We start from the raw sequence: 57,283 nt of genomic DNA on the forward strand, positions 1-57,283 counted from the left end.
CTGCGGCAGCCGCGGCCGTCGACCGCACGGCACGGCGGGCCGCCGTCCGGGCGGCGCTGCGCCATCGCGGGTTCTGGCTGCTCACCGCGGCGTTCGTGATACACGGCAGCGCCGTCGCCGTCGTGTCCGTACACCTGATCACCTATCTCACCGGCCGCGGGCACCCCGCCGCCTTCGCCGCCACCGTCGCGGGGCTGCTCGGCGTCATGTCCGTCACGGGCCGGATCGTCACCACCGGCCTGACCCGCCGCCGCTCCACCGCGGCCGTCACCGCCGCCGTGTTCGCCATCCAGGCGGCCGCCGCAGCGGCCCTGCCCGCCTTCGGCGGCAGCCGGACCGGCGCGATCTGCTGCGTCGTGCTGTTCGGCACGGGCTTCGGCGTCGGCACCATCGCCCGTCCGGCACTGCTCGCCCAGCGGTACGGCACCACCGGCTACGCCACCATCGCCGCCGCCCTGACCCTGCCGACCACGGTCGCCAAAGCCTTTGCACCCCTGGCCGCCGCCGCCCTCTACCTCACCGCCGGCACCTACACCCCGGTCCTGGCCCTGGTCGGTGCCGCGTGCGCCGTCGCGGCGGCCTGCCTGATCCTGGCCGTGGCACCGGCGCTCCCCTCCGCCGGCGCCACGGTTCGGGCCGACACCGCGGCCTAGGCTGCGGGCGCGCACCGACCGGTTCCGGCCCGTTGCTCGGCAAGCGCCTGGCCCGCTCAGGACGGGCCGGTCGGGTGCGGCGATCCGTTCGTAGAATGGCCTTCGGCTGCCGCCGCAGCCCATGTCGTCAGGAATGCAGATGGAAGTTCGGAGGGTCGGCAGACGACCAGCCGTCCCCACCGACGAGCAGATCCGGGAGCTGCACGAACGGTACGCACCCACCCCGGAGGCGTTCGACCTCGTCTACACCCACTGCGTGATCGTCTGCGCGGTGGCCGAACAACTACTCGACGGCCGGCGCTCGGCGTACGACGTCGACCTGGTCCGGGCTGGCAGCCTGCTGCACGACATCGGCGTCTACCGGCTGTACGACGCCGACGGCCGGCTCGACCACCGCGACTACGTGCGCCACGGGCTGCTCGGCCATGACCTGCTGCGCGAACTCGGCTTCCCCGAGGCGCTGTGCCGGTTCTGCTCCTGCCACACCGGCGTCGGGCTCACCCGCGAGGACGTGCTGCACCAGCAGCTGCCCCTGCCCGTCGCCGACTACGTCGCCGAGACCGACGAGGAGCAGCTCGTCATGTACGCCGACAAATTCCACAGCAAGACGACTCCCCCGACGTTCGTGACCGCGGCCGCATACACAGCCGACGTGCGGCGGTTCGGCGCGGACAAGGCCGCCCGGTTCACCGCGCTGGTGGCGCACTACGGCGAGCCGGACCTCACCCGGCTGGCGGAGCAGCACCGGCACCCGCGGGCCGCTGACGGAGTTTCGCCACCTGGCGCAGGATCGCCTCGGCCGCCCGGGCCGGACTCAGGTCCGTGGTGTCCAGCGTGAACAGGCGCGGGTCGGGCGGCACATACATCCCGGTCGTGGCCAGGTAGGCACGCAACTGCTCCGGATCGGTCAGTTTGAGGCGCCGTGCGCGCTCGACGGCGGTGACCCTGCGGATCTGCTCGGCGGGGTCACACGTCAGCATGACCGGGAGGAACACGGCGTCCCGGGTTGCGGCCACCTGCCGGATCCGTGCGAACACCGCGGCGCTTTCCGGACCGTCCTCCAGCGCGTTGGTCAAGACATGGCTGATCGTTCTCGATGCGAGATCTTCCAGCGCCTTGAGCAGGGTCTCGCGGATCTGCGCGACGTATCGCCATGTCTCGCGGGGGAGGATGCTGACGCCGTCCCAGCCCAGCAGTGCCAGGACGGGGTGGTTCATCAGCTGGTTGTCCACGACGACGGCACCGGTCATCGTGGCGATCTCGGCCGCGATGGTGTACTTGCCGACGCCCGGGTAGCCCAGCAGGTAGATCAGGTACGGGTGGGACGGTTGCCCGGCGGCGCTCATGCGGTCCCCGTCACCGAGTCGAGCTCGGCGAGCAGTTCGCGGGGAATCTCGCACCCGACGCGGTCGGCCAGCCTGACCCAGTAGTCGCGGCCGCAGACCCAGGCGGCGGCGACCGCCCCGGCGACCGCCTTGGCCTCGGCCACGGTGACGGTGTGGCGGAGGCTGCCGACCGCCTCGACACCGAGGTCGGTCTCCGCGCGGCGGGACGGCGTCAGCCAGTGCTCGGTCCGGTCTTCGGCAAGACGTGCCATCCAGAGCAGATACCGCTGGGCGTGCGACAGCGCGTCGACGGCACGCAGCAGTTCGCCACGCTGCGCGACGTGGTGGGCCAGGATGAGCCAGTTGGCGAAGCGACCGCAGAGTTCATCGACGTCCTCCGCGCCGGCCGGCAGCTCAGGCCGCGCGGGCAGGGCGTCCAGGGCACGGCGGAGGGCGCCGGTGCGGTCCAGCACGATCATGCGGTCGGTCGGCGCGCTGCGCGCGGGCCAGGTCGCGACGGAGCCGATGTCGTCGGCCGTCGCGAAGTGGAACTCCCCGCGGATCAGGTGCGGGAAGAAGGCCACGTGGGTGCCGAACTCGTTCACGACCACGTACCGGATGGGCCCGATCCGGTCGAGCCAGGCCCGATGATCGAGCACCGCGGCCTGCTCCGCCCCGAAGAACAGCCAGAACTCGACATCGCTGTGGGCGTCGCCCTCGCCCTGCGCGAAGGAGCCGTACGTGAGCGCGGCGACGAGGTTCTCGTCGGCGTGGCAGAGTTCCCGGACCCGGGCGATCAGGTGTTCTTGCGGCAGCACCGGGCGACCATAGCCGTTGCGGCACGATCCCGGCTGCCCGGTTTCACGGGACCAGACCTGCGCCGTCGGGTGGGCGCACGAACGTGAGGGATTCGCGCGGGGACGGCACCGGGTCCCGGAGCTGCTCACGAGCCTGGGCGACGACCCGTCCGCGCGCAGTTTCCGGGAAGCGGTCGAGGCGGGCCCGGACCTCGGCCGCGTCGACGTCGGCGCCGAAGAGCTCGGTGCCCGGTTCGAAACGCACGCCCTCGGCCAGCGGCCCGGCGACGACCGGGTCGAAGCCGAGCGCGTCGACGAGTGCGGCGACGGCGGTCACGTCGGCAGGGTCGTCGCCCGCGATCGCGACCGCAGTGCGTCCGGCGACGCCCGCGGGCCGGGCCTGGTCCTCGATGTCGTGGTAGCCCACGTGGTTGAAGGCCTTCACGACCCGGGCCCCGGACAGGTGGGCCTGCACGGTCTCGCTGGACGACGTCCGCGGATCGGTGAGGTCGTCGCGGATGCCGTCGACCTCCCACCAGTAGTTCATCGCGTCGACGACGAGCTTGCCGCGCAGCGGGTCCGCCGCGACACTGCGGTACTTGCCGAGCGGCAGGGCGAGCACGACGATGTCGGCGCGGGCCGCGACGTCCGCGGCGGTGGTGGCGATCGCGCCAGGGGTGAGCACCTCGACGGTCAGCGCGATCTTCGCGGGGTCACCGGAACCCGCGATGAGCACCCGGTAGCCCGCGCCCAGGGCGAGCCGGCCGAGGACGGTGCCCAGCTTGCCCGCGCCGAGGATGCCGAGGGTCCGGGGACCGTCCGGGGCGGTGTCGTTCATGTCGAGTCCTTCGGGGGTCGGGTCCGGTCGGCGGGGTCAGCCGGCGAGCAGGTCGCGGACCATGGGAATCACCTTCGCGCCGTACAGCTCGACGGCGCGCAGGCGGGCGGCCGCCGGCTGGGCGCCCGCGGTGTAGATCAGGTCGAACCGGCCGACGCCGAGCGTCTTGACGGTACGGGCGATCTTCCGGGCGACGGTCTCCGGGGAGCCGATGTAGAGGGACCCGTGCTCGACCTCGGCGTCGAACTCGGCGCGGCGGATCGGCGGCCAGCCGCGCAGGGTGCCGATCCGGTCGCGGATGACCCGGTAGTGCGGCCAGAAGATCTCCTTGGCCTGCTCGTCGGTGTCGGCGACGAAGCCGGGCGAGTGCATGCCGACCGGGTGCGCGGTGGTGCCGAGCTGGTCGGCGGCGCGCCGGTACAGGTCGATGTAGGGCGCGAAGCGGCTGGGCTGCCCGCCGATGATGGCGAGCATGAGCGGCAGGCCGTAGCGCGCGGTGCGGACCACCGACTGCGGCGAGCCGCCGACGCCCACCCAGGTGGGCAGCCGGCCGGACTCGGTCTTGGGAAAGACGTCGGCGTCGCGCAGCGGGGCGCGTACGGTGCCGCTCCAGGTCACCGGCTGCTCGTCGAGCAGCTTCACGAACAGGTCGAGCTTCTCCTCGAACAGCACGTCGTAGTCGGCCAGGTCGTAGCCGAACAGCGGGAACGACTCGGTGAACGAGCCCCGGCCCAGGATGACCTCGGCCCGGCCGTGCGACAGCGCGTCGACCGTGGCGAAGCGCTGGAACACCCGCACCGGGTCGTCGGAACTGAGCACGGTCACCCCGGAGCCGAGGCGGATGCGCGACGTGCGGGTCGCGATCCCGGCCAGCACGGTCTCGGGCGTCGACACCGAGTACTCCGGCCGGTGGTGCTCGCCGACGGCGATGGCGTCGACGCCGAGTTCGTCGGCGAGCACCGCCTCCTCGACGACCTGCCGGATCGCGGCGGCGTACGAGTTCGGGCGGCCGGCGTCGTCGTCCGGCACGTCGCCGAAGGTGTCGAGGCCGAACACGAGGTCAGACATGGGTGGGCTCCTTCGTGAGCAGTTCCCGCACCCGCGGGGCGACTTCCCGGCCGAACAGCTCGATGCTGCGGGCGCGGGCCTGGCGAGGCAGGCGCATGATGTCGTACTTGAGGTCGAAGCGGCTGATCCGCAGGTCACGCGCCATTTTGGCGATCTTGCGCGCGACCGTCTCGGGCGAACCGACGAACAGTGCCCCGCCGTCGATCTCGGCCTCGTAGCGTTCGCGGGTCGGTTTGTAGAAGCCGCGTTCGCGGGCGAGGTCCGCGACGACCGGTTGCCAGTGGCGCCACCAGGTCTCGACGGCCTCTTCGTCGGTGTCGGCGACCAGGCCGAGCGAGTGCTGCCCGATCGGCAGCGGGGCGTGCCCGAACTGTTCGAGTGCGCGCAGGTACAGCGCGACGTTGCCGGCGAAGCGCTGCGGCCGGCCGCCGATGATCGCCATCATGAGCGGCAGCCCGTAGCGGGCGGCGCGCAGCACCGAGTTCGGGCTGCCACCCACACCGATCCAGGTGGGGATGCCGCCCTCCGGCATGCGCGGGTGCAGCCGCTGCGCGGTGAGCGGGCTGCGCACGGTGCCCGACCAGGTGACCGTTTCCTGGCGCTGGAGCCGCATGAACAGGTCGAGCTTCTCCTCGAACAGGCGCTCGTAGTCGGCGAGGTCGTAGCCGAACAGCGGGAACGACTCGGTCGCCGAGGCCCGGCCGAGGACGAGCTGGGCACGGCCGCCGGACACGGCGTCCAGCGTCGAGAACTCGTGGTAGAGCCGCACGGGGTCGTTGGTGCTCAGTACGGTGACCGAGGTGCCGAGCCGGATCCGCTCGGTGGCTCGCGCGATGGCGGCGAGCAGCACGGGCGTCGCGGAGTCGGTGAAGCCGTCCCGGTAGTGCTCGCCGACGCTGAACACGTCGAGCCCGACCGAGTCGGCGAGCTGGGCCTCCTCGACGATCAGCCGCACGGTCTCGGCGTCGCTGAGCAGCCGGTCGCCGTCGGTGGCCACTTCGCCGAACGAGTTGAGCCCCAGCTGGAAGCCTTCGGTCGTCATGGTCTCCCCCTCGCCTCGGCCACTGATTGACATGTCAATTAGTAGCTCCGGTATGATTGACATGTCAATCGGAGGCGGGATGACCCACGACACACCACGGCCGCGCCGGGCACGGCAGCTGCCCACCACCGAGCAGCTGCGGATCTGGCGCGACTTCATCGAGACGGCCGATGCCCTGCGGTCCGAGCTCACCGCACGGCTGCAGAGCGAGTCGTCGCTGTCCTCGGGCGACTACGCGGTGCTGCTCGCCCTCAGCGAGGCCGAGGGGCACCGGATGCGCTCCTCCGAGCTCGCGGCCCACATCGACTGGGAACGCAGCCGCCTGTCGCATCACCTCGGCCGGATGGAGCGGCGCGAGCTGATCCGCCGCGAGGAGTGCGCCGCCGACAACCGGGGCGCGGAGATCGTGCTGACGCCGACCGGCCTGCAGTCGTTCCGGGGGTCGACGGTGCCGCACCTGCGGGCCGTGCGTGAGCTGTTCGTCGACGCGCTCACCCCGGAACAGCTGATCGCGGCAGGCGACCTCGCCGCCACGCTGCGGGCTCAGCTCACCGCCTCAGGCCGGAGACGGGGCTCAGCCGCGCCCACGAAAGCCACCTGACCTCCCCCGCCATCGCGAACGGGCCGTGAAACGCGGGCGGAGGTCGGTGGCCGGGGACGCGCTGCCGTGGCCGGGCCCGGATGCCGGGCCCGGCCGTCACGTCACTACCGGTGGTTGCGCGCGGCGAGCGCGCGGCGGATGCCGAAGGCCAGGGTCGCGGCCTTGCCCATCGGCGAGTTCGACGCGCCGGTCACCGCGGTGGCGACCTTGGCGACGTTCGCCGCGGCGGCCGACAGCGGCCCGGTGACCGCGTCGACCCGCACCAGTTGCAGGTTGATGCCGTCCAAAGTGGTCTGTATCTGCCCGACCGTGGTGTTCACCTCGCCGACGGTCTGGTTGACGTTGTCCAGTAGCGGCCCGGTCCTGGCGGTGACCTCACGGATCATGTCGGTGGTCGCGTCGACGGTGCGCCGCAGCCGCAGGATCGGCACCGCGAGCACCAGCACGAGCATCGCGAAGGCCCCTGAGGCGACCAGCGCCGCGATCTCCGTACCCGACATCCGCGGCTACTTCCGCGACCCGGACGAGTTCCGGCCGAGCAGCCAGCCGACGAGGAACACCGCGGCCCCGGCCGCCCACGGCGTGGGGTTGCGGCGGATGCTGGCCAACAGGTCGCGTCCGGCGGCCTCCCACTCGTCGGCCGTGTGCGGAATCCGCTCGTTGACCGCCGACAGGGCTTCCGTGGCCGCGTCCTTCGCCGCCACGGCGGTGTGGCCGACGTTGACCTTGAGCTCGCCGGCACCGGCGGCCAGGGCGTGTCCGGTGTCGATCGCCGCCTGCTTGGCCTCCGCCGCCTTCTCGGCGACGGCGGCGGAGGCCGTATCGAGCGCGTCCTGCGCGCCGGAAAGGGCGTCATCCTTGCTTGGCATGGTCGTCTCCCGTTCGAGGTGTGGTGATGGCGGACCGATACCCGTGCGCCCGCTCCTTATGCAGTGCCGGTCATTCGGTCGAGACGGCGCTCACCGGCTCGTCGCCCGGCAGTGGCGCGGCGTGCGGGCGGTGCAGCGCGGCGAAGCGGCCGAACAGCCGGCGGCTCGGCCACTCACTGGCCGATCCGAGCACCGTGAGCAGCGCCGGGGCGAGGATCGACCGGACGACGAACGCGTCGATCAGGATGCCCACCGACAGCGCGAACGCGAGTTCCCGGAACGGGCGCAGCGGCACCATGGCCAGCAGTCCGAAGCTGACCGCGAGGGTGAACGCGGCGATGCGGATCGCATGCGCCGACTGCGGCAGCGTGATCGCGAGCGCTTCCCGCAGCGGCCGTCCCCGCGCCTCCTTCCAGGCGGGGCCGATGCCGAAGATGTTGTAGTCCGAGCCGAGCGCGACCAGCAGCACCGCGGCAGCGAAGGGCACGTAGAAGGTCAGTCCGTCGGCACCCAGGACGTTCTGGAACAGCCAGGTGGTCACGCCGAGCGTGGCGCCGATGGCGAGCACGCTGCAGGCGAGCAGGCCGATCGGGGCCACCAGCGCCCGCAGGAACAGCACGAGGAACAGCAGGTTGGCGACCAGCGCGGCGAGCGCGATACGGCCGAGGTCCTGCTTGGTCTGGTCGACGATGAGCTGTGCGATGGCGGTGTCGCCGCCGAGGCTGGTCTGCACGTCGGTCAGCCCCGCGGCCCGCACCAGGCCGGGGAGGTCGTGCTGCAACCGGGACAGGGTCTGCACGGCGCGGGCGCCGAGCGGTTCGTCGGACAGGACCAGCAGGTAGCGTGCCGCGGTGGCGTCGGGAGTGCGGAACACGTGCAGGTCCTGCGGAACGATGTCGTCGCCGGGTCCGAGCACGGCGGCCACCCCGGGCACCTTCCGCAGCGCCTGCTGCAGGCCGTCGAGTTCCCTGTCCTTCGCGGCCACGCCGGGGCCTTCCAGGAGCAGTTCGGTCGGCGACAGGATGCCCGCGGCGAACCCGGTCTGGGCCTGCCCGGCGGCTTGGCGGGTCGGGTGGTCGGCGGGCAGCGCCTCGACGAACGACACGCCCAGGGCGAGGTCGCGTACCGGCAGCGCGGCCGCGACCAGGCCGCCGACGCACAGCAGCAGCACGGGTGCGGCGACCCAGGGCCGGGTCAGCAGCCGTGACCAGCGCCCGCTGCCGGCCTCCGGCGCCGCGGCCGGCTCGGTGGCCGCGCCGCGGCGCGGCGACCACAGCACCGCCCGCCCCAGGATGGCCAGCAGCGCGGGCACCAGCGTCACCGCCACGAGCATGCCGATGAGCACGGCCAGCGCCATACCCGGCCCGAACGCCCGGAACGCCGCCGAGCCGGCGACCACCAGCGCGCCGGTGCCGGCGGCGGCGGTCGCGCCGGCCGTGGCGATGATCGGGGTGAACCGGGCGGTCGCGTGCTCCGCCGCCTCCAGCCGGCCCGCGCCGGAGGCGAGTTGGGTCCGGACCGCGGCCAGGTAGAACACGACGTAGTCGGTGACCACGCCGAGCAGCAGCGCCACCAGCAGCGGCTGGGTCTCCTGCGGCACCGGCACGCCGAGCCGGTCGGCGAGCGCGCCGCCGACGTGCAGGGTCAGCACGATCGCGACCCCGCCCACGCCCAGCGCCAGCAGCGGCGCGATCAGCGACCGGAACGCGATCGCGACGATGAGGAACACGGCAGCGACGGTCACCGCCTCCAGCCAGGGCAGCGTCGACAGGACGAGGTCGCCCTGCTCGACCCGGGCCGGAACCGACCCGGTCACCCCGACGACGGCGTCGTCGGCGTCGTAGTGTGCCGCCACGAACCTCTCGGCGGCGGCCAGCTGTCCGGCGAAGGACACGTCGGGTGCGGTGAACAGCATCGTGATGACGGTCGTGCCGTTCTCCTGCGAGCCCGGCATCAGCTGCAGGGTGTTGGTCACCGGCACGGCGGCGAGGATGGGCGCGGCGTCGGGAAACCTGCCCTCCGTCAGGTCGCGGGCGCGGGCGACCGCCTCGGCCTGGACCGACAGCGGCAGGCCGGCGGGGTTGCGCTGCACCACCGAGACCCGGCTCAGCAGCGGGAACCCGAACTTCTCGAACGAGCGGACCTCGCTGCGCACCGCGGCGTTGTCGGCGGAGACGAGCTGGCCGAGGTCGCTGCCGCCGTGGCCGATGGCCGGCAGGTACAGCACCGACGCGGCCACGGCCGCGATCCACAGCGCCACGACGACCCAGCGCAGCCAGACCACCGATATCGCGTAGTACTCCAGCAGCCGGCTCGGGCGCCAGCGGCTGCGCGCGGGCAGGTCCACACCCGACGGCGACGCTGCCCCGCTCACGGGTACACCCGCTCGGCGGCGGCCGGGTCGGACTGCCTCATACGCATGGCGCTCCTCCTGTGGCAGCGCCGGTCGAGCCGCCTCGCGCGGCAGCGCAGGGCGGTTCGACCGGCGATGGCGTTTCGGGAGTCGGGTACCCGGCCGGTTGCGCGGCAAACGGCGGCAGCCGGCCGGGCGCGGGAGGTTTCTCCGCCTCCCGCGCCCGTACTGCTCAGAGGGTCGGCACGACGGGCTGGATGGTGCCGTCGGCGTTGAACCGCATCGCGTCCACGGTGACCTCCCGGTTCATGCCGTCCCCGGCCGGGATGGCGAACCGGTGGTAGGCGATGTGCCAGGTGTCGCTGTTCGGGGCCTTCACCACGGAGTGGTGGCCGGGGCCCTTGACGCCGAGGCCGAGGTTCTTGGACAGGATCGTGCCGCGGTGCGTCCACGGCCCGAACGGCGAGGTCGCGGTGGCGTACTCGACGTGGTAGTTCTCCGAGCGGGTGTCGTCGACCGAGTACGACAGGTAGTAGATGCCGTTGCGCTTGAACGCGAACGGGGCCTCCCGGAAGTTGGGCAGGCTGAACGTGCGCACCTGCGCCGCGTCGAACGAGATCATGTCCGCGTTGAGGCGCACCCCGTACGCGTAGCCGTTGCCCCAGTACAGGTAGGCCTCGCCGTCGTCGTCGGTGAAGACGTGCGGGTCGATCATCTGGCCGCTGCGGAACCCGGCGGCCACCAGCGGCCGCCCGAGGGCGTCGGTGAACGGGCCGGTCGGGCTGGTCGACGTCGCGACGCCGATGTTCGTGTCGGCGCAGAAGTAGAAGTAGTACCGGCCGTTGCGGTAGGCGATCGTCGGCGCCCAGGCTCTGCTGTCCGACCAGCTGATCTGCGGTCCGAGATCCAGGATCGTGCCGTGATCGGTCCAGTTGAGCAGGTCGGTGGACGAGAACGCCTTGAACCGGGTCGAACTCCAGCCGTTGTAGCCGTCGGTGGTGGGATAGAGGTAGTAGCGGCCGTTGAGGTAGGCGATGTTCGGGTCGCCGTACAGGCCCTTGATGACCGGACTGCGGCGGCCCGCCACCCACGGCGCGGTGACCTGGAACGAGCTGTCCGCGGCGAAGGTGCCGGGGTTGGTGGTCGACGGGTCCAGCCACAGTTCGTTGTTGCGGTGCCGGAGGTAGCGGCCCGGGAAGTTGGACGACTCCAGGCGGACGGAACCGGCGGCCGACCCGTCCCGCACGCAGAAGGTGGCGTCCGCCAGGAAGGTGGTGCTGCCGCTGTTGGCCTCCAGCCGTACGCGGTAGTCCCGGTGGCGCAGCCACATGCCGTTGGCCGCCTGGAACGACACGCAGCCCGTGCCGCCGGCCAGGCCGGGCGTGACGGTGAAGGTGGCGTCGCTCTTGGCCTGCGCAGAACTGCTCGCACCGACCGCGGCGACACTGCCGAGGTAGTTGCTGTGCCTGACGTACGAGCCGGGGAGGTTGACCGACTGCAGCGACCGGGCGCCGGTCGGGATCTCGGCGGCCGACGCAGGCTCACCGGCCGTCACGGTCAGCAGGGACGCGGCCAGGCAGACGGTGAGCGCTCGGGAGACCGCCCTGCGCCTGCGATGGATGGTTGTCACGGGGCCTCGCTCTCGGAACGGGGTGCGCCCCGGGCACGGCTGCCCGGGGCACCCACGGATCAGCTGGTGATGAGGCGGAAGGTGGCATCGGCGCGTTCGGTGGCCGTGCTGATCGGGTCCAGGCGCAGCAGGTAGTTGTAGTGCCGGATATACCGGCTGGTGTTGTTGTACGACTGGAACGACACCGCGGAGGCGTCCGCCAGCCCGGCGACCTGCCGGAACGTGGCGTCCGCGGCGAACTGCGCCGAGCCGTCACCGCGGGCGAGCGCGAAGTCGTAGTTGCTGTGCCGCAGGTAGTGCCCGGGGAAGTTCACCGACTCGAACGACACGTAGCCGGAGGCGGAGTTCGCCAGGCCCGGCACGAGCCGCCACTGCGAGTCGGCGAGCGGGTTGACGTTCGGGTCGATGCGGGCGTCGAAGTTGGCGTGGCGGACGTACCGGTCGGTGAAGTTGAACGACTGCACCCGCCGGGCGCTGCCCGCGCCCCACTTGGCGCGCAGCCGGTCGTACTGCGCCTGGGTGATGCCGATGATGGAGCCGTGCCGCTTGTGGCTGGCGCCGAGCGCGTACTCGGAGGCGGCGCGCACCCGGTAGGTGCTGGTGCTGGCCAGGTTGGTCGAGGTCAGCGGGAGGTAGCCGCGGCCGGTGGCGTACTGGTCGACCCAGAGCCCCCACTCGTTGCGTCCGTTGTACTGGTGCAGGATCGGGCCTTCGACCTGCGCCCCGGTCATGCCGAGGTGGGAGATGTCGCCGAGCCTGGTCCAGCCGCTGAGGAGCTGGTTGCTGCCCTCGATCGAGATCTGCCCGTCGCCGGACGCCCGGATGTAGCGGTAGCCGCCGACGCTGCCGGGGATCTCGATGATCTGGGTGTCGATGATGCCCTGGGTGCCGGGCCGGTCGATGTAGGGCTGGGCGGCGGTGAAGGTGCGGAAGTCGGTGGTCCGGGAGTACCAGATCCGGGCCTTGTCGACGCCGTTGCGCGGGGAGATGGTGGCCCAGTAGACGAGGTAGTTGCCGGCGGCGGGGTCCCAGATCGCCTCGGGCGCCCACGCGCAGCCCGCCCCGGCGATGCCGCCGGCCACGTCGACCATCCGCGGCGCGGACCAGGTGACCAGGTCGGTGGACTCCCAGACGACCAGGGAGGTGCTGCCGGCGTGCTGGGCGGCGTCCCAGCCCTTGCCGCTGGCGATGCGCAGGTCGGTGGCGAGCAGGAAGAACCTGTCGCCGGCCGGCGAGCGCACGATGCTGGGGTCGCGCACGCCGAGTTCGCCGACGGTGGAGCGCAGCACCGGCTGCGAGTAGTTGAGGTCGGTCCAGTGCAGGCCGTCGGTGCTGGCGGAGAAGTAGATCTGCTCGCCGCTGGCGCTCTCGCCGGTGAAGTGGGCCATGAGGTATGCCGCGTAGGTCTCGGCGGCGGCCGCGGACTGCGGCAGCGCGGCGAGGCCGAGGGACAGCAGTAGGGTGGCGGCAAGTCCGCCGAGCCCGAGCCGCCGCGACCGGTGTGTCATGCGTTCCTCCTAGGAACGTCGGTACGGGCCTGATGAGCGGTCCGACGTCAGCGCACGACGGCATGGCGGCACGCGCCGCCGGCATCGCTGCAGTCGGAAGGATCCCTTTCGGAGCACGGCAGGGCACCGGCGAAAGGCGGCTGTTAACGTTCACACTCGCGCACCAGGAGGCCCTTGGTTCCGACATGGATCCAGGGTTGAGCCTGTTCAACTGCAGGTGCGGGCGCGGTGTTTCCCGTACCTCACGGGGAGGTTAGGCCCGCGTTAAGAGAATGTTAGCGATAACATTCATAGTGTCAAGACCATCGATCGCATCCGTCGAAATTACTTCGTGCCAGGCTCCGGCCTACTGCTGCGGCCGCGCGATGACGGTCTCGTAGCAGATGCGCCAGCCGTCGCTCTCGTCGTACAGCACGTAGTGCCACAGCTGCGCGCGGCCGTCGGCATGGCGGACCTCGGCGTCGACGGTGTAGCTCGTGGGCGCCTCCGTGAGATCCGTGATCGCCACGTCGGTGATCGCGTAGCTCGCGATGTCGGGCTCGACGTGGTAGCGGGTCCACTGGTCCAGCGGATACTTCTGCCGCTCGCTCGCGCAGACCCACCGGTAGGCGGCGGGGTAGTCGGCGTCGCGGAGCGCGTCGAGGTAGCCCGTGGCGGCCTCGGTCATGCCCGCCTTGGTCCGCGGGTCGGCCCACTGCCGGTAGAGCACCCACGCCGGGGTGCCCACGCACAGCAGCAACACGACGATCACCAGGCCGGGGACCAGCCCGCGTTCCTTCGGCTCCGCAGAGTCGGCCATGACATCCCTTCGATCGGCGTTCGGCCATCGAAGGGTATGGCCACTCCGCCACCGCCGGCCCGGCCGGCCACTCCCGGTGTGCCGACGCGACGAGCTGTCCCCGGCATGCGGCTACCGGCCCACGCGCATGTCCCGTTCCAGGTCGTCGAGGAGTGCCCGCATGTCCGCCAGCCGCCGGGCCATCATGACCCGGTCGACGTCGTCGGGCCTGGCGTCGCTGTCGGATCCGGCGCCCGGCGCGGGCTCCTGCTCCAGCCGTCGGGCCTCCTCCATCGAGTTGATGATGACGCCGACCAGGATGTTGACCAGCAGGTTCGCGGTGATGAGCACGTAGCTGATGTAGAAGACGACGGTCCACGGGGACAGCGCCATGCCCTGCTCGATGAGATCGGGCAGGTTCTCCAGCGACAGCAGCACGAACAGGGTGAGCACGGCGCTGCCGATCGTGCCGTACTGCTCGGGCTGGTGCTCGGCGAAGATGAGCCACCCTGCCATGCCGTAGATGTAGAGCGTGACGATCGCCAGGGCGAGGAAGCCGCCCACGCCCGGCAGGCTGCGCAGCAGCGCGGTGACGATGGTGCGCAGGCCCGGCATGAAGCGCATCAGCCGCACCACCCGCGCGATCCGGATGACCCGCAGGATGGCCGAGTCGCCGTGCAGGCCCGGAACGAACGCCGCGGCGACGACCGCCAGGTCGAAGACGTTCCAGCCGTGCCGGAAGAAGTCCTGCGGGCGCCTGCCGTAGCTGAGCAGGCGGATGGCGATCTCGGCGACGAACACCGCCCGGAACAGCCACTCCAGCGCGTTCAGCCACCCGGCCGACCTCAGGTCGGGATAGGTCTCCAGGCCGAGGAGCACGGCGTTGGCCGCGATGGCGGCCACGATGGTGACCTCGAAGCCACGGGATGCGGCGACCCTGGCGCACCAGGCGGTGATCGCGGGAGTCGGTTTCGGTTGTTCAGCCCCGGCATCGACCTGCCGGCTGCGTTCGAGAAGCCGGCTCATGCCCCGATCCGGGTCGTCGAGCGGCAGGCGTACGTCCGAACCGGACGGACGGTCCGGGTGAGCGGTGAGAACATGCGCAACACCTTACGTGCCGCCACTGCGACGATCTTCAGGGGACAAGCACCCGCGTCACGTCACGCGTTCCTCGATCGGCGGTCCCTGGCGGAGCCGACCCATCATCGCCTGCCCTCCGCCTAGCGAGCGGGCTCACCGTCCGGCGTCCGCCGACCGGCCGTCGACTCGCGGTGCTCGACGGAGGCGGCGCCGACGGCGATCTCGACGCGCGACCGCAGCCCGAGTTTGGCCAGGATGCTCGACACGTGTGACTGGACGGTCCGCGGCGAGAGGAACATCTGCGCGGCGATGTCCGGGTTGGACCGGCCCTCGGCTACCGCCATGGCGACCTTGTACTCGGTGTCGCTCAGGGCCGCCCAGCCGTGCTTGGGCCGGCCACGCGGGCCTCGTACGCCCTGCCTGATGCCCGCCTGGCGGGCCCGCGCACGGGCCCGGTCGATGTCGCGGGCGGCGTCCAGGCCGGTGTAGAGCGCCACCGCGCTCGCCAGCTCGTCCCGGGCCGGCTTCAGGCGGCCGTCCTCGGCGAGCACGACGGCCGCGTGCTCGCGGGCGTAACCCTCGTACAGCGGCCAGTCGGCCTGTGCGAACGACGCCGCCGCGGCCAGCAGCTGCGACGGGTCGTCGTGCCGCAGCCCCCGGCAGAACGCGACGGTGCCTTCGAGGCTGGCGATGGGCTGCCCGGCCAGCAGTTCGGCCGTGGTGTCGGCGAGGTCCTGCAGGCGGGCCGCATCCCCGGCCGCGTGGGCGAACCGGGCCAGGTCCGCGCACAGCCGGTAGCCGATGCAGCGCGGGCTGAAGGTCGGCGGCTGCTCCCACAGCGGGTACAGGATGTCGAGGGCCGCGCCGGGTCCGGAGTCCGTCTCCGCCGCCAGCGCGTGGGCCCAGCGCAGCGGCGCGGTGAACCTCGTCTCCAGCGGAGTGGAGGTCGCCAGCGTGGCCAGCTCGGCATCGAGGGTGCGGGTCTGGCCCCGGTGCATGGCCACCATCGCGGCCAGGCCGTGCAGCGCGGGCGACTGGCACAGCGGGTCGGGGCTGTCCAGGCTGGTGCGGATCTCGGCCAGCGCGTCGTCCCAGCGGCCACGGAGAAACAGCACGTTGGCGCGCAGCAGTTGCGCGGTGGTGAGGTAGAACCCGCCCGTGTCGTGGTTGCGCCGCGTGGCGGCGTCCAGGACCTGGTCGAGTTCGGCCGGATGGTCCTGCGCGAACAGGCACATCGCCCGCACCACGAGCGGGTCCACGATGAGGCCGCCGTAGGTGTGGTCGAGGGCCTTCATCGCGTCGGCGTTGAGGTCCAGCGCCTCCTGCACCCGGTTCTGCGCGAACCGCAGCACGGCGAGGGTGTTGTGGCCGTACGCCTGCGCGACGACGTCACCCGACGCCAGGCCCGAACGCAGCGCCTCGCCGGCCAGGCGGTCGCCTTCGCCGAACTCTCCGAGCAGCAGGCGGCACACGGCGGCGAAGCCGAACAGGCGACCCGGGTGCACCGGCGCCAGCCGGGCCGCGTCCTCGCCGGCGGCCGCGGCCTGCTGCAGGCGCCCCTGGCGGAAATAGCCGTCCATCCGCAGTTCGAGCAGTTGCGTGCGGACGGCCGACGACTGGTACGCGGCGAGCTGGTCGTGCAGGATCTGCTCGGCTTCGTCGGTCTGGCCGGCCCACAGCAGGGCCCGGATCAGTGCGATGTTCAGGCTGGTCGCCGTCGCCTCGTCGGCGGCGTCGGCCGCGGCGGCGCGCAGCAGGGTCACCGCCAGGGCCGGCGCGCGCACGGTCAGCTGCGGTGCCACGTCCATGAGCCACTGGCCGTGCTCGGCGCGGTCGGCCTGGGCGAGGTGTTCGGCGATCCGTTCCACGTCCGCGCCCCGGTCCATCAGCACCTGCGCGGCCCTCAGGTGCAGCGCGCCGCGCACCGGCGACGGTGTCTGCCCGGCGAGCCCCTGCCGGATCAGGTCGTGGCGGAACTGCAGCCCGGCTTCGGTCTCGACCAGCAGCCCCGCACCGGTCGCCGCGGCGCACGCGTCGGCCAGCTCCAGCACGGGCAGGTCGAGCACGGCAGCCAGCAGGGGCAGGTCGACGGGCCCGCCGAGCGCGGCGGCCTTGTGCAGGACCGCCTGGGTCGGCGACGGCAGCGGACCGAGCCGCGACATGATCATCGCCTGGAGTGACGCCGCGGGAGGCGTGTCGAGGTCGGTCTCGGCGCGGCCGCCACTGATCCGCAGCGCGCCGTCGCGCGCCAGGCCGGCCACCAGCTCCGCCAGATAGAGGGGGTGGCCTCCGGCGGCGGCGACCAGCCGCGCCAGCTGGGGCCCGGGGGGCGCGCCGACGGCAGCCTCGACCAGCTCGGCCGCCGCCTGCTGCGCCAGCGGCGGAAGCGTCATGCGCTGCGCGCCCTTGGCGACCATGCTGCGCACCAGCGCGCCCATCGCCTCGCCTCGCGGTTCCGGGGCGGCGGAGATGACCACCAGCAGCGGATACTGCCCGATGCCACGGCACAGCCGGTGCAGCACCACGATGCTCTGCGGGTCGGCCCACTGGACGTCGTCGACGATCACCGCCACCGGCCCGGCCGCGCACCATTCGTCGACCAGGTCCAGCATCGCCTCGGTGACGACGAAGTCGTGCCCGGCCGCGCCGGGCTGCCGGTCGGCGCCCTCCCCGCGCAGCAGCGCCGCCACCCGGGCCCGGCCGGGCTCGCCACCGGTCGTCAGCACGTCCAGACACGCACCGGCTACGGCGAACGGCAGGTCCTGCTCCAGCTGCTCCCCCGCCGCGCGCAGGACCCGCATCCCGAGCCGGTCGCAGTATGCCGCGACCGTGTCCAGCAGCGCCGACTTGCCGATGCCCGACTCGCCCTCGACGAGGGTGGCCGAGCCCCGCCCTGCCGCAGCCTCGTCCGCCGCCGACTGCAGCAGTCGTACCTGCGGCTCGCGGCCGAACAGCGTCATCGGCATGCCCCCACTTCACCACGCGGGCACCGTTGATCATCGCCGATCCGGTGATCACCCGCTCGCATCGGTGACGACACCGCACGAACGGCACGGAAACCGGCGGGCCTGGCCCGCCGACATGCGGGCAAGCTGAGCGCCCGCCGGTAACAAGAGTACGGCGGGTGACCTGCGCCGTGGTCCATCGCCGAGGACCCGTCGATCGGCACGGCCGCACTGCTCGCCCTGCGGGGGCCCGGTCAGGGCGCGGGTGGGCCGTGCACGCGGTCGCGGCCGGCGCGCTTGGCGGTGTAGAGCGCGGCGTCGGCCCGGTGTACCAGCTCCGCGGTGGTCAGGCCGTGCTCGGGATAGGCGACCACGCCCAGGCTCGCGGTGACCCGCACCGAGCGGCCCTGGAATTCGATCGGCGCGGCGGACAGTGCCACCCGCACCCGTTCCGCGGTGCGCGTCGCCGCGTCGCTGCCGGTGTCGGGCAGCAGCACGGCGAACTCCTCCCCGCCGTACCGCGCGGCGAGATCGGTCGAGCGCAGGTGCGCCTTCAGGATCTCCGCCACCCGCCGCAGCACGGCATCGCCGGTAAGATGTCCGTGCTCGTCGTTGATCGTCTTGAAGTGGTCGAGGTCGAGCAGGATCAGCGACAGCGGGGTGCCGCGCCGCTTGGCGTGGTCGAGACCGCGGTCCAGGCCGGTGCGCAGCGCACGGCGGTTGGGCAGCCCGGTCAGCGGATCGGTCGTGGCCAGGTCGACCAGCACCGCTTTGCGCTCCGCGATGCGTTCGGCCATCGTGTTGAGCGCGCCGGCGAGCTCTCGCAGCTCGCCGCGGGACTTCACCTGCGCCCGGGTGTCGTAGTCGCCCTCGGCGAACATGGCGGCCGTCTGGGTGAGCCGGCGGATGTCGCGGACCAGCCCCCGCGAGAGCACCCAGCCCAGCCCGAGTGCCGCCGCCATGCCGGCCAGCCCTGCGGCCAGCGTCATTCTGCGGCTGTGCGCGCCGGCGGACAGCACCTCGTCGTACAGGTCGGTGTAGTCCAGCAGCAACGCGCCGACGATCCCGTCGGTCGGGGTGCGGATCGGGACGACGACCAGCTTGAGCGGCAGTCCGGTGTCCTCGGGGGTGACGGTGCGGGCGAGCCCGTCGCGCAGCGTGGCGGAGATCTGGCCGTCCGCGTCGACGCCCAGGCGCGGCCCGCCCTCGGGCGTCGTGCCGGCGACACTGTCGCGACGCAGGTCGACGATCTCGACGTCGCCGCCCAACTGGCTGCGCAGCTGGTCGAGGTGAGCGCGGATCTTCACAGGGTCCAGTCGGCGGCCGGCGTGGACGTCGTCGGCGATGTCGGCGGCGATCACCCGGGCGAGCTGCTGCGCCTCGGCCTGGGCGTCACGGGCGGCAGCCAGCCGCTGCTCGCGTTCGGCGATCAAACCGATCACCGGCAGCAGCACGGACACCAGCACGAACGCCACCGCCAGCCGCGGCCCGACCCGGGCGAGCCGACCCGACCCGCGCAGGAGCTTCACGGGCCGCAGCAGAGTCTGCATGCCTTGCGTGAGGTATCTACGCAGATCCATCACCATGGCAGCCGGTAAGCCGTCCGTCACCCGGCTTCTCGTGCGGCCGGTCCTCGTCGTAATGTCGCGAACCAGGCTGAACTGTGCATACCGCCACCTTAGCCGCCGGAGCCGAGACGAGCGGCTGCCGCGATGCTTCGATCACCGCCCCGGGGCCCGCTGCTTGACCTCCTGCATCAGCCACCCGTTGCCGTCCGGGTCGGTGAACGTGGCGAACGAGGCGTAACTGCGCCCGTCGGGAGCCGGACCGTCCACCCGCTCCTGGTACCCGTTGTCATAGCTGTTGTGGAAGACCCCGCTCACCTCGACACCTCTGCCGATCAGGTCGGCGCGGGCCGCTTCGAGGTCGGCGACGACGAGGTAGGTGCCCTGGACGGAGCCCGGCGCGGCCGGGGTGAGGCCGCGCCCGAGGTGGACCGAGCACGCCGAGCCGGGCGGCGTCAGCTGCACGATCCGGAACTTCGGACCGGCTTCGTAGTCCGCGTCGAGCCGCCATCCCAGGCCGCGGTAGAAGGCCAGGGCACGGTCGACGTCGGCCACCGGGATGACGACGACCTCGACCTTCATGTCCATGGCCGGCGGGGTGACGGCATCCGCCGCGCCGTCGCGCGAACTGCTCATGTGGACCTCCTGGGTTCAGCCGAACGTGAACGCGTACACCTCGGCGCCTGGTTCGCCGAACGTGATCTCCAGGGTCCGCTCGCGGATGGCGGCCTGCTCGCGTACGAGCTGGTAAAGCCGGCCCTCCTGGAGCACCCCGTCGCCGTTGCCGTCGACGTCCACGCCGTGCGAGCCGCCCGGAGCCTGGCCGTCCACGAGCACCCGGAACGGGATGGGCGCGCGGCCTCCCGACGACAGGACCAGGTGCGCGTCGCGCGCGTGGAACCGGCAGGCCACGGTTCCGCCGGCCTGGTCGAGCAGGACGTTCTCGCGTCCCACCGTCCACTGGCCGGCCAGCGCCCACTGGTTGAGGCGCAGGTCTTCGGGCAGCTCATAGGCACGGGACTCGTCGTAGGCGATCCGGCCGGGCGAGGCGAAGTTCTCGCCGCGCGCGTAGCCGAGATACGTCTCGGGCGAGCGCAGGTGCTGCCAGTCCGCCTCCGCCTCCACCCCGCGGCCTTCGACGAGGGTCGAGACCAGCTCGCGCTCCACCCCGAGCAGCCGCTGGATGACCTGCTCCGACCGCTCGTACCGGCCCTCGCCGAAGTGCTGGTCACGCACGACGCCGTCAGCGTCGACGAAGTAGAGCGCCGGCCAGTAGTGGTTGTCGAACGCCCGCCAGACCGCGTAGTCGTTGTCGACGGCGACCGGGTAGTCGATCTCCCGTGCCGCCACCGCCTGCCGGATCAGGTCGCTGTCGCGTTCGAACGAGAACTCCGGGGTGTGCACGCCGACGACGACCAGCCCGTCGTCGCGATAAGCCTGCGACCAGGCACGCACGTACGGTTGCGCACGCAGCCAGTTGATGCAGGTCAGCGTCCAGAAGTCCACCAGGACGGCACGGCCGCGCAGTTCGGGTCGACCGCTCGGCTCAGGGCCGAGCCACTCGGTCGCCCCGTCGAACGCGGACAGTTCCACCCGCTCGAACGTGACAGACATGATCGGTTCCTTGCTGTGCCCTAGGAGGAAGGCCTAGTTCGAGATGATTCCTTCCATTTCGTTCAGCTTAGATGCGATTCGCAGTCGGGACGCCCGGACCGCGTCGGCTCCTGATTCGGGCCGTCCTCGCCCGAACTCCGCGCCCTGCAGATTCGAGTTGTTTGCCCGATTCAGGAAGGTCGTCACTCACCAGGCGAATCCGCGCGCCGCCGGTTCGGCAGCGCTCTGCGAACCGGCCGGTAGCCCGCGAACGCCGACTCCAGCACCCCTTCGCCGCCGGTCGTCTCCGGCAGCACCCGGTGCAGCTCCTGCGCGTGCGCGGCGGTCAGCGTCGCGACGACGGTCATCTCGTCGCCGCGCACGACCTGGTCGGCCACGACGGCCTGGAGCCGGCTGAGCACGCTGAGGACCGGGCCGAGCGCCCCCACCGGGATGTCGAGGGTCACCCGGGCCAGCGGCTCGCACAGGATGGTGCCGGACGCGGCCAGCGCCTGCGTCAGCACCACCGGGGTCAGCTTGCGGAAGTCCGCGGCCGTGCTGTCCGGCCCGCGCAGCGACGGCGGGCCGTCCGCGACGCTGTACCGGGACTCGGTCATCGTCACCACGCAGTCGGTCACCGGCCAGCCGCGCGGGCCCGCGCGCAGCGCGTCCCGGATGTACTCCCCCATGCTCTCCTTGAACACCTCAAGGGTGCGGTACACGTAGAGCGGCGCGAACCGGTAGTCCACCGGCACCCGCACCTGCACACCGGAACCCGGCGGCGCGGGCTCGACCCGCAACCCGATGGTCGCCTGGTACGGATTGGACGGTGTGTTGAGCCGCTCCACCGCCTCGCCGACGCCCGCGGGGCGCTCGACGCACAGGGTCGTCGTCTCCCGGAAGTCGGCCTCGACGCCGAACTCGGCGGCCAGGGTCGCCCGGATGACCTCCTTCTGCACCTCGCCGTAGAGCGAGACCGCGGTGCCCAGGTTCTCGTCGGCCCGTACGTTGATCAGCGGATCCTGCTCGGCCAGCTGCGCCAGCGCCGAGCGCAGCCGCGCGCCGTCGGCGGGGTCCGCGGGCACGAGCAGCGCTTCGAGCATGGGCGGGGCGAAGTGGTGCGCGGGCAGGCCGTCCGCCGCGCCGATGGCGTCGCCGACGTGCACGGCGGTCAGGCCGCGCAGCTTCGCGATGCCACCCGCGGTGACGCCGTCGCGCGGCACCCAGTCGCCGTGCTCCAGCAGGTGCAGCGCCGTGATCCGGTCCCGGCCGCCGGTCGGATGGTCCCGCAGGCGCAGGGTCCCGTCGAACATGCGCACGTAGGCGACCTTCTCCCCCGCCGGCCCGCGCTCGATCTTGAAGATCCGCCCACGCGGCCCCGCCGAGGGGTCGCCGGCCGACGCGGGCAGCAGGTCGGTCAGGCCCGCCATGAGCGCCTCGACTCCCGCGCCGGTCATCGCCGACCCGGCGAAGACCGGGTGCACCGCGCACCGGGCCGTCTGCGCGGCGAGTTCCGCGCGCAGCCGCCGGGGCGTCAGGCAGGACTCGTCCGCGACGTACGCGGCCAGCAGCGCCTCGCTCTGGCCGGTGAGCACGTCGGCGAGGGTCCGGGTGTCCGGCTCGGCCAGCGCCTCGCGTTCGCCGGGCCGCGACACCTGGGTCATCGGCGCGGCTGTCACGTCGAGCCGGCGCACCAGCTCTGCGAGGGTGCGACCGGCGTCGGCGCCACCCCGGTCGATCTTGTTGATGAAGATCAGCGTCGGCACGGCGAGCCGCCGCAGCGCGCGCATGAGCAGCCGGGTCTGCGGCTGCACCCCCTCCACGGCCGACACGACGAGCACCGCCCCGTCGAGCACGCCGAGGACACGGTCCACCTCGGCGATGAAGTCCGGGTGCCCCGGGGTGTCGATGATGTTGACCGCGGTGTCACCGATCCGCAGCGCCGCCACGGCTGACCGGATCGTGATGCCCCGCTGGCGTTCCAGCGCCAGCGAGTCGGTCTGCGTCGTGCCGGCGTCCACACTGCCGACCGTGTCGATGACCCCGGCCGCGTAGAGCAGCCGCTCGGTCAGCGACGTCTTACCGGCGTCGACATGGGCCAAGATCCCGAGATTGAGCGTACGGAGCGACAAACGTCAAGTCCTTCGAACGAGCGGGCAAGAGAGCTTCGAGGGAGTTGAACGTCGCTCGCATGTCTTGCTCCTCGCTCGTGGAACGCCTGTCACCGACCACGTAACCATCCCCGCACCCGCCGCGCGACCCTATTTCCGCCCGCCGCGCCGCCCGAGCAGAAGGAAGGGCACCTTCTACACGGACGTCCGTGAAGAAGGTGCCCTTCCTTCGTCTTTCAGCTACCGGCTTGCGGCGCGCCAGGGGGCCGGGCGGCCGTGCAGCCACCATTCCAGCGTCCGGGTGATCCACGGCAGCATCACGTACGTCATCAGCGGGGTCAGGCACAGCGTGCTGGCCAGGGTCCGGACCACGAGCGGGGTTCCCGCCAGGTAGCGCACCACCAGCACATTGGCGAGCAGGCTCAGCGGGAAGAACACCAGCCAGATGGTCACCGCCTGCTTCCAGCGCGGCGGCGCGGGCGTACGCGCCTCCTCGATGCTGTGCTCCTGCGGCGGGTCGAACCAGCCCTCGATGCCGGTGCGCCGTTCGGTGCGGGCGTGCTCGACGATGCCCTGGGCCGACGACAGCCACCACTGCCGCTGCGACGACTCCTCCCAGGTCCGCAGCGCGTCGGCGTCGGCGAACCGGTAGAGCATGTGCCACTCGGTGGAGCCGGGCCCCGGCCGCACCCACCCCGCCCCCAGGAACCCGGGGAACTCCTCGGCCAGCGTCGTGCCCGCCCGCATCCACGCGATCATCTCCCGGGCGTGGGAGGGGTCGGCGCGGCGCGTGATGGCGATGGTCACCGGTACGGCGCCGTTGCTGCTGGTCATGTGTCCATCTTCCGGGCGCGGCCGAGCGGCCGGTGTTACCGGGATCGCCATCGTGGCGCGTTCTTCGTCACGTCGCGATTGGCAAACGGAGTGTCCTCCGCTTATTGTCGGGCTAACCGGAGCTGGTTCCGTTTATCGGCTCGACGGTCCGCGAGCTGCCCATCCAGGAGGATCAAGAACCGTGGAAGTCCCCATCAGCACGCCGTTCGGGGCCACCTCGACCGCCGCCGAGGTCATCGCCGGGGTCGACCTGACCGGGCGGACCGCGGTCGTGACCGGCGGGTCGTCCGGCCTCGGCGTCGAGACCGCTCGCGCGCTGGCCGGAGCCGGCGCCGCGGTCACCCTCGCGGTCCGCGACACGGCCGCCGGCGAGCGCGTCGCCCGGGACCTGATCGCGGCGACCGGCAACGGCCTTGTCCGGGTCGCCCCGCTGGACCTGGCCGACCAGCGGTCGGTGGCCGCCTTCGCCGCGGCGTGGTCCGGGCCGCTGCACATGCTGGTCGCCAACGCCGGGATCATGGCCACTCCCCTGCTGCGTACGCCGCAGGGCTGGGAGCTGCAGTTCGCGACCAACCACCTCGGCCACTTCGCGCTGGCGACCGGGCTGCACCCGGCCCTGGCCGCGGCGGGCGGCGCGCGGATCGTGTCGGTCAGCTCCGTCGGGCACGTCAACGCCGACGTCGACTTCGACGACATCCACTTCACGCACCGGCCGTACGACCCGTGGCTGGCCTACGGCCAGTCGAAGACCGCGAACATCCTGTTCGCGGTCGAGGCCGCCAACCGCTGGGCCGCCGACGGCATCACCGCCAACGCGCTCAACCCCGGCCGGATCACCGGCACGAACCTGGGCCGGCACATCGACGGCCTGGCCGGCGCGCCCGCCTCGTTCGCGCCGGCCAGCACCGACGTGTCCTGGAAGGATGCCGAACAGGGCGCGGCGACCTCGGTCCTGCTGGCCGGTTCGCCGCTGGTCTGCGGCGTCACGGGGCGCTACTTCGAGGACTGCCAGGTGGCCGTCCCGCACCGGCCGGGCGTGCGCCGTGGCGTGGCCGACTACGCCCTCGACCCGGTGGCCGCCGCACGCCTCTGGCAGGTCTCCACCGACATGCTCGCGAGCGCGGGTCTGCGCCGATGAGCCGGCCGCCGTCGGAGACGGGCCCTGACGAGCCGGTGGCGGCCGCCGCCGAGGAGTCCTTCAGCGTGGGCTTCGCGATCGGCGGGGGCTCACCGGGATCCGACAGCTTCCTCACCGTGGCCGTCGCGCTCGGCGCGAACCTGCTGATCGCGGTCGCCAAGACCGCCGCGGCGCTGATCACCAGGTCGGCGTCGCTGACCGCGGAGGCGGCGCACTCCTGGGCGGACACCGGCAACGAGGTGTTCCTGATCGTGGCCAACCGCCGCGCGGCCCGACCGCCGGACCGGGGGCATCCGCTCGGGCACGGCCGCGAGGCGTACGTGTGGTCACTGTTCGCCGCCGTCGGGCTGTTCGTGGCCGGTGGCGCGTTCTCCGTCACGCACGGCGTCGGCCAGCTGCGCTCGCCCACCGCCGCCGACAACTTCCTGCTCGGATACGCCGTGCTGGCCGTCTCGTTCCTGCTGGAGGGGGTGTCCTTCCGACAGTCCGTGCGCCAGGCCAGAGCGGACGCCAGGGTGATGGAGCGCGACCTGATCCAGCACGTGCTCGCCACGTCCGATCCGGCGCTGCGGGCCGTGTTCGCCGAGGACGCCGCCGCGCTGCTCGGCCTGCTCCTGGCCACCGCCGGGCTCGCGGCGCACCAGCTGACCGGCTCGCCGGTGCCGGACGCCATCGGGTCGATCCTGGTCGGGGTGCTGCTAGTGGCGGTCGCGGGCCTGCTGATCAACCGCAACCGCCGGTTCCTCGTCGGCGAGGAGGCCGATCCGCGGGTGCGCGCCGCCGTGCTGCGGTCACTGCTGGCCATGCCCGAGGTCGACCGGGTCACCTACCTGCGGCTGGAGGTCGTCGGCCCACGCCTGATCTCGGTGATCGGCGACGTCGACCTCGCCGGCGACGACGTAGAGTCCCACGTGGCCGTACGGCTGCGCGCGGTGGAGGCGAAGGTCAGCTCCTCGCCCGCGGTGGCGGGCACGGTGCTCAGCCTGTCCGCGCCCGACGAGCCGTCGCTGGCGCCGTAGCCCCGGTTCAGGCCTTGTCGCCGTGCCAGGAGCGCCACAGCGCCGCGTACGCCCCACCCGCGCGGACCAGCTCGTCATGGCTGCCCAGCTCGCTGATCCGGCCGTCGGCCAGCACCGCGACCCGGTCGGCGTCGTGCGCGGTGTAGAGGCGGTGCGCGATGGCGATGACGGTCCGTCCCTGCAGGACGGCGCCGAGCGAGCGTTCGGTGCGCCGGGCGGTCGTCGGGTCCAGCGCCGCGGTCGCCTCGTCGAGGATCAGCGTGTGCGGATCGGCGAGCACCAACCGCGCCAGCGCCACCTGCTGCGCGTCGGCCGGGTTCAGGGCCCGCGCGCCGTCGCCGAGTTCGGTGTCGAGGCCGTCGGGCAGGCCTGCGTACCAGTCGGCGCCGACCGCGGCGAGCGCGCCGAGCATGTCGTCGTCGGTGGCGCCGGGCGCGGCGAAGGCGAGGTTGTCGCGCAGCGTGCCGATGAAGACGTGGTGCTCCTGGGTGACCAGGGCGATGCGGCGGCGGCGTTCGGCCGGGTCGAGGTCGGTCACCGGGACCCCGCCCAGGCTGACCACGCCCTCGCGGGGCGCGTCGATCCCGGCCAGCAGGCGGGCCAGGGTCGACTTGCCCGCACCGGACGGCCCGACGACGGCCAGCCGCTCGCCGGGACGCACCTCCAGGTCGATGCCGTGCAGCACGTCGTGGCCGCCGGCGTACCTGAACCGCGCGCCGCGGACCGTGAGCCGCTGGCCGGGCGGGGCCGAGGAGACGCCGCGGGGCTCAGGCGGGACCAGGCCGATGCCGAGCACGCGAGCCAGTGAGGCGACACCCCGCTGGGCCTGCTCCAGGAAGATCATGATGTGGTCGATCGGTTCGATCGACTGCTGCGCGTACAGGGTCGCCGCCACGACCGCGCCGAGGGTGACCCAGCCCTTGTCGAGGAAGAACCCGCCCGCGAGCAGCATCGCCGCGGCGGGCAGCGCGTAGCCGGACTCGACGACCGGGAAGAAGACGCTGCGCAGCGCGAGCGTCGCCCGGCGCGTGGTCCACTGCCGAGCGATCCGCGCGGTGCCCTCGCGGGTCCGCTCCCCGGTCAGCCGCAGCGCCTCCACGGTCCGCGCGCCCTCGGCGGTCGCGGTCAGCGACTCCGTCAGCTCCGAGCCGGCCTCGCCCTCGGCCAGGTAGGCCCGCGGGGCCCGGCGCAGATACCAGCGGGCGACCGCGACGGACGTCGGCGCCCCGGCGAGGATGAGCAGTCCGAGCAGTGGGTGCAGCAGGAACACGGCCGCGATGATCAGAAGCAGCTGGATCGCCGAGATGACCACGACCGGCACGACCTGGCGGACCGCGTTGCCGACGGTGGCGACGTCGACGGAGCTGCGTGTGGCGAGGTCCCCGGTGCCGGCCCGCTCGACCACGGCGATCGGCAGGCGCAGCGTACGCGCGACGAAGTCCTCCCGCAGCCGGGCGTTGGCCCGCTCGCCGAACCGGTTGCCGACGTTCTGGGCGGTGCGGAACAGCAGGATCTGCGCCAGCACACACCCCGCCATGACCAGGGCGTACATGTCCACATCGGCGGCGGTCGCGCCGGCGGTGACCCGGTCGACGATCCGTCCCACCAGCCACGGTGCGGCGAGCCCGGCGACCGCGGCGGCGACGTACAGCGCGAGCGCGAGGCTCAGCGACCACCTCTCGGTCCGGGCCAGCTCGGCCACCGACCGGCGCACGGTCGGGTTGTCGGCGACGGGCAGCGCCTTCATCGCCGGGCCGCCGGTGCGGTGCGGGCCTCGGTGGTGACGGTCTCGGTCATCGTCGCTCCCCCTCGCGCGGCGGTCTCCGGTTCGGCGGCGTCGCGGGCGACCAGCGCCCGGTAGCCGGGTTCGGTCTCCAGCAGCTCGTCGTGTGTGCCGACGGCGGCGACCCGCCCGCCGCGCACGAAGGCGACGAGGTCGGTGCGGTCCAGCAGCAGCGGGGACGTGGCGAGCACGACCGTGGTCCGGCCGGCGCGGTGCTCGTGCAGCCGGTCGGCGATGCGGGCCTCGGTGTGCGAGTCGACGGCCGAGGTCGGGTCGACGAGGATCAGCACGTCGGGTTCGGCGAGCAGGTGCTGGGCCAGGCGTACCCGCTGGCGCTGGCCGCCGGAGAGGTTGCTGCCGCGGGCTTCGATCGGTGCGTCCAGGCCGCCGGGCAGCGACTCGACGATGTCGTCGGCGGAGGCGGTGCGGATCGCGGCGGCGAGTTGTGCGTCGCTGACGCCGTCCCGGATCCGCAGCACGTCGCGCAGCGTGCCCGGGAACAGGTAGGAGTCGTGGTCGGCGACGAGGATCCGGGCCCGGACCGCGGCCGGGTCGACGCCGGCGAGCGGCAGCCCGCCCCAGGTCACCTCGCTGGCGACGTAGCGGCCGAGCCGGTCGGCGAGGGTGATCGCGTCCGCCGGGTCCTCGGCGGCGACCCCGATCATCCGGCCGGTCGGCACGGTAAGCCCCGACCGGGGGTCGTGCAGCTCGGCAGGGCCGTCGGGGGCGGGGCCGTCCGCCGCCGCGTCGGGCTGGATGCGCAGCACCGCGATGATCCGGCGGGCCGCGACGATGCCGCGTACGGTCATGAAGCCGCCTTCGAGCAGGAACCAGACCGGCACCGACAGGATGGCGGCGTACCCGTAGACGGCGACCATCTCACCGACGGTGATCTGTCCCTCGGCCGCCATCCGCGCGGCCAGCCAGACGATCGCGGCCAGGAACAGGGCGGGGATGCCCGCGGTCAGCGCCTGCACCCAGGACGTGATCGCGCCGACGCGGTAGCCGCGCCGGAGCAGGCTCTGCGAGCGGGCGGCGTACCGGCGGGCGAACAGGTCGCGGCCGCCGACCCCGGCGAGCACGCGCAGCCCGGCCACGATGTCGCCGGCCCGCGTGGTCAGCAGCCCCAACTCGTGCCGGTAGTCGGTGTCGACGCCCTGCAGCCGGTTGAGCAGCGGTCCCACCACCAGCACGACCATGGGCACGCCCAGCAGCACGAACACGGCCAGCATCGGGTCGACCGACCAGAGCACGACGGCGGCGGTGCCGTAGGACAGGACCGCACCCACGCCCGGTCCGGTCATCGTCAGCGCCCACGAGGCCTGCGAGATGTCCGTGCCGGCGACCGTCGCGATCTCACCTGCCGCGACCGTACGTGGCAGGACCGCGCCCAGCCGGGCGATGTGCCGCAGCACCACCTGCGAGGAGCGTGCCGTCGCGTCCTCGCGGAGGAAGGTCATCGTCCGATGCCGCATGATGCCCAGCCAGGCGACGACGACACCGGCGCCGATGATCGCGGCGACCCAGCTCAGCAGCGCCCGGGTGTCGCCTGTGCGCAGCCCGTCGTCGATCGCCCGCGCGATCAGGTACGGCCGCACCGCGAGCCCGATCATCCAGGCCGTGCCGACGACGCTGCCCCGCAGGGCGCGCGGCCACTGGCTGCGGACCAGCCACCACAGGTACCGCACGGGACCTCTCGTATCCGCGATGCCGGGATCGGAATGTGGGAGGTGTGGGGGCATGGGCACAGGCTACCGAGGGTCCCGATGCCCTGGCTTGCGGGTTTTGCCCCGGCGCCGCATGAATCCCACCAATACATCGACACCGGGAAGTTCGCTGATGCCGCGGTGACCGCGCCCCGACACCAACAATCGGCTCCGAACGGGCGCGTGCGGGGCTACGTGCCCGAGTCCGTCGCCGCGTACTCGGCGAGCAGGCGCTGTTCGTGGTTCTTGGCCGGGAAGAAGACGAACACGATGGTCGCGCCGATCAGGACCGCGATGACGCCCGCGAGGTAGGCCCACTGGTCGCCCTGCAGGAACGCCGCCTTCGCCCCGGCGATGATCTGGGCGGAGTACTGCGGGTACTGCTCGGCGGTGGTGGCCGCGCTGGAGAACGACTTGGTGAGCTGCGTCTGCACGCTGGCGGTGATCGTCGGGTTGGGCGGTGCGGCGGTGACGGCGGCCGCGGCGGCACTGGCGTATCCGGCGGTGAGCAGCGCCCCGAAGATCGACTGCATGACCGCACCGCCGAGGTCGCGCTGCAGGTCGGCGGTGCCGGAGGCCATGCCCGCACGGGTCACCGGGACCGAGCCGGTCAGCGAGTGGGAGGCGGGCGTGCCCGCGAAGCCGACCCCCGTGCCGATCAGGGCGTAGCCGAGCCCGACCTGCCAGTAGCCGATGCCCTCCCGCCACAGCAGCAGCATCGTCAGGAATCCGAGCAGGACGAAGACGTATCCGGTGAGCAGCGTGAACCGGGCGCCGTGCGACTCCACCAGCTTCGCCGACCGGGGCGCGATGATCACCATCAGGATCGCCGCGGGCAGGATCGCCATTCCGGCCTGCACGGTCGAGTAGCCGAGCACGTTCTGCAGGAACTGCTGGCCGATGAACATCGCGCCCATCAGCGAGCCGAACACGATGATGCCCGCGCAGGCGGCGACCCAGAACACCCGCCGCGAGGCGATGCCCAGGTGGTAAAGCGGGTTGGCGGCCCGGCGCTCGCGCAGCACGAACGCGACCACCGCCGCGAGAGCGAGCACGGTCAGACCGGCCACGAGGGCGCCGGAGTTCGGCACCGGCGCGAAGTTGATCGCCAGGATCGCCGCGCCGACCAGGATGATCGACAGCATGCCGCCGAGGTTGTCGACCGACTCGGTGGTCTCGTTCACGTGTGCGGGCACCAGCATCACGGCCATGACCAGCGCCACGGCGGCCAGCGGCAGCGTGATCAGGAAGACCGAGCCCCACCAGAAGCGCTCCAGCGCGAATCCGGCGACCAGCGGGCCCAGCGAGGCGATGGCCCCGCCGGTCGCCGACCAGAGCGCGATGGAGCGGGTGCGGGCGGGACCCGACCACAGCGCGGCGATCAGCGCGAGCGTCGTCGGGTAGGCCATGCCTGCCGACAGGCCGCCGACGAGCCGGGCGACGATCAGGACGGTGTCCGTCGGCGCGTACGCGGCGAGCAGGCACGCGGGCACGGACAGCAGGATGCCCGTCACCAGCATGAGCTTGCGGCCGTACCGGTCGCCGAGCGCGCCCAGGTAGATGACCGAGCAGGCCAGTCCGAGCGAGTACGCGACCGCGATGAGGTTGAGCGCCGTCTGCGACGAGTCGAACGCCCGCCCGATGTCGGGCAGGGCGACGTTCGCGACGGCCAGGTTCAGGTTGGCCACCGCCGCGACCATGATCAGCGCCGCGAGCACCAGCCCCGGTCGCGCCGGCGCCGACGACCGCCGGTCAGGCGATGAGGTCATCGTCGGCCACTCTCCCCCGTCCGGGTACCTGGAGATCGTCGGGTGCAAGGCGTTTCGATCAGGTTATCGGGTATCACAACCATCATGAGTAAGTTGCCCGAATAGCACGATTTCAGGGGGTCTAGGCTGACCACAAGCACTAAGATCCGGCGATCCGGAAGGCCCAACCCCGCTCACTGCGCACCGACGGCCACGTGCAGGATGGGGAACGTCGGCTCGCGCGAGGGCAGCAGACGTCTGCCACGCACGAGGATCTTGTCACTTAATGATATTTAATGTCCGTTTACCATCCAGCTCAATTTGTGGGATCCATACAAAACTCGCTGTCGCCTACTGAGGCGTACAGCGGTTTCCTACTCATCAGTAGCTGGAAGGGTTGTTGACGGGGACCCGTCCTGAAGGGGTCCCGAGTTCAGTCATTGGGAAGGCTTGATCGGTGTTCAGTCGCATCGCCATCGTCAACCGGGGAGAGGCCGCCATGCGGCTCATCCACGCAGTCCGCGAGATCAACGCCGAGAGCGGTGCCCCGCCGATCGAGACGATCGCCCTCTACACCGAAGCGGAGCGCACCGCCACCTTCGTCCGCGAGGCGGACGACAGCTACTGCCTCGGGCCCGCGTCCGCGCGGCCCTACCTGGACCACGCCGTGCTGGAGCGCGCGCTGGTCGAGATGCAGGTCGACGCGGCATGGGTGGGCTGGGGCTTCGTCGCCGAGGACCCGGCGTTCGCCGAGCTCTGCGAGAAGATCGGCGTCACCTTCATCGGCCCGAGTGCCGAGGCGATGCGCAAGCTCGGTGACAAGATCGGCTCGAAGCTGATCGCCGAGGAGGTCGGCGTGCCCGTCGCGCCGTGGAGCCGGGGCGCGGTGGAGAGCCTGGAGGCGGCCACCCGCTCGGCCGCCGAGATCGGCTACCCGCTGATGCTCAAGGCCACCGCCGGCGGCGGCGGTCGCGGCATCCGGGTCGTGCGCAGCGACGAGGAGCTGGCCGACGCCTACGAGCGCACCAGCCTGGAGGCCAAGCGCGCCTTCGGCAGCGGCATCGTGTTCCTGGAGCGCCTGGTGACCGGCGCCCGGCACGTCGAGGTCCAGGTCATCGCCGACGGCCAGGGCACCGCGTGGGCGCTGGGCGTGCGCGACTGCTCGGTGCAGCGGCGCAACCAGAAGGTCATCGAGGAGTCCGCCTCGCCGGTGCTCGCCCCCGCGCAGGTGGCCGAGCTGAAGTCGGCCGCCGAGCGGCTGGCGCTGGCGGTGGACTACCGCGGCGCGGGCACCGTCGAGTTCCTCTACCACCCGGGCGAGAAGCTGTTCGCCTTCCTGGAGGTCAACACCCGGCTGCAGGTCGAGCACCCGATCACCGAGGCGACGACCGACTTCGACCTGGTCAAGGCGCAGATCCACGTCGCCTCGGGCGGCCGGCTGGGCGATCTGGTCCCGACCGAGGTCGGCCACGCGGTGGAGGCCCGGCTCAACGCCGAGGACCCCGACCGCGACTTCGCCCCGTCGCCCGGCCGGATCGAGCGGCTGACGCTGCCCGCGGGTCCGGGCGTGCGGGTGGACACCGGTGTCAGCGAGGGCGACGTGATCCCCGCAGACTTCGACTCGATGATCGCCAAGATCATCGCGTTCGGGCGTACCCGCGAGGAGGCGCTCGGCCGGCTGCGCCGCGCGGTCGCCGACACCACCGTGATCATCGAGGGTGGCGCGACCAACAAGAGCTTCCTGCTCGACCTGCTCGACCAGCCCGAGGTGATCGACGGCAGCGCCGACACCGGCTGGATCGACCGGGTCCGCGCGCAGGGCCGCCTGGTCTCCACCAAGCACTCCGGCATCGCGCTGGCCGCGGCCGCCATCGAGGCGTACGAGGACGAGGCGCAGATCGAGCGGCAGCGGCTGCTGTCCACCGCACACGGCGGACGTCCCCAGGTCCAGCACAAGAGCGGCCGGCCGATCGACCTCAAGCTGCGCGGCGCCGCCTACCGGGTGTCGGTCGCGCAGATCGGGCCGCACCGCTTCCGGGTCGGCATCGGCGAAGCCCCGACCGTGGACGTCGAGCTGGAACGCTTCGACGAGCACACCGGCCGGGTCCTGGTCAACGGCCGCCGGTTCCGGCTGGTCACCGACACCCACGGCCCGATCCACCTGGTCGAGGTCGACGGTGTCACGCACCGCGTCAGCCGCGACGAGGGCGGCGTGCTGCGCTCCCCCGCGCCCGCGCTGGTGGTGGCGACCCCGCTCCAGGTCGGCGACGAGGTCGAGGCCGGCGCACCGGTGCTCGTGCTGGAGAGCATGAAGATGGAGACGGTGCTGCGCGCACCGGTCAGGTCCAAGCTGCGCGAGATCTCGGTCTCGGTCGGCAGCCAGGTCGAGTCCGGCGCGCCGCTGATGCGCCTGGAGCCGATCGGTGACGACACCGACGCCGAGGCCGCCGCGACCGACGCCGTGGACCTGGAGCTGCCTCCCGAGCCCGACGGCCTGACCGCCGAGGCCCGGGTCGCCCGCGGCCAGGCCGATCTGCGCAGCCTGCTGCTCGGCTACGACCTCGACCCGCGCGACGAGCGCCGGGCGCTGTCGGCATACCTGGCCGGGCGCGCCGAGCTGGGCCGCGTGCCGATCGAGGGCGAGGTCGAGCTGCTGCAGGTGTTCGCCGACCTGTCCGAGCTGACCCGCAACCGGCCGGCCGGCGAGGAGACCCAGGCCGACACCCGGGTGCACAGCCCGCGCGAGTTCTTCCACGCCTACCTGCAGAGCCTCGACGTCGACCGGGCCGGACTGCCCGACGCGTTCCGGCAGCGGCTGGCCCGGGTGCTCGCGCACTACGGCATCGACGGCTTCGACCGTACGCCCGAGCTGGAAGAGGCCGTCTTCCGGATCTTCCTGGCGCAGCAGCGCTCCTCCGCCGACGTCGCGGTGATCGTGTCGCTGCTGCAGCGGTGGCTGACCGAGCCGATCCCCGGCGAAGCGCAGCGGGACGCGGTCGGCCAGGCCCTGGAGCACCTGATCTGGGCGACCCAGGTCCGTTTCCCGGTCGTCGGCGACCTCGCCCGCAGCATCGTGTTCCGCTGGGCCGCGCAGCCGATGCTGCGCCGCAAGCGCGCCGAGGTCTACAACGACGTCCGCGACCACCTGCGCCACCTCGACCGCGACCCGGCCGCGGCCGATCGCGACGAGCGCATCGCGCGGATGGTCGCCTCACCCGAACCGCTGGTGCGGCTGCTCGCGCAGCGCATCGGTCGCAAGGGCGTCGACAACGGTCCGATGCTGGAGGTGCTCAGCCGCCGCTACTACGGCAACCGCGGCGTCAGCGACACCCACTGCGTCGAGGTGGCCGGGCACACGTTCTTCACCGCGGCGTACGACCACGACGGCGAGCGCTTCCAGCTGATCTCGACGGCGACCGACTTCGCCGAGCTGCCGGCCGCGTTGGAGAAGACCGCCGGGCTCGTCGACGGGGCGGCGTTCGCCGACGTCTACCTGACGTGGGCCGACCAGCCCGACACGGACACCATGGCCGCCACCCTGCGCGAGGTGCTCGACCGCGCCGGGCTGCTGGACGTGCTCCGGCGGGTGACGGTGTCGGTGGCCGGGCCGACCGGCACCGCGATGCACCACCACTTCACGTTCCGGCCGGGACAGGGCGAGGACCGGGTCATCCGTGGGCTGCACCCGCAGATCGCCGAGCGCCTGCAGCTGCCGCGGCTGCGCAACTTCGACCTGACCCGCCTGCCGTCGATCGACGAAGAGGTCTACCTGTTCCGCTGCGTCGCGCCGGACAACCCGGCGGACGAGCGGCTCGCGGCGATGGCGCAGGTCCGCGACCTGACCCCGCTGCGCGACGCTGACGGCCGGGTGCAGGCCCTGCCCGCCCTGGAGGGCATGCTCGACGGCTGCCTGGACGCGATCCGCAAGGTCCAGGCCCGACGCCCGGCCAAGAAGCGGCTCGACACCAACCGCATCACGCTCTACGTGTGGCCGTCGAGCGAGCTGACCATGGACGACCTGAACACGGTCATCCAGCGGGTGCTGCCGCGCACCGCCGGGGCGGGCCTGGAGCAGGTGCTGGTGCTGGGCCGCCAGCGCGACGAGGTCACCGGCGAGATGGCCGACGTCGCGGTCGAGGTCTCCTTCGACGCGGGCATGCGAATGTCGGTCACCGAGCCGACGACCGAGCCGATCGAGCCGCTGGACGACTACCGGCAGAAGGTGCTGTCGGCCCGCCGCCGCGGCACGACCTACCCGTACGAGCTGACCGGCCTGCTGTCCGGCAAGGCCGGCACGTTCACCGAGTACGACCTGGACGACAAGGGCGAGCTCGTCCCGGTGGAGCGGCCCAAGGGGCGCAACAAGGCGGGCATCGTCGCCGGCGTCGTCAGCACGCCGACCGAGCGCCATCCCGAAGGCGTCACCCGGGTAGCGCTGCTCGGCGACCCGACCAAGGCGCTGGGCGCGCTGTCGGAGCCGGAGTGCGCGCGGATCATCGCGGCGCTGAACCTGGCCGAGCGGATGCAGGTGCCGGTCGACTGGTTCGCGCTGTCGGCGGGCGCCCGGATCTCCATGGACTCGGGCACCGAGAACATGGACTGGGTGGCCGCGGCGCTCAAGCGCATCGTCGAGTTCACCCAGGACGGCGGCGAGATCAACATCGTGGTCGCGGGCATCACGGTCGGCGCGCAGCCATACTGGAACGCCGAGGCCACCATGCTGATGCACACCAAGGGCATCCTGGTGATGACCCCGGACTCGGCGATGGTGCTGACCGGCAAGCAGTCGCTGGACTTCTCCGGCGGCGTGTCGGCCGAGGACAACTTCGGCATCGGCGGCTACGACCGGGTGATGGGCCCCAACGGCCAGGCCCAGTACTGGGCCCCGGACCTGCGGGCCGCCCAGGACGTGCTGATGGCGCACCACGAGCACACCTACATCGCGCCCGGTGAGGCCGGTCCGCGCCGGGCGGCCACCACCGACCCGGCCGACCGCGACATCTCGCCGTTCCCGCACGCCGTGCCCGACAGCGACTTCACCACCGTCGGGCAGATCTTCTCCAAGGAGCACAACCCCGACCGCAAGAAGCCGTTCGACATCCGCACCCTGATGCGGGCGCTCGCCGACCAGGACCACGCGATCCTGGAGCGCTGGGCGGGCATGGCCGACGCCGAGACGACGGTCGTGCAGGACGTGCACCTGGGCGGCATCCCGGTGTGCCTGCTGGGCATCGAGTCCCGCTCGGTGCCGCGGCGCGGCTTCCCGCCCACCGACGGCCCGGACACGTACACCGCGGGCACGCTGTTCCCGCAGTCGTCGAAGAAGGCGGCGCGGGCCATCAACGCCGCGAGCGGCAACCGGCCGCTGGTGGTGCTGGCGAACCTGTCCGGGTTCGACGGCTCGCCGGAGTCGATGCGCAAGCTGCAGCTGGAGTACGGCGCGGAGATCGGCCGGGCGATCGTGAACTTCCGCGGCCCGATCGTGTTCTGCGTGATCTCCCGGTACCACGGCGGCGCGTTCGTGGTGTTCTCCAAGGCGCTCAACCCGAACATGACGGTGCTGGCCCTGGAGGGCTCGTTCGCCTCGGTGCTCGGTGGCGCGCCCGCGGCGGCCGTGGTGTTCGCCGGTGACGTCAACGCGCGTACCGCCAAGGACCCGCGGGTCGTCGACCTGGAGTCGCGGATCGCCGCGGCGACCGGCGGCGAGAAGGCGGCCCTGGTCGGTCAGCTGCTCGACGTGCGGGCCTCGGTCCGGGCGGAGAAGCTGAGCGAGGTCGCCGCCGAGTTCGACGGCGTGCACAGCATCCAGCGTGCGGTCCAGGTCGGCTCGGTGGACGCGATCATCCGCCCGGAGGAGCTGCGCCCGCAGATCATCGCCGCCATCGAGCGCGGCCTGGCGGCCGCCTGACCCACCCCACCGCACAGCCGTGCGGCAACTCTTGAAGACTTGCGCCCTCGTCCACCCGGCGAGGGCGCAAGTCTTTAAAAGTTGCGCCAGGTGGGGGCGTGGGCGGGGGGCGGGTTTAGGAGAGTTTGTGCAGGATGCGGCTTAGTTGGGCGCGGTCGTCCGGGCTGAGGGCGCTGAAGAAGCGGTCGGCTTCGGCGCGGCGGGCGGCTTCGATCGCGCGGAGCGCGTCGCGGCCGGGGCGGGTCAGCGCCACCAGCGTCGCGCGCCGGTCGGCCGGGTCGGCGCGGCGTTCGACCAGGCCTCGGTCCTGCAGGTCGTCGACGACCTCGGTGGCCGAGCGCGGGGCGATACGCAGCTGCTCGGCCAGCTCGCTGAGACGTAAGGCGTCCTGGCGGCCGAGCACGTTCAATGCCCGCGACTGCGACGGGGTGATCTGCCAGGGCGCGAGGGCGTCCTTGGTGAGGTGCCGCAGGTGGCGGGCGACCGCCCAGAAGGCCTCCGACAGGCCCGTCTCCTCGTGCTCGTCCACGGGAATACCGTACCAGCGGTTGCTGTTGGAACCTCATGTTGAGGTAACCTCAGCATCCGCCTACGAAGGGACCCACCCCTTGGATACCCCACAGATGGAACGAGGAGGCCGCCGCGGCGGCCCGCACACCGTCACCGCCGAGGAGAAGGCGCAGGCCCGCGAGGTCTCGCTGCGCCGCATCGGCCGCCTGTTCACCGCCCACCGCTGGCAGCTCGCCGTGGTCACCGCGATCATCGTGGCGTCGTCCGTGATCGCGATGGCCTCGCCGTTCCTGCTGCGCGAGGTCATCGACGTCGCCCTGCCCAAGGCCGACCTGACGCTGCTGGTCTGGCTGGTCCTCGGCATGGTCGCCGTCGCCGCGCTGACCTCCGCGCTGGGCGTCGTGCAGACCTGGATCTCCACCACCGTCGGCCAGCAGATCATGCACCGCCTGCGCACCGACGTCTTCGCCCACCTGCACCGCCAGTCGATCGCCTTCTTCACCCGCACCCGCACCGGCGAGGTGCAATCCCGCATCACCAACGACATCGGCGGTATGCAGTCCGTGGTCACCTCGACCGCGACCTCCGTCGCCTCGAACCTCACCACCACCGTCGCCACCGCCGTGGCGATGGCCGCCCTGTCCTGGCGGCTGTCGCTGGTCTCCCTGGTCGTGGTGCCCCCGGCCGTCTATCTGACCCGCCGGGTCGCCCGCATGCGCCGCACCATCACCGCGCAGCGCCAGCGCGAGCTGGCCGACCTCAACGTCACCATCGACGAGGGCCTGTCGATCAGCGGCGTGCAGCTGAGCAAGACCACCGGCACCGGCCCCGCGCTGGTCGAGCGCTTCACCGGCTCGTCGTCCCGCCTCATCGACCTGGAGCTGCGCTCGGAGCTGGCCGGCCGCTGGCGGATGGCCTCGATGAGCATCATCTTCGCCGCCATCCCCGCGGTCATCTACCTCAGCGCGGGCCTGCCCGCGACCGCCGGCACGCTGAGCATCGGCACCCTGGTCGCGTTCACCGCGCTGCAGGCCAACCTGTTCCGGCCGCTGATGGGCCTGCTCAACGTCGGCGTATCGCTGACCAGCTCGCTGGCCCTGTTCGCCCGCATCTTCGAATACCTGGACCTGCCGGTCGACGTCGACGACCCCGCGCACCCGGTCGAACTCGACCCCGCCCGCGTCGCCGGGCACCTGCGCCTGGAGGACGTCACCTTCGCCTACCCCGGCAGCGAGACCGCCGCGGTCGCTGGCGTCAGCCTCGACGTGCCCGCGGGCACCTCGCTGGCCCTGGTCGGCGAGACGGGCTCGGGCAAGAGCACCATCGCCGCGCTGATCTCCCGGCTCTACGACCCGGCCGCCGGCCGCATCACCGTCGACGGCGTCGACCTGCGCGACCTGCGGCTGGCCGACCTGGCCCGGATCGTCGGCGTGGTCAGCCAGGAGACCTACCTGCTGCACACCACGATCAGGGAGAACCTGCGCTACGTGAAGCCGGCCGCCACCGACGCCGAGATCGAGCTGGCCGCCCGTGCGGCACAGATCCACGACCTGATCACGGGCCTGCCCGAGGGCTACGACACCGTCGTGGGCTCCCGCGGGCACCGCTTCTCCGGTGGCGAGAAGCAGCGCATCGCCATCGCGCGCACGCTGCTGCGCGACCCGCGCATCCTGGTGCTCGACGAGGCCACCAGCGCCCTGGACACCCAGACCGAACGGGCCGTGCAGCGCGCGCTGGACGAGCTGAGCCGCGGGCGCACCACGATCACCATCGCGCACCGGATGTCGACCGTGCGCGACGCCGACCAGATCGCGGTGCTCGACCACGGCCGCATCCTCGAATCCGGCTCGCACCGCAACCTCGTCGAGGTCGGCGGCCGCTACGCGGCACTCGCCGCGTAGCGGGCCCGGCCACTTCGAGAACTCACGGCGCCGATCGGGAACCCGGGCGGTCCCGGAACGGTCGGTGTGGTGCGGAGTGGATCGTGAAAGGTGGCCCGGTGGCGGAGGAGATGGAGCTGATGACCGAGACGCAGCAGGATGCGTACCGGTCCCTGGTTCAACTGGACGGGGGGCGGGCCGCCGATGTCGCCGCGCTCGGCGCCCTGTCGCACGCGCAGGCAGCGGGCGCCCTGCAGGCCCTGCTGGAGGCCGGGCTGGCGGTCGTCGAGCCCGGCCCGGACCCCGTGTTCCGGCCGCTGCCGCCGGAGGTGGCGCTCGGCGCTAGCCTGCTGCGGCGGCAGGAGGCCCTCGAACGGGGCCGCCGGATCATGACCGACCTGCACGAGCAGTACCGGGCCGCGAGCCGCCAGCGATCCGAACAGGTCGCCGAACTGGTCGTCGGCGCGGAACCGCTGCGCCGGCGGCTGCGCCAGGTGCAGGACCTGGCCGGCGACGAGCTGCTGTGGTTCTGCCGCGCCAATCCGGTCGCGCTGGCCAGCGGCGAGAACACGGCGGAGTTCGACGCGCTCGCCCGGGGTGTCGTCAGCCGTGCCGTCTACGAGCGGGAACCCCTGCTGGCACCCGGCGTGCTCGACAACGTGGCGGAGGGGATCCGCCGCGGCCAGGTGGCCCGGGCCACGCAGTCGCTGCCGGTGCGGATGCTGATCGCCGACCGGACGACCGCGGTGCTGTCGCTGATCCGCGAACCTGGCGACGCCGCCGGCCCCCGCGCCGCGGTGATCAACAACGGTGAGCTGCTGCACGCGCTGGTCGACCTGTTCGACGGCCACTGGGAGACGGCGGTGCCCATCCGGGTCACCGGCGGCGGCACCGATCACCCCGAGGGGCCTGCCGAAGCCGAACTGTACGTGCTGTCACTGGTCGTCGGCGGGGTCCCCGACAAGGCGATCGCGTCCCAACTCGGCGTCAGCCGGCGCACCGTGCAGCGGCGACTGGATCGGCTGATGGCGCTGGCGGGCGTGGACAGCCGGGCGGGCCTGGCCTACCACGCGGCGCGGCGCGGCTGGCTGTGATCGCGGGGCGTCGTCGAGGGGCCGGCCGCCCTCGCTGACGACGCCCATGACCTGGTCTGATCTGATGTCCATGACGGCGGGAGGAGGACCCGGCATGACCCGGCACCGCTTCCACGGCGACGAGGCCCGGTTCGACGTGCTCGCCGAGTTCGTCACGGCACGCTTCCCGCAGGCCCGGTACGTCGCCGACGTGGCCGGCGGCCAGGGCATGCTGACCCGGCTGCTGCGCAAGCGGTTCGGCCTGGAAGCCGAGGTCGTGGACCCACGGGGCTGGACGCTCAAGGGCGTGCCGGCCCGCGCCGAGCCCTACCTGGCGACGCTGGCCGACTACTACGACCTGATCGTGGGCCTGCACCCGGACGAGGCGCTGCGCGAGGTGGTGGACTCGGCGCGGGTGCGTCCCGTGCTGGTCGTGCCCTGCTGCAACTTCTGGGACCGCGACCGCAAGCTGGGCCGAGACGAGCTGCTGACCGCGATCACCGCCCATCACCGCGCCCTCGGCGGCCGGGCCGAGCACGTCGAGCTGGCCTTCCGCGGCCCGAAGAACCACGCCCTCATCCTGCTGCCGCCGCCGACGCGCAACGGCTGACGCCGGTCAGGCGGCCCTGCGCCGCCGGGACAGGTGCAGGTAGAGCAGGGTCACGCCGGTCATCAGCAGCGCGCCGCCCACCGCGAAGGCGATGATGACGATCCCGGACAGCGCCGCCATGCCCGCCAGCTCGCCCGCCAGGAAGGCGATCAGCATGAGCACGCTCGCCACGACCGCCAGCAGCCAGCCGAGGCCGGACAGTCCGATCAGGACCTTGCCGAGCGGCCCGGTGCGCCGCGCTGAATCTGGCATGGGAGGCAGCGTAACGCCTCGCGCCGAAGGGCCGCGGCGGCGGAGGCCACGACCCTTCGGCGGAACTCAGTCCGTGGCGATCACGATCACGCTGTCGCCCGCGTCCAGCCGGACCAGAGCGGATCTGCGCGGGTTGAGCACCACCCCGTAGAACGGCGGCTGGTCGGCGTCGTCCCGGCGGCGGTAGCCGATCGCCGACTCACCGCGCCGCCGGGCCGACTCCACCACGGTCGCGAACGTGACCTCGGCGCCGGGCTGGACGTAGTCGCCCGCGGGCTTGAGGTGGATCTCCGCACCGGACGCGTCGAACAGGTCGGCGAACACCTCGTACAGGTGCCGGTTCTCGGCCAGCTGGGTCATCAGGAGGCTGATCAACCGCGCCGAGACCACGAAGTCGTCGGCCTTGGTGACCTGGGCGACCTCCCGGTTGCCGTCGTCGTTCATCTCGGTGACGATCGAGTACGGCTCGCCGAGGTTGACCTCGATGTCGCGCAGGTGCAGCAGGGTCACCAGGGTGCGGTCGTCGGCGTGGTCGGGCTCGGCGGAGTCGTCGGACAGCACGATGATGTGCTGGTAGCCGCCCAGTTCCATGCGCTCCAGGTCGCGGCGGCTGGTGGGCTGGCAGCGCTGGTAGCCGACGGTCAGGTTCTCCCGGCTCACCGCGAGGGCGTCCTCCGGCGGGTTCGGGGCGGCGACGTCGACCGCCGAGCCCGGTTCGGCGAAGCGGTCCAGCAGGTCCAGCACCCGGTCGGCGCGGGAGTTCCAGCCGACCATCAGGGTCCGGTCCGGCGCCACCTTGGTGTCGGGCACCAGCACGATCGCGTCGGCGTGCACCTGCGCCGGGTTCGCGGCCAGTTCGATGAGCAGGTCGTCCTCGGCGACGAGAATGACCTCGTCGCCCTCGGCCAGCACGGTGTCCATCGGCGGGTTGACCGCGATCGCGCCGTCGGCGCGGCGCAGGCCGATCGGCGCGCCCGCCTCGAACGCGCCGAGGATGTCGCCGTACGCCCGGCCGGCCAGCGAGGGCTCGGCTCTGATGTAGATCTCGTTGCCCGCGAAGTCGAGCAGGTCGGTGCAGACCGTCGACAGGCCCGACTGGCGGTGCGACTGCACGACCATGCGTACGGCGATGTCGTCGGCGTCGATGACCAGCGCGTGCCTGCCCGCGGCGAGTTTCGCGGCGGCGACGTTGGCCGACTCCTGCACCGCGGCGACCACGTGCGGCCGGGCCGAGGGCCAGGGCCGGTTGTTGAGCAGCAGCAGCACCTTGATGACGTCGATGTCGGGATCGTCGCCGGCCGGCGACAGCACCATCACGGCGCGCGCCGTGTCGAGGCTGACCAGGTCGAGGTCGCTGCGCTTGAGCGGGCTGCCCGACCGGCAGACGACGCGGGTGCGGCCGGTGTCGCCGACCCGGGCGCGGATCTGGTCCTCCATCTCGACCTTGTCCCGGTCGGCGAGCACGACCACGGTCGAGCGGCGCGAGCCGCGGTTGGCCGCGGCCAGCTCCCCCACGACGGTGAAGACCTGGTCGGACCAGCCCAGCACCACGATGTGGCCCTGGGCGATCACCTGCGAGCGGCCCTTGCGCAGGTTGGTGATGGCGTCGTTGAGCCCGGTGGTGAGCACGCCGATCAGGGAGCTGACGAGGAAGATGCCGCCGATGGTGACGACGAGCATCAGCGCGAGGTAGACCGGGCTGCCCTCGTCGGCGCCCATGGTGCCCGGGTCGAGGGTGCGCAGCACGCTGCGCCACAGCACCGACGCCCAGCCGCCGTCGCGACTGGTCTCGGTGGCCGCGAGCAGCACCGACAGTCCGGTCACGACGGTGATCAGAAGCAGTGACGCCAGGCCCAGCCAGCCGATGAGGGCAGGAGTGCCGCGGTCCATCGTGCCGTCGAACCAGACGCGTAGGCGTCGCCGCACTCCCAGCCGTACCACTGAGGTTCCTCCCACCGCCGCCGCTGCCGGCCGCTACCGAATGTCCAAGCCAGAGACATCCTAGGAGCGGCCGACCGAGCGCCCGCAGGCCGTCCTCGGAGTACGCGGCGGCGGCCGGTGCGTCGACCTGCCCGGGCCGGGGCCGCCTGGTGAGGACGGCCCCGGCCCGACGGAGGACGGGCGTCACCGGCCTGCGGTGGCCTCCTCACGGTGGTGCCCGGTGGGCAGGTGGGGCAGGTGCAGTTCGGCGGGCTCGGGCGGGAGGTCGTCGACTCCCGCGGCCACGGCCTGCTCGTGGCGGCGGTGCGCGGACGGCAGGGCGAGCGACGCGATGACGGCCAGCACGGCCACGCCCGCGCAGACCCAGAACCCGGTGCTGAACGCCGTATCGGTCGGCAGGCCGCGCGGAGTGCTGTTAGAAGTGATCACGGCGGCGACGACGGCCGAGCCGATGCTGCTGCCGATGGTGCGGGCGATGGTGTTGACGCTGGTCGCCTCACCGGTCTGGGTGGCCGGCACGCTCTCGATGATGGCGTTGGACATGGCCGCGAAGGCCAGGCCGATGCCCGCGCCGACGGCCAGCCCGGAGACGACCACCTGCCATTCAACATTGTGCGCGACGGCGGGCAGGGTGAAGCCGCCGACGACGGCGACGGCGCCGAGGAACATCGGCAGTTTCGGCCCGAACCTGCGGACCAGCAGGCCGGCCAGCGGGCCGAAGACCACCATCGACACGACGGTGGGCAGCAGGAACAGGCCCGCCTCGGACACTGACTTGCCGTAGCCGTAGCCGGTGGCGGCGGGCAGCTGCAGCAGGGTCGGCACCAGCAGGAACGACCCGAACATCGCGAAGCCGAGGATCAGGGCGACGAGGTCGGTGGCCCATACGCCGCGGATCTTCATGAGCCGCATGTCGACGAGCGGTTCGCTGACCCGCAGCTCGACCACGACGAACAGGATCATGGTGAGGACGCCGACGGCGAGCAGGCCGATGGTGCTCGCCGAGGCCCAGCCCCAGGACTGGCCCTTGCTGATGGCCAGCAGCAGGGACACGAGCGAGACCGACAGGACGGCCGTGCCGAGCACGTCGAGTTTGCCGGGCTTGCGCACCGGCGACTCCTGCATCCCGAAGATCGCGCCGAGCAGCGCGACGACGACGAGCACCAGGGGCAGCCAGAACAGCCAGTGCCAGGACAGGTGCTCCACGATGGGGCCGGCGGCCACGATGCCGACGCCCGCGCCGACGCCGAAGATCGCCGACAGCAGGCCGACGGTGGCGCTGACCTTCTCCCGGGCCAGTTCGTCGCGAACCATGCCGATCGACAGCGGCATGATCGCGCCCGCCGCGCCCTGCAGGGCACGCGCGACGACGAGCACGCCGAGGTTCGGGGCCAGCGCTGCCAGCAGGGTGCCCACCGCGAGCACGGCGAGCACCGCGATGAGCACCCGGCGCTTGCCGACCATGTCGCCGAGGCGGCCGAGGATCGGCGTCAGCACCGATGCCGACAGCAGGTAGGCGGTGAGGATCCAGCTGGCGTTGGCGGTGGAGACGTTCAGGTCTCGCGCGATGGTGGACATCGCCGGGGCGACCAGCGACTGGAGCACGGCGAAGGCGAGGCCGCCCAGTGACAGGTACAGCACGAGCAGGGTGCCGTTGGCGCGGCGAGCCGCGGGCGCACCCGGCCGGCTCTCGACGGTGGCACCGGCGGGCGGTCCCACGATCGTCTGTGACATGCACTTCTCCCGGAGCAACTTGTAAACAACTGCTGACTTGGCGAGTATTACCTGCCCCCAGCTCGGTCAACAGTTGTTTACATCACTTGTAAGCAGTTGTTTACGTCACGTTCCCGGGCCGCTATCCTGATCCGGGAGCGAGGGGAATCCATGGCGACGAGCAGTCCGCGCACCACCGGCGAGAACCCGGCCGGGCAGCGCCGCCGTGACGCGGCCGGCACCCGGCAACTGCTGCTCGACGCCGCCCGCCGCCGCTTCGCCGACAACGGATACACCGGCACCACCGTGCGCGACATCGCGGACGAGGCCGGGGTGAACGTCGCGCTCATCAGCCGCTACTTCAGCTCCAAGGAGGGCTTGTTCGAGGCGTGCCTGGTCGGCGCGGTCGACGAGCTCAGCCACGCGGTGGCCAGGGACGTGACACTCGAACGGCTCCCGCACGTCATCGCCGAACAGCTCGCCGGAACGGGGCTCGGCAGCCGCCCGAACCAGTTCCTGCTGCTGCTGCGCTCCTCGGGCGACGAGCAGGCCGACCAGATCCGGCGCAACACCGTACGGTCCTTCGCCGAGCGCCTGGCCACGGCCGCGGGCTGGCGACCCGACCATCCCGACGGTGACCGGATCATGCTCAGAGCACAGGTAGCGCTGGCCACCGGCTTCGGGATCGTCCTGCTGCGCTCGTCGACCGGGCTGCAACCGCTGTCCTCGGCCGGTCCGCAGGACCTGCTCGCGCCGATGCAGGACCTCATCGACGGGCTGTTGCGCGAGCGCGGCGCGCGGTGAGCGCCCCGACGATGCGCGCGGCGGTGGTCACCGCGCCGGGCGAGTGCTCGGTGCAGGAGGTGCCCGCGCCACGGGCGGCCGCCGGTGAGGTCGTCGTGGACGTCGAGCGGGTCGGGGTCTGCGGCACCGACGTCGAGTTCTTCACCGGCGAGATGGCATACCTGCACGAGGGGCACGCGCGCTTCCCGATGCGGCTCGGTCACGAGTGGGCCGGGGTCGTGCGTGCCGTCGGCGACGGCGTGGACCCCGCGTGGCGCGGCCGACGGGTCATGGGCGACACGATGCTCGGCTGCCGCGCCTGCCGCCGCTGCCTGCGCGGACACCAGCACGTGTGTGCCGACCGGCAGGAGGTCGGCATCCGCGGCGGCCGTCCGGGCGCCCTGGCCGAACAACTGGCCGTGCCCGTCACCGCGCTGCACGAGCTGCCCGGCAGCGTGGACCCGGCCCTCGGCGCGCTCGTCGAGCCGGGTGGCAACGCCCTGCGTGCGGCGCGAGCCGCCGACCTGGCCCCGGGCGACCGGGTGCTCATCCTCGGCCCCGGCACCATCGGACTGCTCACCGCGATGTTCGCCCGCGCCGCCGGAGCCGAGGTGCACCTGATGGGCAATACCGCGCCGTCGCTGGCCTTCGCCCGATCCCTCGGCTTCACCGCCTGGACCGAACCGGACCTGCCCGACGTCCCCTTCGACGCGGCCATCGACGCCAGCAACGCCGCCTACCTGCCCGCCAAGGCACTCGACCTGGTCGAACCCGCGGGCCGCGTCGTCTACATCGGTCTGGCCGGCTCCCCCAGCGTGATCGACACCCGCCGGCTGGCGCTCAAGGACGTCACCGCCGTCGGTGTCCTGTCCGCCTCCCCCGGCCTCGCCCCCACGATCGCCGCGTACGCCGCCGGGCACGTCGACCCGCGACCGCTCGTCGCCGCCACGGTCGGCCTCGACCGGGTCGGCGCGGTGCTGGCCGGTGTGCGCATCCCCGGGGCAGGCCCCGGACCCAAGTTCCACATCGATCCGCGCCGAGCCGGGTAGGGCGGCACCGCCCTACCCGGCCGTGCGGGTTACGACGCGACGCAGGTGTATCCGGACGGCACCTGGGTGTTGCCGTTGGGGCGGCTGACCTGGTAGCCGAAGTTGGCCACCGAGCCACCGGGCGGGATCGTGCCGTTGAAGCTCACATTCCGCGCCGTCACCGTCTGGCCGCTGGTCGTCACGGTCGCGTTCCACGACCCGGTGACGGCGTGCCCGGCGGGCAGCGTGAACGTCAGCGTCCAGCCGTTGATCGTCGACGTCCCGTTGTTGGTGACGGTCACCGGCTGGATGACGTAGCCGGTCGCCCACTGGGTCTGCACGGTCCCGGTCGCCGAGCAACCCGCTCCGGTCGGGGGCGGCGAGACGCTGGGCGAGGGCGGGGTGCTGGGCGAGGGCGGCGCGCTCGGTGACGGCGGAGTGCTCGGTGACGCGCTCGGCGACGGCGGGGCGCTGGGCGACGGCGGCGTGCTGGGGCCGTCGGTCAGCGTGGGGGTCTGCCAGTCGCGCCACTCGGCCAGGTTGCCGGCCGCCCGGCTGGAGATCCTCATCGCACCGGCGGCGTTGCCGGTCTTCAGCAGGTATTTCTGGATGTTCTGCTGGAGCGGGGCCGACCATTCCGGCCGGTTGGCGCAGTGGCTGCCGTTCTGGATGTCGGACCAGTAGGTGATGTTCTCCCCCGCGCCGAGCGCCTTGTAGACCTCCGCGCCGCCCAGCGCCGCCACGCTGGCCGACTTCGGCCCCAGGTTGACGATGTGCGGGTTGTCCATGATGAACAGCCCGCGCGGCGCGACCATGGCCACCATCTGGTGCGTGTCGACCGGCAGCGTGTTCGGGCTGCCGGTGAAGGAGCCGAACGCGTCGCCCAGCCACGGCTGCTCACCGTATGCGCTGCTCAGGCTCTGCGCGCCCTCGCCAGGGATGCCCCGGAAGATCGGCACACCCGCGCTGCCCGACTCGATCGGCATGGTCAGCGCGATGCGCTGGTCGAACGCGCCGACGACGAACGCTCCCTTGCCGAACCGCGAGCATCCCGTGACGCCCATCGCGTCGGCCTTGAGGACGCTGCCACCCGACTGCGCGATGACGTCGATGATCCGGCTGACACCCCACGACCAGGCCATCAGCAGGCCCGTACTGCTGGTGGCGCCATAGATGGTGTAGAACGCGCCCTGCTTGTTGGTGCGGGGCGTGCCCTCCCTGCCGACCGCGTACGGGTCGTAGTTGATGACCGCCGCGCCCGCCGCTCGGATGGCGGCGGTGTCCGCGCCGAACCCGCCCAGCACGACGACGGCCGGGAAGGGCCCCGAGCCGCTCGGCAGCTGCACACTGGCCGAGAAGCTGGAGCTCCTGCCGTTGTGTGACACGTTCACCGTGATGTTGGTGCTCGACACCGTGCCGGTGACGCTGGTGGGCTTGGCGGGCTTCTCGCCGTACACGTACCGCTCCGCCAGCTTCTTGATCTCCTCCCGGCGGCACCGCCAGTCGGACTTGGCGGTGATGCGGGCGCCGTCGAGCTTCTTGAAGGGATCAGGCAGCCGGGAGTTGGCGGTCAGCGAGCCCGGCAGCGTGACGGGGCAGTCGGCGCCCTCGTCCTCGACGGCGGCGGCGAGCGCGGCCGCCTCGGCCGGCACGGTCGTCGTGATCACCGCGACCGCACCGGCGAACGCCAGCGCTGTCACGGTCAGCGCGACGATCGTCGAACGGACCGTCGAACGTCCTGCGCCGACGGCCGCCAGGGCGCTCCTTCCGGTGTGGACGACGGCGGCGGCGACCTCGATCGCCGATCTTCTCCTGGGGACGGTTCGCATGCGGGCTCCTCCTTGCCGATGGGGCGGAATCGATCGGCGACACGGGTTGGCCTGGGCACGAGGCGGGCGCGGCAGCAGCACTCGAGGAACGGGCGGTCGCCGCGGGAAGCGGAGCCGCCTCGCACCGGAGCCGGCCCGTGAGCGCGCTCACGTTTGTCGATGGACACGCTCCCACAACGTTTCGGTGTTTTCAAGGGAAGGTTTCAAGGAAATTCCGGAAACGTTTCTCTTGTCAACCTGAGAGATCGCGGAGAAGGCCGGCGAATACCTGCAATAGTGGTGTCGAAAGTTTCGAGGATCGCCCGAAAAGTATCGACCGGAGGTGACCCGGCGCACGACGCCAGACGGCCCCGCTGCCGCTTGAGCGGGCAGCGGGGCCGTCACCGGCGAAGGGGGTCAGCCGATCCGCGGAAGCCGCACCCGGGCCGCCAGCGTCAGCTGGTGGAGGCCTTCGCTGACCTCAGGTCGCGTACGCAGCACGTCTTCGAGCCGGACCCGCCACTTGCCGCCCTCGACGTCACGCACGTCGATCCGCTGCGAGGTCGCCAGCTCCTTGCGGGTGGCCAGCAGGTCCCGGCGGTAGGTCGGCCCGAGCAGGGCCGCGACCTGATCGCAGTACCACGCGAACAGGCCGGCGTCGGCAACCGACACGTCGACCAGGATCCTTGCCGCATCGAAGGCGATTCTCGGCTGGTGTTGCACACTGCTGTCCACGTGGGCCTCCCCCGGAGCGATGCCTGTCCAATCCCCAGATGGTCCTGGACGGCCCTGTGTGACGCAATACCCCTTGCGGCCAGCGGCGTCCGCCGATGTGTACAGCCCTGCGCGGCGTGGCCGCCGCCAGGCCACCGGTTCACCAACCGGCCTTCGGGAACCGCCAGAACCCGCTCCCGACCCGGCGCGGCCCGTTAGCGTCGAGGTCGGGGACGGGTCGGCCGTCCGGCCACCGAGGAGGACGCCTGATGACCACCACCTGGACCCCCGAGGAACTCGACCGCATCGGCGCCGCCGACGAGCTGGACGTCGCGGCCCGGCGACGGGACGGCTCGCTGCGCACCCCGACCACGATCTGGGTGGTGCGCACCGGCGACGACCTGTACATCAGGTCCTACCGAGGGCCCGAGGGCGGCTGGTACCGCGCGACGAAGACCCGGCACGAGGGCCACATCCACGCCGCCGACATCGACCGGGACGTCGCCTTCGTCGCCGCGCCCGACCCGGACCTCAACACCCGCATCGACGAGGCCTACCGCAGCAAGTACGCCCGCTTCGGCGCGCAGTACGTCGACCCGATGACGGCCGCGCCCGCACGGACCACGACGACCCGCATCGTGCCTCGCTGACCCGGCCGACCTGCCGCGAACCTGGTCGCGTCAGGCGATGTCGAGGTGGTCGGCGACCCCGGCGACCTGGAACACGCGTAGCACCCACGGCTGGACGTTGGCGCACCGCAGCAGCACGCCGTGCGCGCGAGCGTAGTCCTGTGCCCGCACCAGCCCGGCGATGCCCATCGAGTCGAGAAACCGCGTGTCGGACAGGTCGACGACGACCATGCCGCAGCCGGAGGTGTCGACCGCCGCGCGCAACCAGGCCTCGACCCCCTCGATCTCGGACATGTCGACGTCTCCCGCAATCCGCACGGTGCAGACGTCGCCCTCGACCACCGTCGCGTGCGTGACCCGCATCGGTAGAGCCTCCTCGTGCTGACGCCGAGGTGTCTCGTACCCACCCGCCACCCGGGTAAACCGTAGAATGCGACGCCTGACCGGGTGGGAGGGACGGCGACGATGCGAGTGGCGATGGCCAGCGCCGCGGCACGCCGCGGCCGCGTGAACGAGGACTTCACCGCGGCGACGGCGACCGCGGCGGTGCTGGTCGACGGCGCGGGCATCCCGGGCTCGGCAGCGGTGTGCCGACACGGCGTGGCCTGGTACGCCGTACGCCTGGGCGGCAGCCTGCTCGGTCTCCTGTCGCTCCACCCGGACCGCGGCCTGACGGCGGTGCTCGCCGCGGCCATCGAGCAGGTGACCGCCGAGCACCGGGACACCTGCGACGTCGCCGACCCGATCAGCCCGTCGGCGGCCGTGGCCGTGCTGCGCCTGTCCGGTGACCGGCTCGATCACCTGGTGCTCGGCGACGCGGTGCTCGTGCTCGACCGCTGCGCCGGCGCGCCACTGGTCGTCACCGACCCCCGCGAGGTGGTGATCGCCCGGACTTACGAGTCCGAGCTAGCGGGCAAGGCGGAGGGCAGCGAGGAGTACCGGCGTATCCTGCGGGAGCTGCGCGCCCACCGGAACCGGCCCGGTGGCTTCTGGGTCGCCAAGGACGACCCGAAGGCGGCCGACGAGGCGCAGACCGGCAGCTGCGCGATCGCGGACCTGTCCGGCGCGGCCCTGCTCAGCAACGGCGCCAGCCGGATCGTGGACCGGTTCGGGCTGACCGACTGGCCGGGCGCCCTGGCCGTGCTCGCCGCGGACGGACCCGCCGCGGTCATCGACCGTGTCCGGCAGGCCGAAGCACGGCACGCGACAGCGGCCGACGACGCGACGATCGCGTACTGCGCCGCCCTGGATGAGGCCTGACGGCCGTCCGGGTCGCGACGGGGCTCTGGGCGAGGGCGCGGTCCGCATAGGATCGGCGGGACGCTTGATAGCCGACGTGCCCGGGGAGCGCTGGGAATCGTGACGTTGCCTGCGGACAGCCATGTGCACAGTCAGTGGTCGTGGGATGCCGCGATCGGCGACATGGAGGGCTCGTGCGCCCGGGCGGTGGAGCTGGGGCTGCCGGCGATCGCTTTCACCGAGCATCTCGACCACACGGTCTGGACCGTCGAGTTCGACGGGCTCGACCCCGGCGCGCATCTGGCGAAGATGGCCGACCCCGACGGGCTGCTCACTCCCCCGGCGTTCGACGTGCCGGGATACCTGGCGGCCGTGGCGCGGTGCCGCGAGCGGTTCCCGAGCCTCGTGGTCCTCAGCGGCCTGGAGGTCGGGGAACCGCACTGGCACGCCGAAGCCGTGGCGCGGGTGCTCGCCGCCGGGCCGTTCGATCGGGTGCTCGGCTCCGTCCACTGCCTGCCGACGGAGGACGGGTTCGCCGAACCGCCGGGCGTGTATCCGCGCCGGCAGGCGGCCGACGTCATGCGGCAGTACCTGGCCGAGATCGCGGCGCTGGCCGCGCAGAGCCAGGTGTTCTCGGTGCTGGCCCACATCGACTACGCGGTTCGGTACTGGCCCGCGCAGGCCGGTCCGTTCGATCCGTGCGCCTTCGAGGACGAGTTCCGGCACGCGCTGCGGGCCCTGGCCGACAGCGGCCGGGCGCTGGAGGTCAACACCAAGGTGCCGCTGCACCCGGAGGTCGTCGGCTGGTGGCGGGAGGAGGGTGGGCTCGCGGTCACCTTCGGCAGCGACGCCCACCACCCGGCCGGGCTGGGGCACGGGTTCGGCGCGGCGGTGGCCATGGTCGAGGCGTACGGCTTCCGTCCGGGCCGCCACCCCCACGACTTCTGGACGCGCTGAACCGGCTCGACAGAACCGGCGGCGGTCGATTCACCGGGAACGTCATGTGACCCCGGTGGACAGGTCTGCTGGTCCGGAGTGGACGATGCGAGCGTGAGAATTCTCGTGGTGGGTGGTACGGGCCTGATCGGCGCTCATGTCGTGGACGTGCTGGGTGAGCGGGGCCATGCCGCGACCACGGTGGCGCGGTCGGCCCGTCCGGGCGTCGACCACGTGCTCGATCTCGCCACGGCGTCCGTCGAGGAGCTGCGCTCGCTGCTGGCGGGCCACGACGGGGTGGTGTACGCCGCCCGCTCGGACGAGCAGCGGCCGCTGCGCAAGCCGATCCACCCGGAGTTCCGCGAGGACATGGTCGAGCCGGTGGTGCGCCTGTTCACCGCGGCCCGCGCGGAGGGCCTGACCCGCGGGGTGATCATGGGCTCGTACTACACCTACTTCGACCGGCTGCACCCCGAGTGGCGGCTGCCGCAGCGCCACGTCTACATCCGGTGCCGGGTCGAGCAGGCACGCGAGGCACGCGCGGCGGCCGGACCGGACCTGCCGATCGCGGTGCTCGAACTGCCGTTCGTCTTCGGCCGGGCCGGTGACCGCCTGCCGAACTGGGCCGGTCCGCTGGACGGCTGGGCCAGGTCCCGCGCGCCGCTGGCCGTGCCCGTGGGCGGCACCGCGGCGACGTCGGCGCGTAACGTGGCCGAGGTCGCGGTCGGCGCGCTGGAGCGGGCCGACGGCGGCGACATCCCTGTCGCCGACGAGAACCTGACCTGGCACGACATGATCGCGCGCATCGCCGACGCGGTCGGCCGCCCTCGGCGGGTCCGTCGACTGCCGGCCGGGGTCGTCCGGGCCGCGATGCGATCCGGGGGTGTGCTGCAGGCCCTCGGGCGCAAGGAGTCCGGCATCAATCCGGCCCACTTCGCCGGACTGCTGCTCGCCAAGCTGTTCGTCGACCCGCCGTCCGGCCGCCCACTGGACGCGGCCCTGCGGGAGACGTTCGACGAGAAGGCGGGCGCCTAGGCCGGCTCGGCGGCGGCGAGCAGCCGTCGGCCGAGCACCTGGGCAGTGTGGCGGATCTCGGGCCCGCCGACGATCCGGAACGCCACGGGGACGGCGGTGAGCTGCTGGGCGTACCACCAGGGGTTGCTGGTGGTGCCGACCAGGCGGCAGGTGCCGGCGTCGACGGGCTCGAGACGTCCCAGATTCGGCGGCACATGCCGTGCCGCGTCCGCTGCGGGCGCGTCGATGATCACCTCGACGGCGTAGTCCCAGCCGACCGCCAGATGTTCCTCCAGCGTGGCGACCGGATCGAGGTCAGCCGGGGGGACGAAGCCGTCGTCGAGCACTTCGACGCCGCGGACCCGGTCGATCCGGTATGCCCGCCGCCCGTCGGACGTGTGCGACCAGCACAGCAGATACCAGCGGCTGTGCCGCACGACGACCGCCCACGGATCGACGTCGAGGTCCCGTTCCACACCGGCCTCGGAGCGGTAGCGCAGGCGCACCCGCCGCCGGTCCGCACCGGCACCCACGAGAGTGGTGGTGGTCTGCGGGTCGGGGCGGGCGGCCCCGCGGTCGGGCACGGGGGCGGTGGCCCGGCGGACGGCTTCGGCCTGCGCGGCGACCTGCTCCGGCAGCGCCCGTACGATCTTGCCCAAGGCGCCGCCGACGGGACTGGTCGGGTCGCCGGCGTCGTGGTGGCCGTCGAGGACCGCCATGACCAGGCCCAGCGCCTCCGCAGCACTGAACACCAGGGGCGGCAGCCGCAGGCCGCGGCCCACCCGGTAGCCGCCGTACGGGCCGCGTACCGACTCGATCGGGATGCCTGCCTCGCGCAGGATGCCGACGTAGCGGCGGGCCGCCCGCTCGGACACGCCCAGCTTCTCGGCGATGCGCTCGGCGGTGATGCCGGGGGTGCCCTGCAGCAGCTCCAGCGCCATCAGGGCCCGCGCGGTGGGGCTCACGTCGGTTGTCACGGGGTGTCCTTCCTGCGCGTGCCGCATCCGGCACGGCCGCTGCGCGGTTCCGGACGTAGAACGTCCGGAACCGAACTTAGCCTGCTCCCATGACCGACGACATCGTCCTGAACACCGTGATCCACGAACCGTCGATGACCGCGGGCGAGGTCGAGATGCTGATGTTCGCCCTCGACCGGTCGCGCGCCACCTTCGCCTGGAAGTGCGGCGGGCTGGACGCCGCCGGGCTGAACCGGCCCCAGCCGCCGTCCACGCTGACCCTCGCCGGTCTGCTCAAACACATGGCCGCCGTCGAGGAGCGGTACACCATCGACTTCACGGGCGAGGCACCCGGCCCGCCGCTGGACAACCCGGAGGCGGCCGACCCGGAGTGGGTCTGGCGCAGCGCGGCCGATGATTCGCCCGCCGAGCTGTACGGGCTGTGGCAGGGCGCCGTCGAGCGCTCGCGGGCGGCGATGGCGAAGGCGCTCGCCGACGGCGGGCTCGACCAGCCCGCGAAGTACACGGCCGCCGCCGACGGCACGTCGCCGAACCTGCGGCGCATCGTGGTGGACCTGCACGACGAGTACGCCCGGCACGTGGGCCACGCCGACCTGCTGCGCGAGGCCGTCGACGGCCTCACCGGGGAGGACCCGCCGCAGTGACGACGGTGTACGACACCGGGATGAGTTCGGTCGACGAAGTTCCCCTCCGGACCTGGCTCGTCGCCGTCGTCACCTTTCCCGCTCTTCCGCTCGTGCTGCTTCTGGAGCGCGGCGAGTTCGCGGCGGCCTTCGGCCGCACCGTACGCACCGTACGCACCCTGCGGTTGCAGAGCTCGGAGGTGATCGTCATCTGACAGGATACGGGCATGATGCGGCAAGCCTGTGTCCTCGGCGTCGACATCGGAACGTCGAGCAGCAAGGGCGTGCTCGTCACGCTCGACGGCACGATCGTCGCCACCGCCACCCGCGAGCACGACGCGCGGCGGCCCGCACCCGGTCACGTCGAGATGGACGCCCGTGTGTGGTGGGACGAGGCTGCCGGGATCATCCGCGAGCTGCTGGCCGCGCCCGAGGCCGGGCCGGTCCAGGCGGTCGGGGTGAGCGGGATGGGTCCGTGCGTGCTGGTCACCGACCTCGCGGGCAAACCCCGCCGACCCGCGATGCTGTACGGCATCGACACCCGCGCCACCGCGCAGATCGAGCGGCTGACCGAGCGGCTCGGCGGGGCCGACGCCATCCGCGAGCGCTGCGGCTCGTCGCTGAGCACGCAGGCGGCCGGGCCGAAGCTGGCCTGGCTGGCCGAGCACGAGCCGCAGGCCGTCGCGGGCGAGTGGCGTCTCTTCCAGCCCAGCACGTGGCTCGGCTGGCGCCTCACCGGCGCCTACTACCTGGACCACCACTCGGCCAGCCAGTGCACGCCGATGTACGACGCGGGCACCCAGGACTGGTACGGCCCGTGGGCGGGCGAGGTCGCCACGGGCCTGCAACTGCCGCCGCTGGTCTGGCCCGGCGACACCATCGGCGGGGTGACGGCCGCGGCCGCCGCCGAAACCGGCCTCACGCCGGGCACCCCGGTGCTCGCGGGCACGATCGACGCCTGGTCGGAGGCGATCAGCGTCGGCGCGCACCGGGTCGGCGACCTGATGCTCATGTACGGCACCACGATGTTCCTCATCAACACCGTGGACCAGCCGCTGACCTCCCCGACGCTGTGGGGCACGGTCGGCGCGCTGCCCGGCACCCGCAACCTCGCCGGGGGCATGGCCACCTCCGGCGCGATCACCGGCTGGCTGCGGGAGCTGTTCGGCTCCCCCGGCTACCCGGAGCTGCTGACGCTGGCCGAGCAGGCCGGGCCGGGGGCGCACGGGCTGCTCATGCTGCCGTACTTCGCCGGGGAGCGGACCCCGGTCGCCGACCCCGACGCGCGCGGCGTGCTCGCCGGGCTGACCGTCTCGCACACCCGCGGCGACCTCTACCGGGCGGCGCTGGAGGCGACGGCGTTCGGGGTGCGGCACAACGTGGCCGCGATCGAGCAGGCGGGCGGGCGCGTCGCGCGGATCGTCGCGGTCGGCGGCGGCGCGCAGGGCAGCCTGTGGACGCAGATCGTGTCCGATGTGACCGGGCTGGCGCAGGCGATCCCCGCCCAGACGATCGGGGCCGCGTTCGGGGCGGCGTTCCTGGCCGCGGGCGCGGTCGGCAGCCCCGACATCGACCGGTGGAACCCGATCGTCGAGACGCGGACCCCGTCGGCGTCGGCTCGCGCCGGCTACGACGAGCTGTACGCGCTGTACCTCGACCTGTATCCGGCGACCGCGCCGGTCGTGCACGCCCTCGCCGCCCGTGAGCGGCACCGCGCCACCAGCTCTGCCTGATGCGAGCGGTCCGTGGGCGTGCGCGAACCTCCGCCCTGGGGATACGCTCGTCGCCGTGCTGACGGGGATGTCGTGGCTCAACGAGCCGGGTAAGTGGTCGCAGGAGGACGGTGTCCTTCGCGCTGTCACCGATCTGCGGACCGACTTCTGGCGCAGGACGTTCTACGGGTGGACCACCGACAACGGTCACTTCTACCACCGTCCCGTGACCGGGGACTTCACCGCCGAGGTCGTCGTGTCCGCCACCCATACGACACTGTTCGACCAGGCCGGCATGATGGTCCGGGCCGACGAGCGCAACTGGCTGAAGACCGGGCTGGAGGTCACGTCGGGGACGCTGCACGTCAGCACGGTCTACACGCGCGAGTTCTCCGACGTGTCGATGGTGTCGATGGCGGGACACCCGGGCGAGGTCGCGATGCGGGTCACCCGGTTCGACGACGCCGTGACCGTGCACTGCCGCAGCGCGGACGGCCCGTGGCAGCTGCTGCGGCTCGGACACCTCGACCTGCCGCCGACCGTCGACGTCGGCGTCATGTGCTGCTCGCCGGAACGCGCCGGGCTGGAGGCCACGTTCCGGGACTTCCGGATCGGCCCGCCGATCTCGCGGGAGAACCTCGAATAGGCGGCCGGTGGCGTGCTACAGCGGTTTGGTGCAGAGCACGTCGGGCATGGGCAGGTAGCCCAGCGCCTGCCAGAATCGCAGTCCGGCCTCGTTGTCGGGCATGACCAGCAGGTTCACCCGCGGGCAGCCCAGCAGCCGGAAGCGTCGCTCCAACTCGCCCACCAGCTGACCCGCTATGCCTCGGCGGCGGTGCTCCGGCCGCACGGCCAGCCGCAGGATCCACCCCCGCCGCCCGTCGTACGTGCCCATCACCACCCCGGCCACGTCCGCGTCCGCCTCCGCCACCAGGAACAGCTCAGGGTC

49 protein-coding genes (2 of these 49 running past the window's edge) are annotated in these 57,283 nt (G+C 72.3%); 19 read left to right on the forward strand and 30 right to left on the reverse strand.

What is annotated here, in order from left to right; all coding sequences use genetic code 11:
• Together HAV39_RS05770 and HAV39_RS05775 are read left to right on the forward strand one after the other, a co-directional pair.
• Window positions 1-653: the 3' portion of an MFS transporter gene (locus tag HAV39_RS05770; protein ID WP_191838138.1), read on the forward strand. The gene continues 619 nt to the left of window position 1, outside the view; 653 of the gene's 1,272 nt are visible here — the last part of the coding sequence; the start codon falls outside the window, past its left edge; its stop codon occupies window positions 651-653.
• A gap of 139 nt (window positions 654-792) precedes the next feature.
• A complete protein-coding gene (locus tag HAV39_RS05775) occupies window positions 793-1,491 on the forward strand; it encodes an HDIG domain-containing metalloprotein (protein WP_191838139.1) in 699 nt (232 codons plus the stop codon).
• Here HAV39_RS05775 and HAV39_RS05780 read toward each other — a convergent pair.
• Genes HAV39_RS05780 through HAV39_RS05800 form a run of 5 tightly spaced genes read right to left on the reverse strand, consistent with a single transcriptional unit; the run spans window position 1,376 to window position 5,723 of the window.
• Window positions 1,376-1,999, reverse strand: coding sequence for a P-loop nucleotide/nucleoside kinase family protein (locus tag HAV39_RS05780; RefSeq protein ID WP_191838140.1), 624 nt, complete (start codon window positions 1,997-1,999; stop codon window positions 1,376-1,378). The genes HAV39_RS05775 and HAV39_RS05780 overlap by 116 nt on opposite strands.
• Window positions 1,996-2,796 (reverse strand): hypothetical protein, encoded by an 801-nt coding sequence (locus HAV39_RS05785; RefSeq protein ID WP_191838141.1) that lies wholly within the window; start codon window positions 2,794-2,796, stop codon window positions 1,996-1,998. The genes HAV39_RS05780 and HAV39_RS05785 overlap by 4 nt, the downstream gene beginning before the upstream one ends.
• Before the next feature lie 43 nt (window positions 2,797-2,839).
• Window positions 2,840-3,613: an NADPH-dependent F420 reductase gene (locus tag HAV39_RS05790; protein WP_191838142.1), complete on the reverse strand. Its 774-nt coding sequence runs from the start codon at window positions 3,611-3,613 to the stop codon at window positions 2,840-2,842.
• A 36-nt stretch (window positions 3,614-3,649) separates the two neighbouring features.
• Window positions 3,650-4,681, reverse strand: a complete 1,032-nt coding sequence (locus HAV39_RS05795) for an LLM class flavin-dependent oxidoreductase (protein WP_191838143.1) — start codon at window positions 4,679-4,681, stop codon at window positions 3,650-3,652.
• A complete protein-coding gene (locus HAV39_RS05800; protein WP_191838144.1) occupies window positions 4,674-5,723 on the reverse strand; it encodes an LLM class flavin-dependent oxidoreductase in 1,050 nt (349 codons plus the stop codon). The genes HAV39_RS05795 and HAV39_RS05800 overlap by 8 nt, the downstream gene beginning before the upstream one ends.
• 79 nt (window positions 5,724-5,802) lie before the next feature.
• Between HAV39_RS05800 and HAV39_RS05805 the strand changes: the two genes are divergently transcribed.
• On the forward strand, window positions 5,803-6,324 hold the full coding sequence (locus HAV39_RS05805; protein WP_191838145.1) for a MarR family winged helix-turn-helix transcriptional regulator: 522 nt from the start codon (window positions 5,803-5,805) through the stop codon (window positions 6,322-6,324).
• 104 nt (window positions 6,325-6,428) lie between these two features.
• Here HAV39_RS05805 and HAV39_RS05810 read toward each other — a convergent pair whose 3' ends face one another.
• From HAV39_RS05810 to HAV39_RS05870, 13 genes are all read right to left on the reverse strand, one after another.
• Entirely contained in the window at window positions 6,429-6,824 is a 396-nt protein-coding gene (locus HAV39_RS05810; protein ID WP_191838146.1) for a DUF948 domain-containing protein, read from the reverse strand.
• A gap of 6 nt (window positions 6,825-6,830) precedes the next feature.
• Window positions 6,831-7,193, reverse strand: coding sequence for a hypothetical protein (locus tag HAV39_RS05815; protein WP_191838147.1), 363 nt, complete (start codon window positions 7,191-7,193; stop codon window positions 6,831-6,833).
• A gap of 70 nt (window positions 7,194-7,263) precedes the next feature.
• On the reverse strand, window positions 7,264-9,567 hold the full coding sequence (locus HAV39_RS05820; protein WP_191838148.1) for an MMPL family transporter: 2,304 nt from the start codon (window positions 9,565-9,567) through the stop codon (window positions 7,264-7,266).
• Window positions 9,568-9,778: 211 nt separating this feature from the next.
• Window positions 9,779-11,176, reverse strand: a complete 1,398-nt coding sequence (locus HAV39_RS05825; RefSeq protein ID WP_203736196.1) for a family 43 glycosylhydrolase — start codon at window positions 11,174-11,176, stop codon at window positions 9,779-9,781.
• 59 nt (window positions 11,177-11,235) lie between these two features.
• A complete protein-coding gene (locus HAV39_RS05830; protein ID WP_191838149.1) occupies window positions 11,236-12,684 on the reverse strand; it encodes a glycoside hydrolase family 43 protein in 1,449 nt (482 codons plus the stop codon).
• A 346-nt stretch (window positions 12,685-13,030) separates the two neighbouring features.
• Window positions 13,031-13,483, reverse strand: coding sequence for an Rv0361 family membrane protein (locus tag HAV39_RS05835; RefSeq protein ID WP_191838150.1), 453 nt, complete (start codon window positions 13,481-13,483; stop codon window positions 13,031-13,033).
• A 111-nt stretch (window positions 13,484-13,594) separates the two neighbouring features.
• Window positions 13,595-14,488: an ion transporter gene (locus HAV39_RS05840; protein ID WP_191838151.1), complete on the reverse strand. Its 894-nt coding sequence runs from the start codon at window positions 14,486-14,488 to the stop codon at window positions 13,595-13,597.
• A 194-nt stretch (window positions 14,489-14,682) separates the two neighbouring features.
• Entirely contained in the window at window positions 14,683-17,508 is a 2,826-nt protein-coding gene (locus HAV39_RS05845; RefSeq protein ID WP_191838152.1) for a helix-turn-helix transcriptional regulator, read from the reverse strand.
• A 233-nt stretch (window positions 17,509-17,741) separates the two neighbouring features.
• Window positions 17,742-19,016, reverse strand: a complete 1,275-nt coding sequence (locus tag HAV39_RS05850; protein WP_191838153.1) for a GGDEF domain-containing protein — start codon at window positions 19,014-19,016, stop codon at window positions 17,742-17,744.
• A 192-nt stretch (window positions 19,017-19,208) separates the two neighbouring features.
• Window positions 19,209-19,688 carry a VOC family protein gene (locus tag HAV39_RS05855; protein WP_239120486.1) on the reverse strand — a complete coding sequence of 160 codons (480 nt, stop codon included), beginning with the start codon at window positions 19,686-19,688 and terminating at the stop codon, window positions 19,209-19,211.
• A 15-nt stretch (window positions 19,689-19,703) separates the two neighbouring features.
• Window positions 19,704-20,666: a thioredoxin family protein gene (locus HAV39_RS05860; protein WP_191838154.1), complete on the reverse strand. Its 963-nt coding sequence runs from the start codon at window positions 20,664-20,666 to the stop codon at window positions 19,704-19,706.
• Window positions 20,667-20,848: 182 nt separating this feature from the next.
• A complete protein-coding gene (locus HAV39_RS05865) occupies window positions 20,849-22,777 on the reverse strand; it encodes an elongation factor G (RefSeq protein ID WP_191838155.1) in 1,929 nt (642 codons plus the stop codon).
• Between the two features lie 219 nt (window positions 22,778-22,996).
• Window positions 22,997-23,590 (reverse strand): antibiotic biosynthesis monooxygenase, encoded by a 594-nt coding sequence (locus HAV39_RS05870; protein ID WP_191838156.1) that lies wholly within the window; start codon window positions 23,588-23,590, stop codon window positions 22,997-22,999.
• A 181-nt stretch (window positions 23,591-23,771) separates the two neighbouring features.
• On the opposite strand from HAV39_RS05870, the gene HAV39_RS05875 reads away from it, so the two are divergent.
• Together HAV39_RS05875 and HAV39_RS05880 are read left to right on the forward strand one after the other, a co-directional pair.
• The gene (locus tag HAV39_RS05875; protein WP_239120485.1) at window positions 23,772-24,728 is read left to right on the forward strand and encodes an SDR family NAD(P)-dependent oxidoreductase; all 957 of its coding nucleotides are present in this window, start codon (window positions 23,772-23,774) and stop codon (window positions 24,726-24,728) included.
• Window positions 24,725-25,747, forward strand: coding sequence for a cation diffusion facilitator family transporter (locus tag HAV39_RS05880; protein WP_191838158.1), 1,023 nt, complete (start codon window positions 24,725-24,727; stop codon window positions 25,745-25,747). Before HAV39_RS05875 ends, HAV39_RS05880 begins: the two co-directional genes overlap by 4 nt.
• 7 nt (window positions 25,748-25,754) lie before the next feature.
• Here the strand turns inward: HAV39_RS05880 and HAV39_RS05885 are convergent, their stop codons facing one another.
• The 3 genes from HAV39_RS05885 to HAV39_RS05895 form a co-directional block, all read right to left on the reverse strand.
• Window positions 25,755-27,494: an ABC transporter ATP-binding protein gene (locus HAV39_RS05885; RefSeq protein ID WP_191838159.1), complete on the reverse strand. Its 1,740-nt coding sequence runs from the start codon at window positions 27,492-27,494 to the stop codon at window positions 25,755-25,757.
• Entirely contained in the window at window positions 27,491-29,143 is a 1,653-nt protein-coding gene (locus tag HAV39_RS05890; RefSeq protein ID WP_239120491.1) for an ABC transporter ATP-binding protein, read from the reverse strand. Before HAV39_RS05890 ends, HAV39_RS05885 begins: the two co-directional genes overlap by 4 nt.
• A 284-nt stretch (window positions 29,144-29,427) precedes the next feature.
• The gene (locus HAV39_RS05895; RefSeq protein ID WP_191838161.1) at window positions 29,428-31,005 is read right to left on the reverse strand and encodes an MFS transporter; all 1,578 of its coding nucleotides are present in this window, start codon (window positions 31,003-31,005) and stop codon (window positions 29,428-29,430) included.
• A 436-nt stretch (window positions 31,006-31,441) separates the two neighbouring features.
• Between HAV39_RS05895 and HAV39_RS05900 the strand changes: the two genes are divergently transcribed.
• The gene (locus tag HAV39_RS05900; RefSeq protein ID WP_191838162.1) at window positions 31,442-36,892 is read left to right on the forward strand and encodes an ATP-binding protein; all 5,451 of its coding nucleotides are present in this window, start codon (window positions 31,442-31,444) and stop codon (window positions 36,890-36,892) included.
• A gap of 115 nt (window positions 36,893-37,007) precedes the next feature.
• Here HAV39_RS05900 and HAV39_RS05905 read toward each other — a convergent pair whose 3' ends face one another.
• Window positions 37,008-37,421: a MarR family winged helix-turn-helix transcriptional regulator gene (locus HAV39_RS05905; protein WP_191838163.1), complete on the reverse strand. Its 414-nt coding sequence runs from the start codon at window positions 37,419-37,421 to the stop codon at window positions 37,008-37,010.
• Window positions 37,422-37,515: 94 nt separating this feature from the next.
• Between HAV39_RS05905 and HAV39_RS05910 the strand changes: the two genes are divergently transcribed.
• The 3 genes from HAV39_RS05910 (at window position 37,516) to HAV39_RS05920 (ending at window position 40,965) form a co-directional block, all read left to right on the forward strand.
• Window positions 37,516-39,303: an ABC transporter ATP-binding protein gene (locus tag HAV39_RS05910; protein ID WP_191838164.1), complete on the forward strand. Its 1,788-nt coding sequence runs from the start codon at window positions 37,516-37,518 to the stop codon at window positions 39,301-39,303.
• Between the two features lie 98 nt (window positions 39,304-39,401).
• Entirely contained in the window at window positions 39,402-40,376 is a 975-nt protein-coding gene (locus tag HAV39_RS05915; RefSeq protein WP_203736194.1) for a helix-turn-helix domain-containing protein, read from the forward strand.
• 94 nt (window positions 40,377-40,470) lie between these two features.
• Window positions 40,471-40,965, forward strand: a complete 495-nt coding sequence (locus tag HAV39_RS05920; RefSeq protein WP_191838165.1) for a class I SAM-dependent methyltransferase — start codon at window positions 40,471-40,473, stop codon at window positions 40,963-40,965.
• Window positions 40,966-40,971: 6 nt separating this feature from the next.
• Here HAV39_RS05920 and HAV39_RS05925 read toward each other — a convergent pair whose 3' ends face one another.
• From HAV39_RS05925 to HAV39_RS05935, 3 genes are all read right to left on the reverse strand, one after another.
• The gene (locus tag HAV39_RS05925; RefSeq protein ID WP_191838166.1) at window positions 40,972-41,217 is read right to left on the reverse strand and encodes a hypothetical protein; all 246 of its coding nucleotides are present in this window, start codon (window positions 41,215-41,217) and stop codon (window positions 40,972-40,974) included.
• Window positions 41,218-41,283: 66 nt separating this feature from the next.
• Window positions 41,284-43,158: a CASTOR/POLLUX-related putative ion channel gene (locus tag HAV39_RS05930; protein ID WP_203736193.1), complete on the reverse strand. Its 1,875-nt coding sequence runs from the start codon at window positions 43,156-43,158 to the stop codon at window positions 41,284-41,286.
• Window positions 43,159-43,341: 183 nt separating this feature from the next.
• Entirely contained in the window at window positions 43,342-44,892 is a 1,551-nt protein-coding gene (locus tag HAV39_RS05935) for an MFS transporter (RefSeq protein ID WP_191838167.1), read from the reverse strand.
• A gap of 150 nt (window positions 44,893-45,042) precedes the next feature.
• Between HAV39_RS05935 and HAV39_RS05940 the strand changes: the two genes are divergently transcribed.
• Both HAV39_RS05940 and HAV39_RS05945 read left to right on the forward strand, forming a co-directional pair.
• Window positions 45,043-45,675, forward strand: coding sequence for a TetR/AcrR family transcriptional regulator (locus HAV39_RS05940; RefSeq protein WP_191838168.1), 633 nt, complete (start codon window positions 45,043-45,045; stop codon window positions 45,673-45,675).
• The gene (locus tag HAV39_RS05945) at window positions 45,672-46,703 is read left to right on the forward strand and encodes a zinc-dependent alcohol dehydrogenase (RefSeq protein ID WP_239120484.1); all 1,032 of its coding nucleotides are present in this window, start codon (window positions 45,672-45,674) and stop codon (window positions 46,701-46,703) included. Before HAV39_RS05940 ends, HAV39_RS05945 begins: the two co-directional genes overlap by 4 nt.
• 29 nt (window positions 46,704-46,732) lie before the next feature.
• Here HAV39_RS05945 and HAV39_RS05950 read toward each other — a convergent pair whose 3' ends face one another.
• The gene (locus HAV39_RS05950) at window positions 46,733-48,511 is read right to left on the reverse strand and encodes a glucuronyl esterase domain-containing protein (RefSeq protein WP_191838169.1); all 1,779 of its coding nucleotides are present in this window, start codon (window positions 48,509-48,511) and stop codon (window positions 46,733-46,735) included.
• Window positions 48,512-48,907: 396 nt separating this feature from the next.
• Window positions 48,908-49,225, reverse strand: coding sequence for a hypothetical protein (locus tag HAV39_RS05955; RefSeq protein WP_191838170.1), 318 nt, complete (start codon window positions 49,223-49,225; stop codon window positions 48,908-48,910).
• 248 nt (window positions 49,226-49,473) lie between these two features.
• On the opposite strand from HAV39_RS05955, the gene HAV39_RS05960 reads away from it, so the two are divergent.
• On the forward strand, window positions 49,474-49,854 hold the full coding sequence (locus HAV39_RS05960) for a DUF2255 family protein (protein ID WP_191838171.1): 381 nt from the start codon (window positions 49,474-49,476) through the stop codon (window positions 49,852-49,854).
• A gap of 30 nt (window positions 49,855-49,884) precedes the next feature.
• On the opposite strand, the gene HAV39_RS05965 is transcribed toward HAV39_RS05960, so the two are convergent.
• Window positions 49,885-50,196, reverse strand: coding sequence for an STAS domain-containing protein (locus tag HAV39_RS05965; RefSeq protein WP_191838172.1), 312 nt, complete (start codon window positions 50,194-50,196; stop codon window positions 49,885-49,887).
• 102 nt (window positions 50,197-50,298) lie between these two features.
• On the opposite strand from HAV39_RS05965, the gene HAV39_RS05970 reads away from it, so the two are divergent.
• The 3 genes from HAV39_RS05970 to HAV39_RS05980 all read left to right on the forward strand — a co-directional run bounded on the left by HAV39_RS05970 (window position 50,299) and on the right by HAV39_RS05980 (window position 53,043).
• A complete protein-coding gene (locus HAV39_RS05970; RefSeq protein ID WP_239120483.1) occupies window positions 50,299-51,093 on the forward strand; it encodes a hypothetical protein in 795 nt (264 codons plus the stop codon).
• Window positions 51,094-51,192: 99 nt separating this feature from the next.
• Window positions 51,193-52,029: a PHP domain-containing protein gene (locus HAV39_RS05975; RefSeq protein WP_191838173.1), complete on the forward strand. Its 837-nt coding sequence runs from the start codon at window positions 51,193-51,195 to the stop codon at window positions 52,027-52,029.
• Between the two features lie 93 nt (window positions 52,030-52,122).
• Window positions 52,123-53,043 carry an NAD-dependent epimerase/dehydratase family protein gene (locus tag HAV39_RS05980; RefSeq protein WP_191838174.1) on the forward strand — a complete coding sequence of 307 codons (921 nt, stop codon included), beginning with the start codon at window positions 52,123-52,125 and terminating at the stop codon, window positions 53,041-53,043.
• Here HAV39_RS05980 and HAV39_RS05985 read toward each other — a convergent pair.
• Window positions 53,040-53,999, reverse strand: a complete 960-nt coding sequence (locus HAV39_RS05985) for a helix-turn-helix transcriptional regulator (protein ID WP_239120482.1) — start codon at window positions 53,997-53,999, stop codon at window positions 53,040-53,042. The genes HAV39_RS05980 and HAV39_RS05985 overlap by 4 nt on opposite strands.
• A gap of 89 nt (window positions 54,000-54,088) precedes the next feature.
• On the opposite strand from HAV39_RS05985, the gene HAV39_RS05990 reads away from it, so the two are divergent.
• The 4 genes from HAV39_RS05990 to HAV39_RS06005 are packed head-to-tail and all read left to right on the forward strand — an operon-like array spanning window position 54,089 to window position 56,980.
• Entirely contained in the window at window positions 54,089-54,643 is a 555-nt protein-coding gene (locus tag HAV39_RS05990) for a mycothiol transferase (RefSeq protein ID WP_191838176.1), read from the forward strand.
• Window positions 54,640-54,837 (forward strand): hypothetical protein, encoded by a 198-nt coding sequence (locus tag HAV39_RS05995; protein ID WP_191838177.1) that lies wholly within the window; start codon window positions 54,640-54,642, stop codon window positions 54,835-54,837. The genes HAV39_RS05990 and HAV39_RS05995 overlap by 4 nt, the downstream gene beginning before the upstream one ends.
• Window positions 54,838-54,849: 12 nt before the next feature.
• Complete coding sequence (locus HAV39_RS06000) at window positions 54,850-56,355, forward strand: FGGY-family carbohydrate kinase (protein ID WP_239120481.1); 1,506 nt, start codon at window positions 54,850-54,852, stop codon at window positions 56,353-56,355.
• Window positions 56,356-56,410: 55 nt separating this feature from the next.
• On the forward strand, window positions 56,411-56,980 hold the full coding sequence (locus tag HAV39_RS06005; RefSeq protein WP_191838178.1) for a DUF1349 domain-containing protein: 570 nt from the start codon (window positions 56,411-56,413) through the stop codon (window positions 56,978-56,980).
• Between the two features lie 15 nt (window positions 56,981-56,995).
• Here HAV39_RS06005 and HAV39_RS06010 read toward each other — a convergent pair whose 3' ends face one another.
• Window positions 56,996-57,283, reverse strand: the 3' portion of a protein-coding gene (locus HAV39_RS06010; RefSeq protein WP_239120480.1) for a GNAT family N-acetyltransferase. 135 nt of this gene lie beyond the right edge of the window; only the last 288 of its 423 coding nucleotides appear in the window; its start codon lies off the right edge, out of view; the stop codon is at window positions 56,996-56,998.

The sequence above is a fragment of the Catellatospora chokoriensis genome (genome assembly GCF_011297315.1).
Lineage (GTDB): Bacteria > Actinomycetota > Actinomycetes > Mycobacteriales > Micromonosporaceae > Catellatospora > Catellatospora citrea.

What these genes read in the sequence shown, in the direction of transcription:
- HAV39_RS05775 (WP_191838139.1), top strand. Translation starts at nt 793, where the DNA reads ATGGAAGTTCGGAGGGTCGGCAGACGACCAGCCGTCCCCACCGACGAG.
- HAV39_RS05780 (WP_191838140.1), bottom strand. Translation starts at nt 1,999, where the DNA reads ATGAGCGCCGCCGGGCAACCGTCCCACCCGTACCTGATCTACCTGCTG.
- HAV39_RS05790 (WP_191838142.1), bottom strand. Translation starts at nt 3,613, where the DNA reads ATGAACGACACCGCCCCGGACGGTCCCCGGACCCTCGGCATCCTCGGC.
- HAV39_RS05795 (WP_191838143.1), bottom strand. Translation starts at nt 4,681, where the DNA reads ATGTCTGACCTCGTGTTCGGCCTCGACACCTTCGGCGACGTGCCGGAC.
- HAV39_RS05800 (WP_191838144.1), bottom strand. Translation starts at nt 5,723, where the DNA reads ATGACGACCGAAGGCTTCCAGCTGGGGCTCAACTCGTTCGGCGAAGTG.
- HAV39_RS05805 (WP_191838145.1), top strand. Translation starts at nt 5,803, where the DNA reads ATGACCCACGACACACCACGGCCGCGCCGGGCACGGCAGCTGCCCACC.
- HAV39_RS05810 (WP_191838146.1), bottom strand. Translation starts at nt 6,824, where the DNA reads ATGTCGGGTACGGAGATCGCGGCGCTGGTCGCCTCAGGGGCCTTCGCG.
- HAV39_RS05815 (WP_191838147.1), bottom strand. Translation starts at nt 7,193, where the DNA reads ATGCCAAGCAAGGATGACGCCCTTTCCGGCGCGCAGGACGCGCTCGAT.
- HAV39_RS05830 (WP_191838149.1), bottom strand. Translation starts at nt 12,684, where the DNA reads ATGACACACCGGTCGCGGCGGCTCGGGCTCGGCGGACTTGCCGCCACC.
- HAV39_RS05835 (WP_191838150.1), bottom strand. Translation starts at nt 13,483, where the DNA reads ATGGCCGACTCTGCGGAGCCGAAGGAACGCGGGCTGGTCCCCGGCCTG.
- HAV39_RS05840 (WP_191838151.1), bottom strand. Translation starts at nt 14,488, where the DNA reads ATGAGCCGGCTTCTCGAACGCAGCCGGCAGGTCGATGCCGGGGCTGAA.
- HAV39_RS05845 (WP_191838152.1), bottom strand. Translation starts at nt 17,508, where the DNA reads ATGCCGATGACGCTGTTCGGCCGCGAGCCGCAGGTACGACTGCTGCAG.
- HAV39_RS05855 (WP_239120486.1), bottom strand. Translation starts at nt 19,688, where the DNA reads ATGAGCAGTTCGCGCGACGGCGCGGCGGATGCCGTCACCCCGCCGGCC.
- HAV39_RS05860 (WP_191838154.1), bottom strand. Translation starts at nt 20,666, where the DNA reads ATGTCTGTCACGTTCGAGCGGGTGGAACTGTCCGCGTTCGACGGGGCG.
- HAV39_RS05870 (WP_191838156.1), bottom strand. Translation starts at nt 23,590, where the DNA reads ATGACCAGCAGCAACGGCGCCGTACCGGTGACCATCGCCATCACGCGC.
- HAV39_RS05880 (WP_191838158.1), top strand. Translation starts at nt 24,725, where the DNA reads ATGAGCCGGCCGCCGTCGGAGACGGGCCCTGACGAGCCGGTGGCGGCC.
- HAV39_RS05885 (WP_191838159.1), bottom strand. Translation starts at nt 27,494, where the DNA reads ATGAAGGCGCTGCCCGTCGCCGACAACCCGACCGTGCGCCGGTCGGTG.
- HAV39_RS05890 (WP_239120491.1), bottom strand. Translation starts at nt 29,143, where the DNA reads ATGATCGGGCTCGCGGTGCGGCCGTACCTGATCGCGCGGGCGATCGAC.
- HAV39_RS05895 (WP_191838161.1), bottom strand. Translation starts at nt 31,005, where the DNA reads ATGACCTCATCGCCTGACCGGCGGTCGTCGGCGCCGGCGCGACCGGGG.
- HAV39_RS05910 (WP_191838164.1), top strand. Translation starts at nt 37,516, where the DNA reads ATGGAACGAGGAGGCCGCCGCGGCGGCCCGCACACCGTCACCGCCGAG.
- HAV39_RS05920 (WP_191838165.1), top strand. Translation starts at nt 40,471, where the DNA reads ATGACCCGGCACCGCTTCCACGGCGACGAGGCCCGGTTCGACGTGCTC.
- HAV39_RS05925 (WP_191838166.1), bottom strand. Translation starts at nt 41,217, where the DNA reads ATGCCAGATTCAGCGCGGCGCACCGGGCCGCTCGGCAAGGTCCTGATC.
- HAV39_RS05935 (WP_191838167.1), bottom strand. Translation starts at nt 44,892, where the DNA reads ATGTCACAGACGATCGTGGGACCGCCCGCCGGTGCCACCGTCGAGAGC.
- HAV39_RS05940 (WP_191838168.1), top strand. Translation starts at nt 45,043, where the DNA reads ATGGCGACGAGCAGTCCGCGCACCACCGGCGAGAACCCGGCCGGGCAG.
- HAV39_RS05950 (WP_191838169.1), bottom strand. Translation starts at nt 48,511, where the DNA reads ATGCGAACCGTCCCCAGGAGAAGATCGGCGATCGAGGTCGCCGCCGCC.
- HAV39_RS05960 (WP_191838171.1), top strand. Translation starts at nt 49,474, where the DNA reads ATGACCACCACCTGGACCCCCGAGGAACTCGACCGCATCGGCGCCGCC.
- HAV39_RS05965 (WP_191838172.1), bottom strand. Translation starts at nt 50,196, where the DNA reads ATGCGGGTCACGCACGCGACGGTGGTCGAGGGCGACGTCTGCACCGTG.
- HAV39_RS05970 (WP_239120483.1), top strand. Translation starts at nt 50,299, where the DNA reads ATGCGAGTGGCGATGGCCAGCGCCGCGGCACGCCGCGGCCGCGTGAAC.
- HAV39_RS05990 (WP_191838176.1), top strand. Translation starts at nt 54,089, where the DNA reads ATGACCGACGACATCGTCCTGAACACCGTGATCCACGAACCGTCGATG.
- HAV39_RS06000 (WP_239120481.1), top strand. Translation starts at nt 54,850, where the DNA reads ATGATGCGGCAAGCCTGTGTCCTCGGCGTCGACATCGGAACGTCGAGC.